Origin of the sequence: Haloferax elongans ATCC BAA-1513 (genome assembly GCF_000336755.1) — an archaeon.
In the GTDB taxonomy this organism is placed as follows: domain Archaea; phylum Halobacteriota; class Halobacteria; order Halobacteriales; family Haloferacaceae; genus Haloferax; species Haloferax elongans.
The window spans coordinates 386,648-441,413 of record NZ_AOLK01000022.1 but is presented as its reverse complement, the minus strand read 5'-3'; the positions used below and the strand labels follow the sequence as shown (position 1 = coordinate 441,413).

The window sequence follows — 54,766 nt, the reverse complement described above, 5'->3', positions numbered from 1 at the left end:
CCAGAGTTCGATTCGTCACTGCTCACCGCAGCCGTCTCGCCAGAGAGCTGCGTGGCTGGCTGCGCTGTGACACTCTCACCAGCACTTCCGACTCCTCTCCCTCTCTCGCCTGCGGCGTCCCGACGCCACCACCAGCCTACGCCGACGCCGCCCGCGACGACACCGAGGCCGACGACCAGAAGCACCACCTGCACCGGGAACCCGGACGACTCGCTCCCGAAGTCGATATCGGTGGTCACGCTCGTCGCTTCGAGCAGCCCGCGGTCGGACTCGAACTGCGTCACGAGCGCCACCGTCCCCGTGTCGGGGAACGCCGAACTCGGGAGTTCAGACTCGAACGTGCCGTTTTCGTCCGTCGTCGCCGTGCCGACGGTTTCGTTGGCGACGACGAACGCCACGGTTCGGTTCGAGATGGGCGTCCCGCCACTCGTCGCAAGCGTCCCGGCCACGACCACCGTGCTCTCGTTTCTGTCTTCGACGGCCACGTCGAGGTCGGTCGCAGTCGGCTCGACAGTCACCGTCGTCGTCGCCGCTGGAATCGCGACCGCGGTATCGTTGCTTCCGGCGACTGCGAGCGTCTGGTCACCAACCGAAGCGTTCGAATCGAGCACCAGCGAAACCGACGCCATTCCCTCCGCTCCCGTGACCATCTCGTAGCTGTCTCCCGTGACCATCTCGTCTCTGTCTCCCATCGTCGAGCGATTGGGGTCGAACCCCGTCGCCCGAAGGTCGATGGGGGCGTCAGAAACCGGGCTGCCGTCGACTGCGACGGTCGTAGTCACAGCCACCGACTTGCCGTAGCTGATGGTCTGTGCGTCAGTCTCGACCGTCGTCGTCGCAGTCACTTGCTCGACAGTCACGGCGTGGCTCTCGGCCGACCCGAGATACACCGAGCTATCCTCGGGAACGAACGCGACCGAGAGATTCGTCGCGTCGGCAGCGACTAGCACCGGTCGATACGCAAGCGAAAACTGGCCTGTCCCGTCGGTTTCGGTCGAGAACAGTTGCCCGCCGACGCGAACCCGAACCGACTGGTTTGCGACCGCAGCGCCGGTTTCGTCGCGGAGCACACCACGCACTCGAACCGGGCGAGTGAACCCGACTCGGGTCCGGTTGAGTGAGACCGAAAGCTGCGTGTCGGTGAGTTCGCGCTCTCGAATCTCCTCGGCTGCCGCGACTTGCGCCGCCGTCTGTTGGTCGAGTTCCTCGACCGCTGGTGTAACATCCGTACTGGTGTTATTTCCGACTGCTCGAACGCTCGTCTGAAGCGCCGCCGAGGTGTCGTTCAACTCACCGGCCAACTCGGCAAGTCGGCGCGCGAGTTCGCGGGCCCGCGTCTCGTTCCCGTTCTCTCGTGCCGTCTCGTAGGCGACACGCAGGTCTTCGAACTGACGCGTCTGGTTCGAGTAGCGCTGTTGTGTCTGTCGGACCTCGTCGTACGCCTGTGCCGTCTGGTCGTCGCGCTCGGAGTCGGTCTGCTCGCTCAGCGTGACGTACTGTGAGACCCACTGCGGGTAGCTCTCGTTGCGCTGTGCACAGAGCGCTTCTTGGGTCGTGTTCAACTCTCCCGTACACTCCAGGACGTACTCGTTCATCCGTCCCTGGAGCCACGATTGCAGCGCCTGGAGGTCGCGGTCGCCCTCGACGCGGTCCGGCTTTTCGTGTTGCGGTGGCGTCGCTGACGTGTTCGCCGTCGAATTGTTCGTCGACTCGGTGGGTTCGACCTGTGCCACCTCGCTCCCGGCGACGAGCGAGTTGGGTTCCGTCGCGACAGCCGACGCACCGTCTGCAGGCGTCGCCGCACCGACTGCGCCGACTGCGTCGACAGCACCCTCCGCTGGCGATTCGCCGACGGCACTCGCCGATGGTGATTCGCCGACAGCACCCACCGCTGGAGAGGCGACGAGTCCACCGACGAGGACCGCAAACAGACACGCACGAACCACCGAGTTCAATCGCACATGGCGGCGTTTCGAGGCCACGGACAAAACCGCTTCTGTCCGAGAAAACGCCCGACTCCACACCACTTAAGTCGCCATACCACCCGTCGTCTGATATGCAGGCGACGCGCCGATACTGGGAGATGGCCGCCCTCGCGGGGTTCCTCGCCACCTTCGGCGTCGCCATCGACTCGTCCGTCTTCCTCCTCGGCGGGGTCGCGGCCGCCGCGTGGCTGCTCGCCGCCCAGTATCGGTTCTACGTCGGCGTCCGCGACGTTCGCTCGTCGCTCGACGTGACGCTATCGCCACTCCGAACACAGGTCGGTGCCGAAGAACCGTTCTCCGTCAGGCTCACCGCATCGGCGTCGCTTTCGACCCCGTGTTCGGTGACGATAACGCCCGACTCACCGGTCGGTATCGACGACCCCGACGGATGGCCCGCAGTGTCGCTCACGCCCGATTCCGATTCGGCCACGCACGTCGGGACGTTCCGCGCTCCCATCGCAGGAGAGTTCTCGTTCGACGCGCCCGACGTTCGCGTCGAAGACGACTTCGGCCTGTTCACGGAGTCGTTCACGCAGGGTGGCGGCTTCGACATCCGGGTCGAACCGCGGGCGTCGGACAAGCTCTTCGTCGGCAAGGGCGGCATGGAAATCTCCGCCGGGTTCGGCGAACACGAGTCCGGCCAGCGCGGCCCGGGCGTCGGTGCGGCCGACCTCCGGGAGTACATGCCGGGCGACGATATCAGCCGTATCGACTGGAAGGCGACCGCCCGGCTCAACAAACCCCACATCCGCGAACACGACGTGGAGACGACCCGCGAGGTCGGTCTCATCGTCGACGAACGCTCGTCGATGTGGGACGGCCCCGCCGGACGCAGGAAGATAGACTTCGTCCGCGAAGTCGCGCTCGCGTTCGCCAACAGCGCGGCAACCATGAGTGACCCGCTCGGCCTCTATACTGTCTCGGAAGACGACGTGCAGTCGGTTCGCGCGAGCCAGGCGGCAGACGTGCAGTACGCAACGATTCGCTCGCTGTTCTCTGCTGTCGGTGGCAGCGCGATGACGACCCGCAGTGGTGGCGACGATTCTCGATTGTCCGTGCCGGAACGGGCCAACGACCTGCGGACGTCACTCGACGGCGACTCGTCTGTCTACGCGCGGACGCTCAGGCCGTACTTCCAGACGATGCATCCGTACGTCGAGAAGGTCGAATCCAGCCCGTTTTTCACCGCGACGCGACGCGTCATCGCCGACCGCTCGGAGAACCTCTGGCTCGTCTTCTTCACCGACGACACCCACCGCGAGGAACTCCTCGAATCCGCGAAGTTCGCCAGTAACCGCGGCGTGCAACTGCTCGTGTTCGTCGCTCCGACTACGTTCTTCGAATCCGAGTCGACGCCCGAACAGAGCTATGACGCGTACCTCGACTTCGAGTCGTTCCGAAAGCGCCTCGACCGCCTCACCAACGTCTCGGCGATGGAACTCAGCCCGAAAGACAAACGTGAGACACTCCTCCGCGGCTCACAGCCCGTTCGGAACCGACAAGGAGGGAACCGATGAGCGACGAGTCGGACACGGCCGGTCGGCCACCATCGCGCTCGTGGGTCGTCGTCGCACTCGCTGGTGTCCTCCTCATTGGCCTTACGACGTGGCCCTCTGTGGGCTTTCTCACCGTTCCGCTCGTCGGTGGTATCCTCGCGGCCATGTGGTACCTTCCACTCCCGTACGCGCTGAGCACTGCTGTCGTCGTCGCCGTGGTAGCCGTGGGCAACGACGCCAGCAGCGTTCAGGCAGTGGGTGTCACGCTCGGCCTCGCAACGCTCGTCGGCGCGGCGTCGCTTCGTGAGGGGACCTTCGACGGACGCACCGTTGCGGGCTATCTCGCGCTCACGGCCGGTGTGTGCGTGGCTGTCGTCGTCGCGCTCGCGGCGGCGTCTTTCGAAGCCGTCGCCTTCGGAACGACACTCGGACTCGCGCTCGCGGCGTACGGACTCCACCGATACGAACTCGTCGCGCTCGACCTCCTCCCAGACTCCTAACCATGCAGGAAGAGACACACGCTACGGACACTGAGGACGCGCAGTTAGACACCGATGCGGAGATTGCGGCCCTCCGTGCCGACAACCGGCGACTCCGCCGCGAGTATCTCCGCGCTCGGCAGAGTCAGTACCGAACGAGCGCCCTCGCACTCGGTGCCATCGGTGCCGTGGCGCTCGTCGCCGCGGCCCTTCTCCCGGCGCTCAGGACCGTCTTCCTCGTGCTCGGGAGTATCGGCATCTTCGGCGGCGTCCTCCTGTATTTCCTCACACCGGACCGACTCGTCCCCGTGAGCGTCGGCGAATCGGCGTATCACGCCCACAGAGAGACGGGAACGCACCTGCGCGAAGAACTCGGCCTCGCCGACGAGTCGGTGTACGTGCCCGTGGGCGACGACACCGGCCCTGAGGCCAAACTGTTCGTCCCCCAACTCCACGACTACGAGGTCCCGTCGCGCGAGTCGCTGTCGGAGTTCTTCGTCGACGCCGGGACGCCACAGTCGCGTGGTGTCGCCCTCACGCCCACCGGACAGCGCCTCGTCGACGAACTCTCGGTGGCTGCGACAGGCGACGACGCCGACCCCGAAGCCCGATTCGAGACGCTCGGCGACGCCCTCGTCGAACAGTTCGAACTCGTCGACGACGTGGACCTCGACATCGACGCCGACGGCGGCCGTGCAACGGCGCGACTCACCGGCCCAGCATACGGTGAGGCTGACCAGTTCGACCACCCTTCGGTGTCCGTGCTCGCGGTCGGCCTCGCCACGACACTCGGGACGCCGGTTCGCGTGGGCGAACTACTCACGAACGACAGCGGGACGCTCGTGACGTTCCGGTTCTGAAAAACGAGTCTGCTTAGGCTTCGACTTCGGGGGCCTCGAGTGTGTCGAGCACCTCGTCAGCGTCCGGGGCAGCCACCGAGTCGAGAACTTCCTCGATGATTTCGCGCGGCGTCACGTTACTCAACTCCGCGTTCGTACTGAGGACGAGTCGGTGCGAGAGTGCGTCTGCGGCGAGTTGCTTGATGTCGTCGGGAACAACGTACTCGCGGCCGTCGATTGACGCGTGTGCTTGTGCGGCGCGGAGTGTCGTGATGCCCGCACGCGGCGAGGCACCGTGTTCGACGTACTCGTTTTCGCGGGTCGCCTCGATAATATCGAGCAGATACGACCGGACTGGCTGCGCGATGTGGACCTCGGTGACGGTGGCTTTGGCCTCCTCGACGTCGCCGCTTTCGATCACCGAGTCGATGCTGGTGCTCGTCAGCGACGGGTCCTTCGTAAAGCGGTCGAGAATGGCCGCTTCCTCGTCGCGGTCCGGGAGGTCGACGGTCAACTTGAACTGGAAGCGGTCGCGCTGCGCCTCCGGAAGCCCGAACGTGCCGTCCATCTCGATGGGGTTCTGCGTCGCAATCACGAGAAACGGCTCGGGAAGCGAGAGGGTCTTCCCCTCGATAGTGACCTGTCGCTCCTGCATCGCTTCGAGCAGCGCCGACTGCGTCTTCGGCGTCGCCCGGTTAATCTCGTCGGCGACGATGACGTTTCCGAATACCGGGCCGCGCTGAAGCTGGAACTCGCCGATGTTCTCCCGATAGACGTTCGTGCCCGTCACGTCGGCTGGGAGGAGGTCCGGCGTCATCTGAATGCGCTGGAAGTCGAGACCGAGCGCTCGTGCGAAGAGGTTCGCGATAGTGGTCTTCGCGACGCCGGGAATGCCTTCGAGGAGAACGTGTCCGTCGGTCAAAAGTGAGATGGTGAGACGCTCGACGATGTCTTCGTTCCCGATGAGAACCGAGCTCGCCTCGTCTCGAATCGCAGCGTAGAGCTCTTGGGGCGCAGCCATCTTCTGCGGGTTATCTGTCCGTGTTGATAACTTCTTTTATCACTTCACGAACGTCATCTGCGTCCCACTCGGGGTTCGACGCCGCGACCGACTGCGCGAGTGCATCGACCGGAATTCGGTCGTCCGGGTCGTCCTCACGAACGCGCGTTCGAACCCACTCGATGCCACCGTGTCGGAGGAGGAGACCGAGTCCACCGATTCCGAGGAGGCCCACGACCCCCGTGAGAAGTGAACTTTCCTCGATAGCGAGGAGCGCCGCGGCCAGCGGCGGCACCGTCTTCTGGTGTGAGGCGTCGACGAGAACCCGCTCCTCGTCGGCGACGAGATTCTGGACGAACTGGCGATTGTCCGGGCGCTCGACCATCGCGTTGATGAAGAGACTCGGGTCGCTCACGACGACGACCGTGCCGTTTCCGACCGACTCACGGGTGACGACTGCTCGGCTCCCCAGTGACTCCGCCGCATCTATCTCGCCGTTGGCGTTGGTGTCCAGATACGAGAAATTCGACGACGACGCGAGCACCGTGGCGTTTCCGGGTTCGATTGCGGTCCCGTAGTTGAGCGTGAGTTGCGACACGTTCGTCGTCACCGACTGGTTGCGGACGGTGGTGGCGACGGTGAGGTTCGGCGAGCGGTAGTAGTGCTGTTCGTCGCGCAACAGACGTCCATCGAGCCGAGACTCGGTCCCGAGCCCGCGAAGCAAGTCGTTCGCCGGGCGCGAGAAGTCACCGGCGACGACCAGTGTCCCGCCCTCGGTCACGTACGACCGAATCGTCCGAATCTCCGATTGCGAGTAGCTTGTCTCGGGAGCGACGACGAACGCCGTCGACGCGTCGGTCGTGTTGTATCGGGCGGAAGTCGTCGCCACGGCGACGTCTGCGCCCGCATCGGTCGCGACATCCTGTAAGCCTGCGCTTCCGTCCCACCCGCTGTTGTAGGTACTGAAACTCGCTGTCGACGTGGATAGCCCGACACCCGCGACGACCACCACGACGAGCGCGAACGCGGCGATAGCGAGTCGGAACCGACGGTCGAGTCGAGCCATTTTCAGAAGACCCCCGGCGGAAGAATCGAGAGAATCCGTCGAATCACGATGTACCCGAATCCGACGAGCCCGGCCGCGATGACCCACAACAGTCGCCGCCGCCACGCTGGCGTCACGCGGAACGGTGCGGTCAGTTCGGTCACGACGAGAAACCCGATGAGCGAGACGACGAAGAACAGTTCGAGTGTGAGCGACTCTACGAGGACTAACAGCAGCGTCACGCCCAGCATCCACCCCATCTGGGCGAACACGAACCGCTGTCGCTTGGTCGCTCCCATACCTCCCTTGTTGCGAAACAGCGCATTAGAATGTACCGGGTTTTCGACTCGGTGCGGTGGAACTGCGCACTCACGACTCGCCGTCGGTTGCGGCTCGAAAAAGAAGACGAGAGGAGAGAGTCGGCTGTGGTTAGTCGCGTCGGAGTGCGACGAGCACCACTGCGATGAGTGCCAAGACGGAGACCGTGGCACCGAAGCCGGGGATACCCGTCCCGGTCGTGGTCGTCGGTTCGTCAGTGGTCGGCTTGTCGGTCGTTGGCTCGTCGGTCATCGTCGTCGGTTCGGCCGTCGTGGTCGTGGTGGGTTCGGCCGTCGTCGTGGTCGTCACCTGCTGTTTCTTCGTGCCGATTGCGAAGACGGAGAAGCCGGGCGTCTCGGCTTCGAACTCACCATCACCGAGGTAGGTCGTTTCGAGTTCCTGCCACTCGCCGTCGTGGTGCCGGTAGAGGACGATGTCCTCGGGTGCAGCCTCGATTTCGTCGAGGCGCTTCTGGCTGACGGAGAAGGTAAAGCGCGCACTGTTGACGTCGTCGTCATCGTCGACACCGCCGACGTCGACCTGCACGTAGCCGACCGTCTTGTCACTCGGGTCTTCCGTGATGTTGTCCGGGCGCTTGTCCAGGCTCTTGACGCTCACGTTGACGTTCTCTGCGCTCTTCGAGAGGTTGAGACCGAGCTTGGTGACCTTCGCACCAGTGTCGTTGGCCTCGGTTTCGTCTCCTTCCTCGTCGTCGGTTCCGAGGTCGATTTCGAACTCCTTGTTGACGCCGGGGTTCTTGATGGAGACCTTGACCGAGCCGTTCTTCTTGTCGACTTCCTTCGTCACGTCAGGCTTGTCGACCGGCGGGGTCGTGTCGCTGTCATCGTCATCGTCGTCGTCGTCACCGCCGTCGTCACCGCCGCCACCACCGCCGCCGCCACCGCCACCGCTTGGCGGACCGGTCGACGAATCAGATTTGAGTTCGAACGTTCCACACACCGTCGCGAGTTCGGTCGAGTCCGACCCACCGGCGATGTAGATATAACGGTAGTCACCGGTCTTCCAGTCGTCTTGGGTGTCGACCGTGACACTGTTCAGGCTCTGGCCCGCGTAGGTGTAGACCGCACCGTCAAGCTCGGTCGGGTTCGAAAGCAGACTGTTCTGCGGTCGTTCGGTTCCAGCCGAGTCAACGAGGTAGTCAATTGCCGTGCTCACCGAGACGGGGCCGCTATCGGAGCCTGCCCCGATGGTCGCACCGCCAATCGTCACCTCTTGGGCGTTTTTGACCGGGCCGTTGAGCTTCGAAATCTTGTGTTCGATTTCGATGTCGTCGGCTTCGAGGTCTCGGGAGATGTTCGGCGAATTGACCACGGCTCGGGCGTTCTCGAACGTCTCTTTGTGGTAGACCACGAGCGTGTGGTTCGGCGTGCTGTCCGAGAGACCGGACGCATCGACGTCGATAGTGACCGAGTCACCCTGGTCGACATCGCTCGCAGAAGCCGTTGCGGACGTCGACTGCACGGCGACTGCGTCCATCCCGATAACCTGCGTCTGGCCGCTTATCGAGAGTTGGCCGCTGTTATCGACTTCGAAGCCGTCGTTCGCGTCACTGTTGCCAGTGTCGTTCTGAACGAGGAAGAACATGTACTGGCCGGAGCCGCGCTCTATTCCCTTGTTCGTTCCCTGCGTGGAGAGGTCGTAGTTAATCGACGTCTCACCGTCGCCATCGAGCTGACCGGCGTCGATCATTTCGAACGTGGCGTTGTTGTTCGCGTTCGGGACCGTCACGAGGTCGATTGCCTCGGAGACGGTCAGCCCCGTGTAGTCGTCGTCGAGAATTGAGTGGTCGGCGTCGAGTTTGGCGACGAGCAGTTGGGCGTCTTCGCCTGCAAAGCTCGAGACGCCAGCACCAGTGGTATCCTCAAATTCGAGCGTGACCGTGTCGTCGCTGTCGTACACCGCCAACTCGTCTTTGTTCGCAGGGACGTCGCCGGTGTTCTGGTCCGCGATGTTCACGAACACGTCCATGTTTTCGACGGTCGATGCAGCGTTCGACGTGTCTGCACGGAACGGCAGCCCTGCACGCTCCCAGACGTCAACGTCGTCGCTTGCTTCGAGCAACTGATCGTCGGAGACTCCGGCAGCCACGTCCCCGGTGAATCCCACGTATCCTGCGACACTACCAGTATATACCGATACTACTAGTAGTAACAGGAGGCCTATCCGGCCGATATCTCTAATTGTGTCGGGCATTAAGTTCGCATTTCATGTCTCAGATAATAGTGTTTTCGTCTAGCGAAACTAAACCCGTGATATGTGCGAAGATAAAACAGAAGCAATAGCTCGACAGTCGATTTTCCGGTCATTTTTTCTGAACGGGCACCGCCTGAACGACAAAGCATTTGTCGGCTTGGTGAACATATACTCGTATGTCTCTTCGGTTACTCGTTTCGAGCGTACTCATCGTCGCCCTCCTCTGCGGCGGCGTCGCGCCGACCGTTCTCGGCGCGACTGACTACTCGATATCGACGGCGAACGATATCGACACGCCCAATCGAACCGTGACGATAGAGGGCGACGAATACGAGGTCTCGTCGGTCGGTCAAGTCGACAAAAACGACACACTCACCGTCAACACCGAATCACCGTCTGGCACCGACTACGATATCTACATCTACAACGGCGACCGCGACATCGTCGATACGTCCCCCGTAGATGATGACGGTTCGGCGACGTTCGACACGACCTACTTCGGGAACCCCGGTTCGTATCTCGCCGCCATCTATGCCGATGGGAACATCGAACGAATCCAGCCAATCGTCGTCTCCGCATACCGTGTCTCTGCTGACCTGCCCGACCAAACCACAGTCGGCGAGGGTGTAACGGTCGACGTGTCGCTGTCAAAAATCACAGAGATACCCGACCCCCACTCGGTCGAAGTCGTCGTCGCACAGAACGACTCCGTCGTGTCCCGCGTGGACGCCAGCGAGACTGACTCGCTCGCGTACGAAGCATCTCTCTCGTCCGACCTCGACGAGGGAACCTACGACGTCTACGCAGTCGTCCGGAACGAGACGACCGTCAAAGGGAAACACGAACTCATCGGCATCAGCGGTACGCAGTCACTCACCGTCGAGAAGTCGTCATCTGAGGAGACGTCTGCCCCGGGCGATGGTGGGTCAGACTCGGAGACGTCTGCTCCGGGAGGTGGCGGGTCGGACTCGGAGACGTCGACACCCGCTGCGACCACCGCGACGCAGACTCCTGCAGAGACGACTCAGTCGCCGAGTAACACGACCACGTCGGCCACGACATCGTCTCCGTCGACGACTGCAGCCACGTCGACACAGACGCCGCAGACGACGACTGACGATGGCGTCCTCACTCCGAACACCGAGTCAGCGACCCCCGAACAGACTTCCACGTCGGTCCCCGGTCCATGGCTTCCGGCCCTCGGTGTGCTTCTGCTGGGGACGACTCTCGCTGTCTGGACTCGTCGCAGCGAGCAGTAACGCAAAAATAGAGCACGACTGTTTTTGGGAGAAACTATTTTTCGCCCATCAAATTGAGATTCAAATGCTATTTGGCTAGATTTCACTCTGATTAGCTATGGCTGTGGAATAAGTGGAACAAAGGAATGTATAAGAAAAATGGTTGTTCGAAAATAGTCTTAAACATATGTTTCAGACCTTCGTAATCGTCATACCACGTTAGGAGTTGTCGTTACATTTTCTTGTCAATGCAATGGGAGAATATTTACAACTGGAGCACTGAGAGTGAACTGTACAGACAGCAATGCCAAATTCAGGCGACACCGTCTCCCGTCGGGGAGGCACCGGACCAAAAATCGAACGCGTCGCCGAGCGCTACGGTCTGTCTGGACTCGGTGACGAACTCGTCGCTGCCTGGTTGGGCGAGGGACGCGAGCAGCGGAGCCTCCGTGAACTCGAAACCGACGTCAACAAGCAACTCATTCGGGCAGCACTCGACGAGGCTGGCGCGCACGTCCTCGACGGTGAAGTCGACAACTTCTATCGACTCCTGACTGACGACGACGTGAGCGCCGGCAGTCGGACCGCGGCGCGAAACTCCCTCCGGGAGAACGGTGTCGACGTCGACCAGTTGGAAGCGGACATCATTTCCTACCAATCCGTCTACAACTATCTCAAGCGACACAGAAACGTCGAACGCGAATCGACCGAGGAAGACGACGAGACCGCGACGAAATCCGGGCTGGATACGATTCGAAAGTTGCGGTCGCGTCTTCGGGTCGTCACGACCGACGTGGTCGACCGACTTGTCGATTCGGGGGCGGTGTTCATCGGCCCGTTCGAGGTCGACGTCGATATCCGAATCACGTGTACAGACTGCGAAACACGCCTGACGCCGACAGAACTACTCACTTCCGGGCACTGTCGCTGTGAGCACACAGCAGAGGAGTAGCGGCGTCGAGGCACAGCACACTCTCTCAGACACACTATGACGAACTCAGAGGCACCCACGGACGCAACTGTCAGACTACAACATATCGGTGGCATCGACACGCGAGACGTGACACTCTCTCCGGGTGTGACGGTGCTTACCGGTCGGAACGCAACGAACCGAACCTCGTTCCTGCGGGGACTCATGGGCGTCTGCGGCAGCGACGCGGTGAGTCTCAAGAGCGACGCAGACGAGGGGTCGGTCGAACTTGAACTGGACGGCCGGACGTACACGCGTCATCTCTCTCGCGAAAACGGCCGCGTCGTATTCGACGGCACCCCCTACTTACAGGACGCGTCGACCGCGGAGTTGTTCGCGTTTCTTCTCGGGTCGAACGAGGCGCGGCAGGCGGTCGTCACGAACCGTGACCTCCACGACGTCATCATGGCTCCGGTCGATACGGAGGCCATCAACGCCGAAATTCGAAGCCTGCAGCGCGAGCGAAAACAGACCGAACAGGAGCTTTCCGAGCTAGAATCGCTCGAATCGGAGCAGCGACGCCTCGAATCGCGGCGGGAGGAATTAGAGACAGAGATTTCGGAACTCGAAGCTGAACGAGACCGCCTCGCAGAACAAATCGACGCCGAAGACCAGACTGTCGAGACCCAGCACGCACAGCGCGACGAACTGGACGAGACGCTGCGCGAACTGCAGGATGCGCGGTCGGAGTTGGAGACGGTTCGGTTCAGACTGCAGAGCCAACGCGAGAGCGTCGAGTCACTCAGAACTGAACGCGCCGAACTCGAATCCGAACTGGAGTCCGTCGAGGCCGCCGACATCGACCGCGACGAAGTCACGGACCGTGTCGAGCAGATTCGGGGGCAAATCGAGTCGCTCAACACCACGATTGCTGACCTCCAGACGGTCATCCAGTACACCGAAGACGTCTTAGACGGGAAGACGGACCTCATCGAAGACACCCTCGTCGAATCGACCAGCGGCGGGTCGGTGACGGACCAACTCGTCTCCTCGGAGACGATTACCTGCTGGACCTGTGGGACGGAGGTCGAAGAGAGTCAAATCGAGGAGACGACGACCCGGCTTCGTGGCGTTCGCGACGAGCGACGCGAGCGACGGACGGAACTCCGACGGGAACTCGACGAACTCGAACGCGACCTCCGGTCGGCCGACGAGACGCAGTCCAAGCGGCAATCGCTCCGACGAAAACTCGACCGGTTGGAAGGCGAACTCGACAATCGCACGGAGCAAATCGACTCGCTGACCGAGGAGCGCGACGAACTCGCCGCCCGCGTCGAGCAGTTGGAACGCGAGGCCGAAGACAAGCAGGGACAGGCGAACGAGACGCTCATCGAACTCCACAAAGACCTCAACGAGGTCGAATTCACGCTCGACCGCACCCGCGACGACCTGGCCGACGTCAACGACGAACTCGACGCCATCGATGAACAGTTCAACCGCCGTGAGACGCTCGAAGCCCAGCGCGAGCAACTGACCGCCGACCTCGAAGCGGCCCGCACGCGAATCCAATCGCTCACTTCGTCGGCCGTCGAGGCGTTCAACGAGGAGATGGAGACGGTTCTCGACCTCCTCGAATACGAGAACATCGAGCGCGTGTGGTTAGAGCGCGTCGAGCGTCGCGTTCGCGATGGACGGCAGAAGGTGATGCAGACGCAGTTCGAACTGCACATCGTCAGAACGGCCGACAGCGGCGCGGTGTACGAAGACACCATCGACCACCTCAGCGAGAGCGAACGGGAGGTTATCGGCCTCGTGTTCGCCCTCGCGGGCTACCTCGTCCACGACGTCCACGAGGACGTTCCGTTCATGCTTCTCGATTCGGTGGAGGCTATCGACTCGGACCGAATCGCCGCCTTGGTCGACCACTTCGAGGCATTTCCGCAGTTCCTCGTGGTCGCGTTGCTCCCCGAAGACGCGCAGGCGCTCGACGACTCGTACGACCGCGTCGAGTGGGGCGGCGAGTAACCGGACGACTTGCGTCGACTAGTGACCGAATTCGATTATTATTGGCTGACTTCGGTTATTGACGTATCCCGCGCGAGGCGGGCCGGTGTGCTGTTCTGACGGGAGTAACTGCGTGCCGTTTGCACTGTTGTCGAGTTTCCGTAGCCTCACTGCCGTCTTGTGATTCACATTCTGCCGGCGTATACTGTCGGTACGCAAGAAATATAACAGGTAGTGTCAGTAGTGTACTCTATACAGTCTGGGGGGATACACTATCAGCACACTCACCACTCACCGACGAGACGAGACAGAGCAGACTCGGGTTTGGTACGACTGCGACCGGTCTGAGACGATTTCCGAGGCGATACTGTTCGCTGCGGCGGAGCACAGAGATTGTGACCCGACGGAACTCCCCCCGCTCAGCGAGTACGTCGATACCGACGCGATCAACGTACTGTTCGGCGAGGATTCGCCGACGTCGCCAGCACTCTCCCGTGGCGCGCTCGAATTTGACTACGGCGACCTCGTCGTCGATATCGACACGGTCGGCACGGTCGAGATTCGCGACGCCGAGTGAGTACGGGCCCGGAGCCTGTTTGGTGCTCGGTGGGCACCCTCACCGGACGAGTATCGGTGGCTTCACTTACCGATTCGATGAACGTGCAGACTATCATGGTCCTCGGTGGATTACTCCCGAGTACGCCCGCCACGAACGTTCTTCTCGTCCTCGTCGCGACGGGGTTCATCTGGCTCGGTAGTGGGTGGCTCGAACACGCGGCAGACCGTCTCGCAGCCTACTACGGACTCCCGGCGGTCGTCCAGGGGTCTGTCATCGTCGCGCTCGGTTCGAGTTTCCCCGAGTTCACGAGTGTCGTCTTCGCCTCCCTTGCTGGCGTCTTCGACATGGGCGTCGGCGCAATCGTTGGCTCGGCTATCTTCAACATCCTCGTTATCCCCGCTCTTTCGGGGTTGTCTACCGAAGGTGACCTCGAAACGAGTCGCGTCATCGTCTACAAGGAAGCGCAGTTCTACATGGTCGCGGTCGCGACTCTCGTGGTCACGTTCGCACTCGCGGTTATCTACATTCCCGTGGCTGACGCCCCACCGTTGACCGGTCTCATCACCCGCCCTCTCGCCGCGATTCCACTCCTCTTGTACGGCTTGTACCTCTTCATTCAATGGCAGGACGTAGACGATTACGACGGCGACACGTCCCCCGACGACGATATCGCGGTCGCTCGCGAGTGGGGCCGTCTGGCGCTCGGTTTGGGTATCATCCTCGTCGCCGTCGAGCAGTTGGTCGGAAACGTCGAATCCCTCGGTGCGACGTTCGGCATTCCGACGTTCCTCGCGGGTGTGACGATTATCGCCGCGGCGACGAGTCTCCCCGACCTGCTGGTCAGTGTTCGGTCGGCACAGAACGGAAACAGTGCGACGAGTCTCGGCAACGTTCTCGGGTCGAACACGTTCGACCTACTGGTCGCGATTCCTATCGGCGTCCTCATCGTCGGCAGCGTCCCTATCGACTTCGCCGTCGCCGTGCCGATGATGGGCGTTCTCACGCTCGCGACCGTCCTTCTGTTTACGCTCCTTCGGACGGAGCTTTCGCTCACCCGCCCGGAAGCGTACGTGCTCCTCGTCGCCTATTTCGTGTTCGTCGTCTGGGCCATCGCCGAAAGCGCCGGGGTGACGCAGTTGGTCAGAGGGTAAGCGGAAAAAAACAGGCCGAGCCGGATGCGGGAAGAGACTACACGCCTTCCGGTTGCACCGGGAGTTCACGTTTGTAGTACCGGTAGATAGTAGCCACAATCAGCAGCCACAGGAGCACCAACAGGTACGCAACCGGGTTGTTGGCTTGGGTGGTGACGGTCTCTTGGAGGTCGCTTCCCGATGGAGCGAATACATCTTCGACATCGGGGACAGTCGGGCCGGATGGCTCCGCTGCGGTAGTCACTGATTGGTCAGCGGACTCGCTGGCGTCGTCAGTCCCACCGCCGGTACCGACGATTCCGCTCCCTGAAAGTGACTCTCGCGAGTCGGGAGCAGTGGGGGCCGACGGGGGTGACCGGGCGGACGCGGAAGCCGAACTCGAACTGCCACCTCCGCTTCTTTTGTTCGACTCGCCTGCGCTGGCTCCTGAGGTCTCATCATTCGACGATGTGCTGTCGTCTGATGACGAGGTCTCATCGCCGGTTCCAGCTGTCGTGTCGTCTTGTGAAGGGGCCGTTGCAGTGCTGTCGTCGGACCCGCTGTCGCCACCGTCAGCGGAGTCGCCGCTGCTCGCGTCGGTGTCGTCACCAGCACTTCCGTCGGTGTTTTCGGCGTCGTCAGTGCCGCTCGTGTCTCCAGTGTTGTCGGAGCCAGTAGTGCTATCACTGCTGTCGGAGCCGGTGGTGCTATCACTGCTATCGGAGCCGTCGGTGTCGGTTCCATCGTTGCCGTCAGTCCCGTCTACACTGTCAGTGTCGCCAGCATCGCCATCGGTGCTATCAGTGTTATCGGAGCCATCTGTGTTATCGGCACCATCAGTGCCATCGGAACCATCGTTGCTATCTGAGCCATCGCTGCCGTCGCTGCCATCGCTACCATCGCTACCATCGCTACCGTCTTCACCGGCTCCGCCGTCGTCGGGGCAGTAGTTCGAGTCAGAGCCCCCCGAGTTGTGGGATTCGTCGAGGAGCTTTGCGACGTAGGCAGAAACCTGCTCGCCGATGGTCGCATCCGAGTCGCCGCCCTCCGGCGGAAGCGTGCACTCGGAGACCTCCTCACAGTCTGCGGGAGTCGTTTTGGCACGGTCGGTGCCGAGGAGACTGCCGACGAACGCCGAGACCTGCTGTCCGACCGTCATCTCGGGTAGCGTGCAGCTGTCGGCTGGCCGCTTGTCGGTTCGAGCGTGGTCGCTCCCGTTTCGAGCGTTGTCGTTTGCGGGTGTCGTATCTCTTTCGGCAGCGTCACTCGCTGGAGTGTCGTCGGCCGCTGGCTCACCAGCGTTCGCCGGGGGTGCATCGTCTTTGGCACTGCTCTCGGCTGGGGCGCTGTCGTTCCCCGGAGTGTCTTCACTCGTAGATGTTTGGTTAGGTGGTTGTTTCGTCGGTGTCTCGCCGGTGTTTGCAGGTTTCTTGTCGGTGTTTGCGGCTGTCTCGGTGGGGGTGTGCCCGCTTGGAGTGTCGCTTTCGTTCTGTGGGCTCTCGGCCGCTGGCGTCGTCTCGCCGGACTCGTTACCGGATGTGCTGTCGTTCTGGTCCGTTCCTGTTTGGCTCTCGTTTACGGGAGACGCATCGTCGTTCGCCGGTTCATGGGTGGGGGTGGTGTCGTTCGCGGTCTCAGTTCCGTTACTGGTATCTTTCTCGTTTTTTGCCTTCTCGTTCGCAGGTGCGGTTCCGTTCTTCGCGTTATCGTCCCCGTTCTTTGCGTTCCCGTCCTTTGCGTTCCCGCCCTTCACGCTCCCGTTCTTCGAGGCCGATTCGTTCTGTGGGGGTGACGGGGCCGATGCTGAGCGATTGGAGGGTGGCGATTCAGGGGTGTTTCTCTGGGAGGGCTGGTTTGCCGTGGTCCCGTCTGTGGAGGTCGCCGCGTCCGTGACGGTGGACGTGTCCCCGAACACGTCATCGACGGACTGCGTGGAGACAGCCGAGACCATCGGCGCCGTCAGTACGACCACCGTGATGGCGAGTACTGCGGCTATTCTGTGCGAGACCATATCCTATCGGTTATATCTATGTTTCATACAGGTATTGTAACGAGTTTATTAACTTCAATTAGACATGGAATATCGGATGGAATGGTCTTAATCGGCGTAATTCCAGTATTTGCAGAATGACGGTGGTTAGCTTCAGCACTCCTCTCCTCCACGACGGCGAATCGCCACGGCGTTTCTGTGGGTGTGCGTCACTGCGACGTACCTTTTTGTCTCACCGCCGCCGAAGTGGTATATGGAACTGGAACTGCGCTTCTTTGCGACCTTCCGTGAGGCAGTTGGACAGAAGACGCTTCACTGGCAGGTCGAAGACGGCGCGACGGTGGGTGACGTACTCCACGCGCTCGAATCCGAGTACGACGGGCTCACCGGCAGCCTCCTCGAGGGGGGCGAGATACGACCGCACGTAAACGTCCTGAAGAACGGGCGCGAGGTGGTCCACCTCGACGGTCTCGAAACCGCACTCGACGAGGGAGACACGGTCAGTGTCTTCCCACCGGTGGCGGGTGGATGAGATGGCTCGCCGAGAGCGTGCGTTTCGCGGAATCTCGCCGCGACTCGTGAGACACTACTTGACGAACCTCGGCGGGGACGTAGAAAGCGACACGCGCGTGGTCGGCCCCGATTGGACGGTCGATATCGAAACCGAGGCGGTCTCTATCACGAGCAGTATCGAACTCACCGAGGTCCAACTCACCTTCGAGGGCTCCGAAGAGACGCTCGACGACCTCGTCGAGCAGTTCGCACAGAAGGCCATGCGCGCCGGAGGATGACGATGGGTGCAGACCACAACGACGACTCGAACCACGAGCCGAACGACGACCCAGACGACGACCACGAACGACTCCGCGACCGCCTCGTCCCGGACGCGACGAGTGACGACCCACGGGGTGGCGCAGTCGACGGAACAGCAATCATGCTCGCCGCGGCGAAGGCGAGCGTTCCGGCAGACCAGGTTCCTCTGCTTCTCGACCGCGCGCAGTTGTACCTCGACACTCACGCCGACGAGTACGACCGCGAATTCGAGTGCGTCTACCAAGACGACGAGACCGCGGTTTACTTCGTCCCGCTTGGCCACTGGGACACGAAAGGCCTCGAAATCGGGTTCTCTCACCGCGAACTCGACGCCGTCCGGCGGGCGCATACCGAGCACCTCCGCCGCGTCGGAACGAAGTCCGACCGCCGCGACGAGTTCGAAACGGCACTCGAAATTCGGGAGGTTGCGGTCGTCAATCGCAACAAGACCCGGCAACCAGCGCGCGGATAGACGCCTATTTCGGGTGCGACGCCCTGCATCTGATAGATGCCTACGCTCCCATCCGACTTCGTCGACGGTGTCCGCGATGCGGCCCCGTTGCACCTCGGCATCGTGCCATTCGGTCTCGTCGCGGGTGTTGCTGCGGTCGAGCAGGGACTGTCGATTTTCCACGCCATCGGCTTTTCCACCGTGGTCTTTGCGGGTGCCTCGCAACTGGCGATGATTGAACTCCTTGGCTCGGACGCGCCACTCGCCATCGTCGTCGGCACGGCCGTCGTCGTCAATCTCCGGATGCTGATGTACTCGGCCTCGATTGCGCCGTACTTCCGTGATTTCGCGGCTCGCTCGAAGACCATCGCCTCGTACCTCTTGACCGACCAGGCGTTCGCGCTCTCGCTTGCTCGATACAACCGCGAGACGGGAACCGACCGCTTTGCGTACTACGTCGGCGTCGCCTTCTCGCTGTGGGCCGTCTGGCAGGTGGCCACCGTCGCTGGTGCGGTACTCGGGACGGGACTCCCGCCGGAGTGGGGCCTCGGATTCGCCGCGCCGCTGGTCTTCCTCGCGCTTCTCGTTCCGGCGCTGAAGGACCGGGCGTCGGCGGCGTCGGGAGTCGTCGGCGGCACCGTCGCCGTCGCCGTCGTCGCGGCGGGAATTCCGTTCCACCTCGACATCATCGTCGCCGCCATCGCGGGCGTCGCCGCTGGTCTCACAGTGGAGTCTTTCGGAGGTGACGCGTAGGTGGCGACGAGTTACGACCCGCTTACTGTCTGGGGCGTCATCGTCGTCGCCGGTGTCCTTACCTTCGGTATCCGGGCGTCGTTCATCTACCTCTTCGGACACATCGACACGGTTCCACCGCGTGTCAAATCGGCACTCGAATACGTTCCGGCGGCCGTCTTCGCGGCGCTCGTCTTTCCCGCCGTCGTCGCACCCGCCGGCGACGTCGCACTCTCGCTTGGGAACGAACGTCTCGTTGCGGGCGTGCTCGCGGCGCTCGCGGCGTGGTACACAGAACGCGTGTTCGTCACTATCGCCGTGGGGATGGGTGCGCTCTGGTTCCTTCGGTTCGTCGTCTGAGCGTCCCCAAGATACTCGTTTCGTCGGTGACCACACGCCAACACATGCCTTCCTCGCCCCCGCATCTCTACTCGCGTCCTCGCGACGACGCGGGTCGTGCCCTCCTCACGACCGGATTCGCTGCGGGCGTCGCCGCGTTCGTTGCCGGCACCGTCGCCGTTGCCGGATGGCTCGCGCTCGCGACCGACGGCCCGTTTTCGACGCTCGACGCCGTAACCACGATGACCGCTGGCGAACCCGTCCCGGCGGTTTTCACCCCCATCTGGACGTTCTGCGGAGCGATGGGGCTCCCAGTCCAACTCGTCGAGACGACCGGACACGGACGCGCAATCGTCTCGCGAAACCTCGTCGACGTGTTCGACGGCGCTGGCGACGCGTGGGTCTGGATGGGTGCGATTCCGCCTGCGTGCCTCTTTCTCGCGGGGGCCGCCACGGCTCGGCTCACGGCGTGGAACCGGCGTCCCGCGGAGGGCTTCGCCACGGGCGCGTCGGTTGCGCTCGGATTCGCCGCTGCGGTGGCTGTCGTCGCGGTCGTCGCTCGCTTCGGACTCGGTGGCCTCCCGCCGAACTCCGAGGGGGTCGTCCGTATCGGGGCGACGGGGTTCCCTCCGTCCGACCTCGACGGCGACTCGGTCGGAATCCCGCTGTGGGGAGTCGTTTCTGGGCTGGTGTTCGGCCTCGTCTTTGGTGGTATCGGTGGGGTCGCAGCGTCGCTTCGTGGGTGAATCACACCCGGCCTTCGCCGATGCACCGCTCACGGGGAGCGTCCGAAAAAAGGACCGTCGGTGGCGTGTCGCGCGGGGCGACTCCACCCTAACTGCTCAGTCGTCCGCCGGTGCCGCGGAGTCGCCGCGGGAGACGCCCGTGCCGGGACCGAGGTCGATGCCGAGTTCGTCGAGACGCTCGTCGGGAACGACGCCGTCGACCCACTTGCGCCGCGCGTAGTACTCTTCTTTCATCTCGTCGAGTTCGCAGAGTTGGCCTTCGGACGCGCCCTGTCCGGGCACTGCCTCGTCGCCTTCGACGAAGCGTCCCGGCAGCGAGTCGTCGGAGCCGTCGAACCCGGCGAGGTTGTTGTAGTACCGCTCCAGCGTGTAGATGCGGTCGCCGGTCTCCAGCAGTTCGTCCTCGGTGACGTCGAGGCCGGTCATGCCGTTGTACTGCAGGACGTACTCCTCGATGCCCTCCGCGAAGGCGTTGAACTTGCAGATGTCGAAGGAGTCCGAGATAGCGTGCATGTCCTGGAAGAGCGCCGCGAGTTCGCCCTTGCCTTCCCACTCGTAGGGGTCGTGCTTCTCCGGGATGCCGAGAATCTCAGCCGACGGCGTGTAGGCCCGCAGGTGGCACGCACCGCGGTTCGAGGTGGCGTAGCCGATACCCATGCCCTTCATGCAGCGCGGGTCGTACGCCGGGATGGTCTGGCCCTTGACGGCCAGCGAGTTCTCGTGGGCGTCCATCGTCTCGGCGACGTGGTTCGCACCGCCCGCGAGGAGGTCACCGAGGTCGCCCTCGCGGTTGGCGATGCGTTCGAGGAGGTCTATCATCTCGTCTGCGTCACCCCACTCGATGTGCTCGCCGAGGTCGTCGAGTTTGCCCTGCTCGGTCATCTCCATCGCCATCGCAATCATGTTGCCTGCTTCGATGGTGTCGATGCCGAGGTCGTTACAGCGGTCGATCATGACCGCAATCTTGTCGCGGTCGTCGTTCATCGAGTTCGGGCCGAGCGCGAACGCGGACTCGTACTCGTAGGACTCGCCGCGGACGTTCATCTCCTTGCCTTTGACCGTCGTCGTCACCTCGACTTCCTTCTTACAGGCGACCGGACAGGAGTGACACGTCGGCTCGTCGACGAGGATGTTCTCGCGGACGTTCTCGCCGGAGACTTTCTCGGCTTCGATGTTGTGGTCGCCCGGCGTCGCCGCCGCCTCGCTCGACGTGGAAGTGTACCGCCCGTTTCGGGTCGGCAGTCCGTCCATCTCCTCTGTCGCGTTCATCAGGACGTTTGTCCCGTACAGCGAGAGGCCGCCTTCGTTCGGGGCGGTGACCTCCGATTCGCGGATGAGTTCCATTGCCTGCTGGTAGCCCTGCTTGAACGTCTCGGGCTCCGCAGGTTTCGGCATCCGAGTCCCGGATTTGACGACGACCGCCTTGAGGTTCTTCGACCCCATGACCGCGCCCGTGCCGCCGCGCCCGGACGCGCGGTCGTCCTCGTTGACGATACAGCCGAAGCGGACTTCGTTCTCCCCACCCGGCCCGATAGCCATCACCGAAAGGTTCTTGCCGAGTTGGCCGTCGACCTCACTTTCGAGTTCGTCGATGGTGTCGTGGATACCCCAGCCCCAGATGTGGCTGGCGTCGCGGAGTTCGATTTCGCCGTCTTCGACGACGGCGTAGACCGGGTGTTCGGATTTGCCAGTAAAGAGCAGGCCGTCCATACCGGACCACTTGAGACGGGCACCGCTCCACCCGCCGTGGTGAGAGTCTGTGACGGTCTCCGTGAGCGGGGACTTCGTCACGACCGCGATACGGCCGCTCATCACCGTCTGTGTCCCCGTTAGCGGACCGGTCATGAACGCGAGCAAATTGTCTGGTCCGAGCGGGTCCACGTCTGGGCCTTGCTCGAAGACGTACTTGACGCCGAGCCCGCGTGCGCCGATGTACTTCTTCGCGTCCTCGTCGTCGATGCCTTCGTACTGCACCTCCCCCGCCGAAAGGTCAACCCGTGCAACTCTGTCGTGATACCCGCCGAGTTCAGTCATTGTAATCGTCGTTAATTATGTACGGGTGGCAAGAGGTTAGTGATTCTCACACAATAGTAATCGAATTTGGTTACTCTCTCATCTCGCGACTCCCTCACGTCCCGGAGTCCGACCACTCGGGGCGAATTATCCTGGTTGCGGTCCTGCGGCCGTTAACGAGAGGCTACCGGTGGCGTCCACGGCGAGCGTCGCAGGTCCTCGCGGCGGACATGACCACCACGTTCCAGACACTGACGTCCCGGTTTCGAGACTCGCATCGACGCGATGCGGCCCGGACTCGACGACCGGGACGAGAGTGCGAACCTCCCCTGCCGCGAGGTCGATGTCGCGGTCGAACACACCGGATGCGGTCTCGATGCGCAGTGACAGTCTGTGTGCAACATCGTCCCGGTTGGCTACCGTCAGTGTGGTGTTCGCCGGACCACACCCCGTCGTTCCGCTCGTCACGTCCACGTACTTCGCTGGCTCGTTGGGAACCTGCCACGTCACGTCGACGGCTCGCTCATCTGTCTCGATACTCACCTGATAGTCACCAGTTCGATACGTGACGGGAATCGACAGCCTCGTTCCCGCCGGAAGCCGGAACCGTCGGTCGAGAAGGGTCGAATCTCGGAGGTCGACGCGGATACTGGCCTCGGTCTCTGCACCGGGGTTTTCGACCACGAGGGCGGCCGGAGCGTACCACCGCGACAACCCGTCTCCGACCAGCGGGAGGTCGGCTTCGTCGCCGCCGGTCGCAAGACTGCACTCACCGTCTCCCGAGCACGTGCTGGCGCGCCAGAACGCTGCGTTCGACCTGTTCAACACGACTTCGAGCCCATCGAGCGATTCTGTGACGCGCCAGGTCATCTCCTCCCGGATGCCGGTGTCGGTCTCGACGACGACAGCGAGGTCGGCACGTGGAACCTCGATGCGACTGCTCGTTCGCTCGCCGGGCAGCAGGTCTACGTTGCGGAAGAACACGTCGCGCCCGCCACGCATCCCAACGACCGTCGCGAACACCGGGTCTGGCGTCGGGTTCCAGACCGTGAGGCGTTGGCCGAGTTGCGCCGCTGCAGATGTGGTCGTCGCTTGGGGAGACCGCTCCTCGGGAGTCGCGGTCGCGGTTCCGACTTCTTCGTCGGGGGTGCTACACCCGGCGAGACCGGCGACGCCGCCCGCGACGAGTGAGAGGAGGGTTCGGCGGTCCATGGCCTGACCTACGGACGCGGCGCATATAGGATGCGTGCGAACCAACGGCACGCGCACGCTAGACGAAGCGGCTTTACGCCACCATCCGATAGGAGACTCCAATGAGTAAGCCGAGCCCCGAGGTCTACGAACGGGGACGCGGGATGGACGCGCACAACAAGGTGATGCGCGACATCCGTTCGCAAAAGCAGAAGACCTACGACCCCCACGAGCCGACGCGGGTGTGGATAGACGAGGACAACACCCCTGACGGCGTCTACGACTCGCTCACGATTATTCTCAACACCGGTGGCTGCCGCTGGGCGCGCGCCGGTGGGTGTACGATGTGTGGCTACGTCGCCGAGTCCGTCGAAGGCGGCACCGTCTCTCACGAGGCGCTGATGGACCAGATTCAGGTCTGTCTCGACCACGAGACCGAACACATGGACGACGGCGAGAAAGCCGGTCTCATCAAAATCTACACCTCCGGGTCGTTCCTCGACGAGCGCGAAGTGCCCGCCGAGACGCGCGACGCCATCGCCGAGACGTTCTCTGACCGCGACCGGATGGTCGTCGAGTCGCTGCCGGACTTCGTCACGCGCGAGAAACTCGAAGACTTCACCGACCGCGGCATCGAGACGGACGTCGCTATCGGCCTCGAAACCGCGACCGACCGCGTTCGCCACGACTGTGTGAACAAGTACTTCGACTTCGCTGACTTCGAAGACGCCTGCGACGAGGCCGCCGACGCGGGCGGTGGCGTGAAGGCGTATCTCCTGATGAAGCCGCCGTTCCTCTCGGAGCCCGAGGCGCTCGAAGACATGAAATCGTCCATCCGCCGGTGTGCTGCTGTCGACAACTGCCACACCGTCTCGATGAACCCGACCAACGTCCAGCGGTACACGATGGTCGACGAACTCCACTTCGCGGGCGGCTACCGCCCGCCGTGGCTCTGGTCGGTCGCCGAAGCGCTCCGTGAAACCGTCGACGTCGATGCTATCGTCGTCTCCGACCCTGTCGGTGGCGGCCAAGAACGTGGTGCGCACAACTGTGGCGAGTGCGACGAACTCGTGTTCAAGGCCATCAAGGACTTCGACCTGCGACAGGACCCGAGCGTCTTCGACCAGGTGTCCTGTGAGTGCGAGGCTACGTGGGAGTACGTCCTCGACGCGGAGACGAGCTACAACATGCCGCTCGTCAAGTAGCGCACACGGTGCATCGGTCACGCTGAACGGGGTGAAACCCGAACTTGACAGTGGACATTTGTCGAGTAGTTCACCGGGATTGCCCCTGTTTCTTCACGCATCTACAGGGTTAATGTGTCATATAGGGTGGTAATTGGCACCTAACCCAATTGATAGGATACTCGTATCAAATAGGGTGGCACACGTTGACACATTTGGTGGTTCGGACGGGTTCACCCGAACTGCCTGCCATCATGACGACACACACGTACAAGACCGTCTACTACGCGGATGGGTGGTTCGAGATTCGTGAAGAGGAGAACACCGAGGCGTGGATCGCCACGGACTCCCCACACGCTCTCGTCTCATAGAACGCGGTATGCGGGTCGGACAACCTCCAACCATCGCTCATGCCACGTCGCCACTCGCATCGACCCTGTACCGCCCGCCATCCCAGCGGACGGTCTTGTTATTTAGTACCCCTCGAAGCCGGCCAGCACACCGCGACCGTCGGTGTTGCCGAGCGTCGGAAGCGCCGCCCGCTCAGGGTGGGGCATCAACACGGCCACTGACGCCGACTCACCGAGGATACCTGCCACGTTTCCACGTGACCCGTTGGGGTTCGCTTCCTCGGTGACGTTGCCGTCTTCGTCGCAGTAGCGAAAGAGGATGCGGTCCGCAGACTCCAGTTTCTCGTAGCCCTCGTCGTCGATTTCGAAGCGCCCCTCGCCGTGGGCGATGGGGAGTTCGATAACGTCGCCTTCCTCGTACGCCTGCGTCCACGGCGTGTCCGCGTTCTCGACGCGGAGGTAGGCGTGTTCGCACTGGAAGCGAGCACTGGCGTTCGTCGTGAACGCTCCGGGAGTGAGCCCGGACTCGCAGCCGACTTGTGCGCCGTTGCAGACGCCGAGCACGGGCGTTCCCGCTTCGATTTCCTCGCGCACGGACTCCATGATGGGTGAGCGCGCGGCCATCGCACCGCCGCGAAGGTAGTCGCCGTAGGAGAATCCGCCGGGGAGCATGATGCCCGTCGTGTCCTCGGGAAGCGAGTCTTCGTGCCAGACGCGTTCGGCCTCGAAGCCGAGGTCTTCGAGCGCGCGGACGGCGTCTCGGTCGCAGTTCGACCCGCCGAACTGCACAACTGCAATCATCTTAGGCCTCGGCGACCTCGACCTCGTAGTCGTGGATGGTCGGGTTCGCCAGCAGGCGTTCGGCCATGTCATCGGCGCGGTCGGCCGCCTCGTCGGCGTCGGCGGCGTCGAGGTCGACTTCGTACCGTTCGGTAAAGCGCAGCGCGTCGAGTTCGAACCCGAGTCGTTCCAGCGCGCGCTTCGTCGTCTCCGCCTCCGGGTCGAGGACGCCCTGCTTGAGGCGTACCGTCACCGTCGCGGTGTAGGTGGTCATCGAGTGGTGATGCGTAGTGATGTGCAAAAACGGTTTTGGGTCGTGTTTGATATGCACGAATATGTATGGTCGGCGAGCGGCCTCCTATTCGGCCGATGGACGCGCTACGTCGAGGACGTTCAGGTCCTCGTCGATGTGGAGTGTGAGGGTGTCGTCGTCGACTTCGAATGTCACCTCGGCCCGAAGCGGGTCGTCGGAGATGGTTTCGATGTCTGGCATCGTGCGCCATGCGGTCCCCCACAGATGAGGCTGTGACAGGTCGATGTCGTGGTCGTAGTAAAAGGAGACGACAGCGGGGTGGTCGAGATAGACCATCCCGACACCTGTGACGAGTTCGTCGTTACACCGGTCACAGCTGTAGGCCGCGTGGACATCGTCGAAAATAACGTCGTTGTGACTGTCGTCGCCACTCCTCACCAGTCGCCCCTCGAACATGCCGCGACAGGTGATACAGAATCCGGCACGGGCTTGCGAGAACAGTGTCCGAGTGTAGCGGTCGGCGACCGCTGGCAGTTCCTCGGTGTCGTACCCCTCGAACACGCCCGGTGGGATGCCGATGTCCACTAACGGCTTGCCGCACTCGGTACACTGGACGGTGATTCGTTCGTCGGTGTACGTTGCCTCGACGGCGCTGTCACACATGGGACACGGCGGGTCGAGCGAAATCGGACCAACGTCGTCGCCGCGGCTGTACGACCCCGCAAGAATGGCTCCGAAGACGAGTTGCCCCGCGAGCCGGAGTTCGTAGCCGTCGTCCGTCTTCTCGACGAACCGCCCAGTGAGTTTGCCGAGATGGTAGTTGAACCGGCCACTGTCGATAGTGCCGACGCGCTCGCGGAGTTCCGAGAACGTAAGCGGTGTGTCCGTCGCGTTTGCGAGCGCGCGGACGATAGCGAGTCGTGTCTCGTCGGCGAGCAGCGAGAACGCCGATTCGGCGTTCGACTCGACCGCTGACGAGGAATCGTTCGACATGGCCTGTGCTACGTAGCTGTCGAGTATAATACATTCGCGAGGAAACAGAACCGGCCGGAATCGGCGCTTCGACACGGTCTTTCGCCACAATTTGTTGCGGAGAACGACAGGGGTTTACCGTTTGACCACTCAGGGCGGTGTATGTTCAGCCTCGAACAGCTGGAGGTGACGGTATGACGCGAGAACTAACCGAAATCACGGTCATCGGAGGAGACAAGACCGGACTCATCGCGAACGTAACCACCCTGCTGTTCGAGCGCGGAATCAACGTCGAGGACCTCGACCAAGCGGTCCGAGAGGGAATCTTCCGAATGACGCTCCACGCGGACACCTCGGAGATGACCTGTACCCGCGACGAACTCCGCGAGGCGCTCTCGGAACTCGGTGACGACCTCGGCGTCGACGTACAGGTTCGATTCCCGTCGGACCGCGAGACCCGCGAGATTGCCGTTCTCGTCACGAAGGAGTCCCACTGTCTCGAAGCGCTGTTCGAGGCGTGGGCCAACGACGAACTCGGCGCTGAAATCTCGGTCGTCATCGGCAACCACGACACACTCGAACCGCTGGCGAGCCACTACGACGTTCCGTTCTACGACATCGGCGACGAGAAAGGGACGCCGGACGAAGACGAACTCCTCGACCTGCTCGAAGAGTACGACGTGGACCTCATCGTCCTCGCGCGCTACATGCGCATCCTCGGCCCCAACGTGGTCTTCCGCTACGAGGACCGCATCATCAACATCCACCCGTCGCTCCTGCCCGCCTTCCCCGGCGCGGCGGCCTACCGACAGGCCAAGGAGGGCGGCGTCCGCATCGCGGGCGTCACCGCCCACTACGTGACGACGGACCTCGACCAGGGACCGATTATCACCCAACGGGCGTTCGACGTCCCGGACGACGCGAGCATCGACGAAATCAAAGCCCGTGGTCAACCCGTCGAGGCCGACGCGCTCCTCGAAGCCGTCAATCTGCACCTCGACGACGCCATCTCCGTCCACCGCGGGCGCACCAGTCTTCGTGAGAACGTCGACGCCGACGACTACCAACTCGGCCTGACGCGCGAAGCGCAGACTGCCAACCCCGACCGCCCGGTCGACGGCATCGTCGACGCGCTTGGCGAGACGGAGTCGGCCGTCCCCCCGCAGTCGGACGACGACTGATATATACTCACTCCGCGTCCACGGGGTGATGACAAATTCTTCTGCTCCTCGTATCCCCGACCGACCCGACAGCCCCGGCGCTGCCCGCGCCCTCGGTGAGTTCGCCCTCCGTGTCGAGGACTTCGAGACGATGCGCGAGTTCTACCGCGACGTGGTCGGACTCGGCGAGCCAATCGGCGACTTCGGCTTTGCGACGTTCTTCAGCCTCGGCGAGAGCCACGCCGGTCACGAAGCTGTCTTCGCGCTCTTCGACCGGATGGACGAAGCGGACTACGAGGGACTCGACCAGACGTTCACGACGCTCGACCACCTTTCCTTTACCATTGCTCCCGCGGACTTCGACGCGGAAGTCGAACGCCTACGCGGGTTCGACCTCGACCTCGACTTCGCGTACCACGAGTGGGTCCAGTGGCGCTCGCTGTACTTCGCCGACCCCGAAGGGAATCGCATCGAGTTGGTCTGCCGCGACCCGGAAGGCGCGGCGAAAAACGAGCAGTACGAAACGACTGGCTAGTACGACCGAGACAACCGCGGTCGGCAGAGCGTTGCTACCGGTGTTGCTGCCGACTACTCAACCGACGTTGCTGCCGACTACTTACAGGTCCTGCGCGCGTGCCACAGCATCCTCGATGTCCGGCGCGTCGAACCAGTCGTGGCCGACGTAGGCGTTCGTCCCGGCGCGGTAGAGGTCCGACAGCGCCTCGACGATTTCTTCGGGAAGGTGCTCAGGTGCAATCTCACACTTCTCGCGCCAGTTGGGTTCGCCCGTCTCGATGGCTTCCTGCTTCGCGTCGGAGACGGCGTCGACCCACTCGGGCTGGACGCGCTTGTAGTACTGCCGGACGACCTCTTTCGAGACCTGCTGGCCGTCGTACGAAAAGCGGTTCTCGTCGAACGTGCCGACCACGTCTGCGACCTTCACGGTCCCGTCGTGGTACAGACACTCGATTTTCCCGTCTTCGTGGGTGAACCCGGCGTCGGCGGCCTGCTGATTGAGAACGTGGTTGACGGCGAGCGCGAGTTCTTCGAGGCGGTCAAGGTCGACCGCGCCCGCGACGTAGTCGGCTTCCTCGCGGTCGAGATAGCGGTCCTGTTCTTCGTACTTCGTGGAGAACTCGACCACCGGCTCAGACAGGTCGAGCGGTTCGTCCGGCCACTCGTCGAGGTCGAGTCCGTAGTCGGCTGGCTCGCCGCGCTTGCGGAGGCTCGACCCTACCGGGACGGTGTTGCGGAAGACGATTTCGAGCGGGATGAGGTAGTTCTCGCCCGCGGCTTCGTGGTAGGCTTCGTAGTCGTACTCGCCGTCTTCGTGGGGGAGGTCGGGCACCTGCGTCAGGTCGATAGCCATCTCCGTCGGCGGTGACTCACACTCGCCGAGTTCTTTGACCTCGCCGTCTTCGACGACCCCGCGGTAGTGGGTCGGGACGTGGTTCACGTCCAGGAGTTCGAAGTTGTACGCGCCCATCAGACAGAGGCTCGCGCCCTTACCCGGGATGTGGTCGGGCATCTCGCCCCAGTCGAACACGGAGTAGCGGTCGGAGAAGACGAAGCGGCCCCGGCCGAGGTCAGTCGCCGTCGCGTCCTCCTCGACACGGAAGTCCTTCACGCTGGTCATGCTCCAACGTCTGCACCCCTCCCACTAAGAACCTTCCACTTGTGTGCGCATATTGGAGAGAATACTGCCACAGATGTACACATACTTGCTTACTCTCGGCGACCACGGCGCTTTTTCGCCCCCACTACGTCTGTTCGGGCATGGACGCGGATTTCGACGCCGACGCCGACTGGGTTGCCAGCCGTCTACGCGATGCGGACGTTGCGGTCGCCTTGACCGGCGCGGGGATGAGCACCGCATCGGGCATCCCGGACTTCCGCGGCGACGACGGTATCTGGAACACCGAGTTCGACCCTGCGTCGTTCCACCGCGACCGATTCGTCAACGACCCCGCGGGCTTCTGGCGTGACCGCCTTCGGCTGCACGAACGGATGTTTCCCGACGAGGTCGGCCCGAACGCAGGTCACGACGCGCTCGCCACCCTCGAATCACGGAACGTTCTCGACGCCGTCATCACCCAGAACACGGACGGACTTCACCGAGCCGCTGGGTCAGAGCGCGTGGTCGAACTCCACGGTAACGCCGCCGACGTGGTCTGTGAGTCCTGCGGAAGCAGATTCGATGCCGAGATGGCGTTCGAGCAGGTCAGAGACGACGCCGTCCCTGCGACCTGCCGAACCTGCGACGGCGTCCTGAAACCTGACGTCGTCCTCTTCGGCGAGCAACTCCCGCGTGCCGCCTACGCCGAGGCGACGACGCTCGCCGACGACGCTGACATCATGCTCGCACTCGGGTCGTCGCTGACGGTCCACCCCGCGGCCGGGCTCGCGGGCCGGGCCGCAGAAGGTGGCTCGCTCGTCGTGGTTAACTTCGACGAGACGGAGTACGATAGAAGGGCAGACGTGGTCGTCCGCGCCGACCTCACGGAGTTTCTTCCGGCGGTCGAAACGCGGCTCTGAGGAGCGGGCGACTACTGGAATTCTTCGCGGAGATACGGCCCGAGGTAGCCACCGAGCGCCCCGAGTCCGACAGTGTACACGAGGGCGACGGCCAGACCGAACAGGACGACGAGACCGAAGCCGAGGATACCAAGCCCGACGCCCAAACGCGGCGCACCGACGAGGGCGAACACGCTGACGAATCCGAATCCGACGAGTGCGAACAGAACGACGACGAGGCTCACGAAGACTCCTGAGAGTGCCCCCGCTTTGACGCCTACGTCGCGGTCGGTACCGGTCAGGTAGCCTGCCAGCGCGCCGCCGAGAACGGTCGAGCCGGGCAGTGGCGAGAGGACGATACTGACGACTGCGCCGACGAGCGCCGAAAAGAGGACGCTCTCACCGTCGTCGTTCAGTCTCGATTTCGCCGACTCCACGACGCCGTCTCCTGACGATGTCGAGACGCTGTCTCCCGAGGATGTCCTGTCGGTCTCGTCCGACACGGAGGCAGTGTCTTCCGACGAGGGGTGTTCCATACTCGACACGAGACTGTCTGCGCGGGTAATCCTTTCTCCGGGTCAAACGCGCTCTGATTCCACTTCCGCTACCGCCCCGTTTTTTACCGCCGTAGCGCGTTCTCCACGACCATGACCGGTGCCGCCCGCGACGACTTCGGGTTCGACCACGTCCCGGAGACTGACCAGTCGTTCGAAGAGGCCTTACAGAAGGCACGAGCGGGCGAGCGCCTCACTGTCGCCGACGGCGTCGAACTGATGACGACCGGCACCGACAGTGCCGGAATCGACGCCCGGCGAAAGGAACTCGTCCTCGAAGCGGCCGACCGCCGCCGCGCCGAGATGGTCGGCGACGAGGTGACGTTCGTCGCCAATCTCAACAACAACGTGACGACGGCCTGTACCACCGGCTGTCTCTTTTGCAACTTCAAGAACACTGCCCACCTGTTCGAGAGCGATTCGGAGGCCGACCACGCGGGATTCACGAAGACGCCCGCCGAATCCCGCGACATCGTCGCCGACGCCGTTGAGACGGGAATCTACGAAGTCACCTCTGTCTCCGGCCTCCACCCGGCGCTCGTCCTCGACGAGGAACATCGCGAGATTCTCCAGTCGTACGACAACCCCGCCGCCGAGGTGAACTACAAGCCACCCGAGGCCTACGACACCGACCCCGGCACGTACGCCGAGCAACTCACGGCGATGTCGGTCGACGGCGTCCACGTCCACTCGATGACGCCCGAAGAGGCCCACCACGCCAAGCGCGGGACCGACTGGACCTACGAGGAAGTCTACCGCCGCCTCGACGCGGCCGGTCTCGACAGCGCGCCCGGCACCGCAGCGGAGATTCTCGTCCCGGAAGTCCGCGACGTCATCTGCCCGGGGAAAATCGGCACCGACGAGTGGGTCGCCGGGATGGAAGGCGCGATGCAAGCCGGACTCGACGTGACGGCGACCATCATGTACGGCCACGTCGAGAACGAGATGCACCGCGTGATGCACCTCGACGTCGTCCGCGACTTACAGGACCGCTACGGCGGCATCACCGAGTTCGTTCCGCTGTCGTTCGTCCACCAGAACACGCCGCTGTACGACCGCGGACTCGTCACCGGCGGCGCGACAGACGACGAAGACGAACTGATGGTCGCCGTCGCGCGACTCTATCTCGACAACGTCGACCACATCCAGTCGTCGTGGGTGAAGTTCGGCAACGCGAAGGCGCTCAAACTGCTCAACTGCGGGGCCGACGACCTGATGGGGACGATTCTCTCCGAAGAGATTACGAAGCGCGCCGGTGGTGAGTTCGGCGAGTTCCGCTCGTTCGACGAGTACGTCGACATGATTACCGCAATCGGCCGCCAGCCAGTCGAACGCTCGACGGACTACCGGACCCGTCGCCCGCTGGACATCGACGCCGACTCGCACGGTCCGATGCTCGGGCCACATGCGGACGGGACACCGCTGTTGGAGCGCAGTCGCGACCCCGCGCTCGCAGACGATTGAGATGATGGCGACTACCCACGCGGCGGTGGGACTGGCACTCGCCGCGCCGCTCGTGTGGATTGCACCCGAACTCGCACCAGTCGCTGCCGTCGGCGCGCTCGTCGGTGGCGTCTTCCCCGACGTAGACCTCTTCGTCGGCACCCACCGCAAGAGCCTGCACTTCCCCGTCTACTACACGCTTGCGGCCGCGTTGGTTGGTCTCGTCGCGGTCGTCGTACCCAGTTCGGTGGTCGTCGCTATCGCGTTTTTCCTGCTCTCGGCGGGCGTTCACTCCATCTCGGACTGGTTCGGTGCGGGCGACGAACTCCGGCCGTGGCATCGAACCTCCGACCGCGCCGTGTACGTGCACCCGGCCAAGCGCTGGGTTCGCCCTCGTTACGTCGTCCGTTACGACGGCGCGCCGGAAGACCTCGTGTTGACGCTCCTGTTTTCGATTCCGGGCTTCCTCGCGTTCGATGGCGGACTTCGACTTGTCGTCCTCGTCGGTGTCGCTGTCGCCGTCTTCTACACCGGCTTTCGAAAGCGGATGCCGGAGTGGTTCAATATCTGAGTCGGCACAACTCTCTGGCTCTCACGCCACCCCTACCATAGCTAGACGCCCGTCTCAAGACTTGTCGCCGCATCTACGTACCAGATGAACCACGGCACTGAAGCGTCTCCACGACGGAGAGTAGCGAAGGATGTCAATTTCGCCGACTCAACGGGAGGTGACGACCCGATGATGGCACCCACGCATGCCGCCATGAGCATCGCATTTGCGGTCGTCGTCGCGGCCGTCGTCCCCGCAGCGATGCCGCTCGTCGTCGCTGCTGCGCTGGTCGGCGGACTCGCGCCCGACCTCGACATGGTCGTCGGCGTCCACCGCAAGACGCTCCACCAACTCGAAGCGTTCGTCGGCGGGGCAGTCGTCGCCGGTGTCGTCGCGGTCGCGACAGGTGACGTGACGCCGGTGCTCGCGGCGACCGGATTTGCCGCTGCGGCGCTGCACTGCCTCGCCGACCTCGCGGGCGGGAGCAGCGAACCGAATCCGTGGGAGGCGGCCACTGACCGCGGTGTCTACGTTCGGTCTGCGGGTGGCTGGGTCGCACCACGCCGCTGGGCCGCCTACGACGGGTCGCCCGGCGACCTCGCACTCGCTGCAGTGCTGTCCATTCCGGGCTTTCTCGCCTTCGGCGGCGACGTGCACCTCGTCCTCGTCGGCAGTCTCCTCGTCGCAGTTGGATACGCAACCGTTCGAAAACGCGTCCCGCAACTCTCCGGGCGGACCCCCGCGATGTATGCGGCGCTGGTTACGTTCGTCTCGCTGCTCGGCCGTCGCCGATAGCATGCGCGGAGGCCCGTCGCTCAGTTCTCAGGCACTGTGAGTGGGCTGTCGCCACGAGCAACGTCACGAAATCGTTGCCCGTGGATGTCGCCCGCGCGGATTCGGTCGGCGATACGGTCCCGAACCCAGTCACCGTCGGCCCGGCGGTCGTCTGCAACACGTCCAGAGTCCGCGTCGTACCGGAGGTCAGACGGCAAGAACCGCTCGTAGACCGGCAGTCGCTCGTGGAGCGAGACGCCCGCTTCGTCGGCGATATCGACGAGTTCCTGCAGCGCCGGCCACGCGTAGTCGGGGTTGACGTAGTCGTCCGTGACAGGCGAGACGCCGCCGAGGTCGTCGACGCCGCAGTCCACGAGCGACGCGGCTTCCGAGAGATTCGGTGGTACCTGTACCGACACCTCCTCTGGAAGCGCCGCGCGCGCCATCGCCACGACGCGGCGCATCGTCTCGATAGACGGGCGCTCGAAGTCGGACCGCTCGTTAGGGACGACGTTCTGGACGATGACCTCTTGGACGTGGCCGTAACGCTCGTGGAGGTCGCGGATGGCGAGAAGACTCTCCGCGCGGTCGCGCCACGATTCGCCGATGCCGACGAGAATGCCCGTGGTGAAGGGCATACCAACTTCGCCCGCGGCGCGGATGGTGTTGAGTCGCTGCCCCGGCGTCTTTCGTCGGTTCCCGGCGTGTGCGTCCACGTCGGCGGTGGTCTCTAACATCACGCCCATACTCGCGTTCAGTGGCGCGAGGTCGGCCATCTGCTCGCGCGTGAGGTCGCCGGGGTTCGAGTGCGGGAGGAGGCCTTCGTCGAGCGCGACCTCGCACGCGGCGGCGAGGTAATCGAGGATGTCGTCGTATCCCCACTCATCGAGTTGGCGGTGAATCTCGGTGTACCGGTCGTCGGGTTCGTCGCCGAAGGTAAACAGCGCCTCCGTGCAGCCGGCGTCAGCACCCATGCGAACGACGTCCCGCACCTCGTCGAGCGACATGAGCGTCGCCTGTCCGGGGACGTCGTAGTACGTGCAGTAGGTACAGGTGTACCGGCACGCGGTCGTCAACGGCAGGAACACGTTCCGCGAGAACGACACTGACGTCGGTTTCTCGACGTCGTCGGGGCCGACCGAGAGGAGTCGGTCGACTTCGTCGGCGTCTACGTCGACTTCGACTCCGTACTCGTCGGCTCCGGGGAACATACCACTCGGTCTGTGGTGGAGGACAAAAAACGTGTCAGTCACGGGGCTCACTGGTCGGAACCGATTGGCGAGAACGAAGTCGGAGTGTTGGTGCCAGACACTACTCCGACTCCTCCGTAAACCCACCACACACCAGAGAGACTGACTACAAGAGTCGACCTGGTCGTATTGTGGCGGTCGGAGTTTCGCTGCCTCCCTCACCGCCGACAGACGGTTCGGAAGGGCGCGGCGCACGTGGCCTCAGTTCCCGCCGGCGCACAGACACACCGCGCCACGCTACTGTTTACCGTGGAACATTATGGTCCTATCGGCGCGCGCGACCCACACCGACCCGTCCGTCGCCACGTTGGAGGTGGATTCCAGCGTCGACCACCCACTCGCGGGCGCGTCCCGCTCCGTGAAGGAGCACGTCGACGAAATCGGCGGGTTCGTCCACGTCGACGGCGAGGCGCAGTGAATCAACTTCGACGAACGTCGCGCCCACCTCGTCGGCGAGACGCCGGTGGTCGGCGATGGACGCGCCGTGGTAATCGACCGAAAAGTCCGGATGGCGGACAACGAGCGCGTTCGTGCCGCCACCGAGTCCGGGTGCAGCGACTACATCCCCTGCTGTTTCGAAGAGTCGGGAGAGGGCTTCGGGTGTCGCGAGCGCTAAATCCGCCATGACGACGGTGACAGGCGTTCCCGCTGCGAGTTGGTTGTTCACTGCATCCGTAAGGGGGCGGTCGTCGACCGCGACGGGCGCGTCGATGGGTTCGCCGAGGGGTGCATCTGCGAGAACGAGTGGTGTCCCGCCGGCGTCTCGCACCGCGTCGAGGACGTCTCGAAGCATCGCGACTGCGAAGTCGCGTCGCTCGTCGTCGACGAGTAGTGGAGCGAGCCGCGTCTTCGGGGACTGCACCCCGAAGGGAACGACCACTCGCACGGAGAATCAGCCCAGTTTGTCGTAGGTCTGCTGCTGGGACTTCCAGTAGAGGAAGCCACCGGCGAGCAGTGCGACGACGACGAGCCCACCTGCTGCGTAGATGAGCAGTTGGGTCGTCTGACTCGACTGCTTCGCTTTGTTCGCGCGCGTCTCTGCTTCTTCGGCCAGCGTCGTCGCGAGGTCGAAGTTGCCGCTGTTGTAGGCGTCAACTGCGTTGTCGAACGACTGCTGTGCCTCCTTCGTGTTCGCGCCACTCACCGAAGCGATGGTCGCCTGCGCGCTGTCGAGTTTGGCGCGCGCGGCGGCACTGTCTTCGGTGTAGTGGTTCACGTCCCACGTCTGGATGTGGTTGCTAGAGCCACCTTCGCGGGTCTGGTTGAGCGAGACGGCGGTGAACGTCTGTGCAGGGTCGTAGGAGTACTCCTTGACCGCTGGCACCGTTCCGGTCACCTTGACTTCGACTTCGCTCGTCCCGTCGTCAGCGGCGACCTGTGCGCCACTGAAGTTCTGTCCGTCGAAGGACTGCTGGTCGACTTTTGCGCCCGTCTGGTCGTAGTACGTGACGGTCCACGTCACTTCTTCGAGCTCAGTGCTTCCGGCGAGCGACCACGATTCGAGTTGTGGGTTCTTGTACAGTTCGTCGAGCGTGACCGAGGCGGTCACCTTCGAGTCGACCTGTGCTTCGCTCGGGACGTCTTCGGACGCGACGCTCACGGCTCCTGCCGGGGCCACGAGGGCCGACAGCAGCACGACGAGCGCGAGCGCCAGCTTAGAAGAGCGATTCCAGCTCGTCTTCGTCATCGTTTACGAGGTTCTCCAAGTTCGAATCGCTCTCCTCTCGAATCTCTTCGATGTTGTCTTGCGCCTCGATGGCGACCTGCTGGAGCTCCTTGATGCGTGGCACGTTGGTCACGCCCGAAAGGAGGATGACACTGGCGACCTTGCCGGCACCCGGAATCGGGTAGTCGCCGCCGCGAACTTCCATGGAACCGGTCTGCTCCTCGATCCACTTCCGCCCGCGCTCTATGCCTTTCCGGTTCAGATGCTCCGGCGGGCCAGCGAGTACGAGCAGCGCGCGCTCGGCACCTTCGATTTCACACGGGAGTGTGAGGCGGCCGAGTGCAGCCTTGCGTACGAGGCTGGTGATGCGGTTCGTCGTGTGGGCGGTGTCGAGGTTGTCGTCGGGTTCGTCACCGCCAGTGAGTCGCGACAGGAGGCCGCCACTCTTGTTCTGTCGGGGTTCGACACCCTCGGAGGCGTAGCCGACGGTCGAGACGCCGCCGCCAGCCAGTGTGTTGATAATCTCCGAGGAGTCGACGACAGATTCTGCGACTTCCTGTCCGTCCTTGACCTCACCGGCGCCGAAGAGGACGCCGAAGCGGTTGACGATTTCCTGGTTAATCTCGTCGTAACCGCCCTGCACCGATTCGCCGGTCTTCCGCCACGCGTCGTTGTCGAACACGAGGAGGTTGTCGACCTCGCGGACGAACGTCTGGAACGAGCGTGCGGCGTTGAGAGTGTAGATACCACCCTCGTCGGACCCCGGCAGGATGCCGAGGCCGTAGACAGGCTCAGTGTAGATTCGTTTGAGGTGTTTCGCGAGGACCGGCGCGCCGCCGGACCCGGTGCCGCCACCGAGTCCAGAGACCACGAGGAAGGCATCGACTTCGTGAACTGGGATGCTATCGATTGCACCCTGCACTTCGTCAATGTCTTCTTCGGCGATTTCCGCGCCTAGTTCGTTGTCCGCACCGACGCCATGCCCCTTCACGCGGGACTGGCCGATGAGGACGCGCTGGTCCTTCGGGATGTTTTCGAGTCCGAGCAAGTCGGCTTTCGCCGAGTTGACTGCAACTGCTGCACGGACGATGTCCGAGTTGCGTTGCCGGTCGTACTCGACGAATTTGTCGACGATCTTTCCCCCGGCTTGCCCGAATCCGATCATTGCGAGCTTCATAGGTTCGGTCCCCTCGCCATTGCGTGAAAGCCAGTACGAACGCAGACATAAGCGTTGTGATGGCCAGGTGTCAACCCAAGAACAGATTAGCTGGAAAAAACGGCGGACGGAGGCGGAATTTTAAGCAATCATTATTCTGGCTGACGGGCGTGTGACATTATCAATATTCGTGATTTATATATGATTAACAGGGTTTTCTCGACATCACGACCCGAGAAACGAACCGATTGTTCAGTTCGGTCGGCTCGGCTCGCCCGGCCAGTGTGTCCTCAGTTCCGTTCCGAGAGGAACGCTTCGAACGTCTTCAGCGACGACTTGTCGACGCCGAAGGCACCAATGTCGTTGTTGGCGACCGCGTTGTCGATTTTGAGCGACCGGTACTGGTCAGAACCCATCGGGAAACCGGGAACGAACCCGAGCGTCGTGAGACCGACGCGAGCCAGCGGCATCGGGAGCGGTACGATGGTGATGGACTTCCCTTCTGACTCGTATATCATCTCTGTCACGTCTCGAAGCGTGAGTATCTCTGGACCGCCGATTTCGTAGGTCTCACCCACATGCGCGTCGTCTTCGAGGGCTTCACCGAACATGGGCGTGAGGTCGTCAATCCAGATTGGCTGGAACCGCGTCCGACCGTTACCGGGCAACGGGTACAATGGGACGCCGGGCGCGAACATCCCCTTGAGCTTCTTTGTGAAGTCGATTATCTCCGCGCCCTCGCCGAAGATAATCGACGGCCGGAAGATGGTCCAGTCGAGACCGGACGACTTCACCGCGTTCTCGGCGTTTCCTTTCGACCGGATGTACGCAGTGTCCGCGTCCGGGTCCGCACCGAGCGCACTCATCTGCACCAGCCGAGGCACGTCGTGTGCCTCGGCGGCTTTCACCACGTTCTCGGTGCCTTGCCAGTTGACGATGTCGTGCATTCGGTAGCCGCCGTCCGGCTTGAACAGTGGGGAGAGGGCGACGAGGTTCACGACGGCGTCTTTCCCCTCGAACGCGTCGGTGATGGAGTCGTAATCCGTGACGTCGCCGACGGCCGTCTCGACGCCCTCTGGGAGGTCCTCGCTAGTGGGGTTGCGAGACATCGCAGTCACGCTGTGCCCGCGCGACTTCAGCTCTCGGCAGAGGTTACTACCGACGAATCCGCTTCCGCCGACAACAAGGACTTTCATAGCGAATTATTCGGCGGAGCGAGCGTAAAGCTAACGGGAGTTTGAGGTGGATTTCGCCGGAATAGTTTCCGACGACAAGAGTGTTCGATAGACCGAGAATTCGAGTCAGTTCGGCGGTGTGCCTGTCACGCCAATATCGGTGGCATAAGCGGACCACCCGTCCGCTTAATCATCTTCCCGCCTTCGTCGTAGACGACAACTTCCTCGTGTTCGTACTGCCATTCGTCGGGGGCCTCACACGGTGTTGCAACCTCTCGAAGCTTGGTTGCGAAGCCCTCGTCTCCCGGTGGCACCGTCTCGTCGTACCAGACGACACTGTACGGTAACGACACTGGGAGAAGCGCGTCCCATCGGTTACTCACGGAACAACACATGCGGTAGTCGTAGTGGTCTGACATTATCGTTACGGCAGTTTGGGGGCGAGTATCGCTTCGGCAGTTTTGGGTGAGCATCGCTGAGGCAGTTCGGGGCGCTTTTTTCGCAGGGGCGACTCGGAGGACGTATGCTCGTCACCCTCGAGGGACTCGACGGAAGTGGGAAGACCACCGTCTGGGAGGCGCTCCGCGACACGTATTCGGACGCGGTCTTCACACGAGAACCAACCGACGATTCGTGGTACGGTGAGGCGGTCAACCGCGCTATCGGCGACGACGACGCCGACCCGCTCGCGACGCTGTTTCTGTTCACTGCTGACCACGCCGACCACCTCTCGCGCGTCGTTCGACCCGCCCTCGACGCGGGTGAACTCGTCATCTCCGACCGATACTCCGACTCCCGGTACGCCTATCAGGGTGCCTCGCTCCGCGACAGCGACCTGAAGCGCCCGATGGAGTACATCATGGGCATCCACGCGGCGTTCACTCGCCCGCCGGACAAGACCATCTACCTCGATGTCGACCCCGAGACGGCCGCTGCTCGGAGTGGTTCGACGAACAAGTTCGAACAGGCGGCGTACCTCGCCGAGGTGCGCGCGAACTACGAGCGACTCATCGAGGCGGAACCAGAGCGCTTTATCAGAATCGACGCGACGCAGTCGCCCGAAGAAGTTCTCGACGCAGTCGAAGCGGCCCTCGACGACATTCTCGCAGACGCGTAGGGCCTTCAGCCGTACCTCTCACGTCCGCAGGTCGTTTCCGCTACCGCGACTCAGGAAGGTTCTCGAACTCTTCTGGGGGAGGGACGTACAGCGTGTCGATGGTGAACCCGAGAACCAGCGGCATTCCAATCATCACGCCGAACGCCGCCGCGGGACTGCCGAGGTTCACGCCGATACCGAACACGCCCGAGAACACGAGTGTGGACACGAACAGTACCAGCGGGATGAGGAACAGGGCGTAGAGGATATACCCCCACTGCGTCTTCAATCGGAGGCGGAAGAAGCGCGTCATGACCGCCGCGATGAGGGTGTGAAGCAGGAGCACGACGCCCATCAGCGCGAGGTTGACCACCGAGACCATACCGGGGGTTAGTATCGGGGCGTCTTTTCCCTGTCGCTCCCGGCGGGGCTATTCGGCGCGGAAGGGGTTGGTTCCCGCGTCGAGTTCTTCGGTGTTCGAGACGCCGTCATCGTCGAAGTCGTCGTCCATGACGCGATTCTCGGGGTCGGTCGGGTCGAGACCCGCTTCGAGTTCGACGCGGTCACTCAGCCCGTCGCCGTCGGTGTCGTGGTCGCGCGCGTTCAGGCCGATAGCCTGCTCGTAGTCGTTGGCGAGTCCGTCGCCGTCCCAGTCGTCGATTTGCGCGTCGTCGCTGGCGTCAGTCGGGTCCGTTCCGGCCTCGATTTCGACGCCGTCGTACGCCCCGCCACCGTCGGTGTCAGGGTTCTTCGGGTCGGTCGTGTAGCGTTCGTACACCTCGTCGCCGTCGGGGTAGCCATCACCGTCGAAATCGGGGTCGGCGGGGTTGAGCCCGGTTTGCTGTTCGCTGTCGTCTTCGAGACCATCGCCGTCAGTGTCGGACTGTTGGATGCTCACGTCGCCATCGACCGGGTCGCCGCCGAGGCTGTTCCACTCGGCGAGGTCGCTACTCCCGTCGCCGTCGGTGTCGGGATTGTACGGGTCCGTCGGCGCAGTCCGTTCGAGGGCGTCGCCGACCTTGTCACGGTCGCTGTCGCGGTCGTTGTAGTTCGGCAGTCCGTCGCCGTCGGTGTCGGCCGTCCCTTCCCGACCGTCCGGGATGCCGTCGCCATCGGTGTCGGTGTCGTACCACGCGGGCGCGCCGTCGTTGTCCACGTCTGACGGCCAGGTGTCGAAGTGCTCGCGGGCCGTCGAGATGCCGTCGCCGTCGTCGTCCCAGTCTTCCACGTTGGGGACGCCGTCGCCGTCGAGGTCTCCCGCGCGCTCGTCGCTGTCAGGGATGCCGTCGCTGTCTGTGTCTTTCGGCCCGTCCGACTCGACTGTATCAGAGTCCTCCACGGGCGTGGCATCTGCTGTCTCGTCGGTGGCTGTGGAGTCGTCAGTCGTCGTTTTGTCTCCCTGCTCCGAGTCGTCAGTCTCGTCGCTGTCGTCACCGTCCGAAGCAACTGCGTCGTCTGAATCGTCCGAGTCGTCCGAGCCACCTGAGTCGCCCGTGTCATCCGAGTCGTCGGACGCACCTGCGTCGTCTTCACTCGTCGTTCCGTCTGTACTCCCTGTCGATTCGACGGTCGTATTCTCACTGCTGTCCGTCGATTCGTCCGTCGAGTTCGCTTCTGTCTCGGTCGAGGTGCTCGTCTCGTTCGTCCCGTCCGTCTCGTTGGTCGCTGTCCCGTCCGTCTCGTTGGTCGTCGTCTCGTTTGTCTCAGTAGTCGTCGACCCGTCGTCTGTCTCGTTCGTCTCTGTTGTGTTGGTCTCTGTCTCCCCGTCCGTTTCGTTTGTCACCGTCTCGTTGTCTCCGATGACACCGACGCTCTCCGACTCGCCGAGTGACCCAGTCGAGCCCGCGTCCGAACCGGTGTCGGTCGCGGGCATGAGGGGACCACCGAAGCCAGCACCGCCGAGGGCGGCGAGCATGACGACCGCTCCGAGCGCCGTCGCGGCGATAGCCTTCGCGCTCTCCTGCAGACGTGGATACATAGCCCAGTCGAGACAGGGGAGGTGAATTGCTATCCAGTCGCTACGTCGCATTAATAGACTATTTTCGAAGCACGTCACGCGCGAGTCGCCGGGCCGCGCGGCGACGTGAATTGACCGACCCAACCGAAGTCAGTCGAGTGACACCAGGGTTCAAACCGGGGACGTTTATCACGAAGGACCGTGACCCTCCGCGCATGCATCGACTCATCGCCGAGCACGGGTTGGACGACACGGACTTCACCGAAGACGACGCCCGTGCCGCCCTCCGCGACATGATTCGAGCGCGCCGGTTCGACGAACGTGCACTCGCCCTCCAGCGACGCGGGTGGATGAGTGGCTACCCACCGTTCAAGGGACAGGAAGCGTCACAAATCGGTGCCGCGCACGCGATGCGCGAAGACGACGTGCTCCTCCCGACGTATCGGTCGAACGCACTTCAGATAGCTCGCGGCGTGCCGCCGAGCGACCTCTTTCTCTTCCGCCGCGGCTACGCCGAGTACGAGTCCGACCACGACGTTCCGGTGTTCCCGCAGGCCGTCCCGATTGCCAGCCAGATTCCCCACGCGGCCGGGGTTGGCATGGCCAGCACCTACCGCGGCGACGACTACGCCGCGCTCGTCTGCTTCGGTGACGGTGCGACCTCTGAGGGCGACTTCCACGAGGGACTCAATTTCGCGGGCGTCTTCGACGCACCGGTCGTCTTCTTCTGTGAGAACAACGGCTGGGCCATCTCGCTCCCTCGCGACCGCCAGACTGCGAGTGACTCTATCGCCGTGAAGGCCGAGGCCTACGGCATCGAAGGCGTGCAAGTCGATGGGAACGACCCGCTCGCGGTTCGGGAAGTCGTCAGCGACGCGCTCGAAAAGGCTCGACAGGGCAAGCCGGTGCTCGTCGAGAGCCTGACGTACCGACAGGGCGCGCACACCACCGCAGACGACCCGACGCGCTACCGAGACGACGACCCCGACCTCCCAGAGTGGCGGACTGCCGACCCCCTCGAACGGTTCGAGGAGTTCTGTCTCGACGCTGGCATCGTCGACGAGGACGAACTCGACGCGATGTACGAGGACGCGAACGAGGAACTCCGCGAAGCCAAGGAGACCGCAGAAGAGACGCCGGAGCCCGGTCCAGACGAGTTGTTCGACTACGTGTACGAGGACCTCACGCCGGAACTCGCCGAACAGCGGGCCGAGCACATGGCGCACGTCGACGAACACGGACCGTTCCACATCGAACGCTGACGCCGCAGCCGGTCTGTCGGTGACGGCGTCGGCGACTCAGTCGTCGAGTGAAATGTACGTCTTCGTCTCGGAGACGCCCTGTAACCCCTGAATTCTCGTCGATGCCGTTTTCAGGACTTCGTACACCGCTTCGGTGTCGACCTCCGCGATGATGTCGTACGCCCCGGCGACGATGTGGGCCTCTGCAACCGTCTCGAAGTCGCGAATCGGACCGAGCAACTGTTCTGATTCCCCGGCACCAGTCTTCACCATGATGAAGGCGTGAACCATGTGTGGGATATTCTATCACACAATGCAAAAGCCTTGCTCCGTTCGATGTCCGGTGATTCGACCGAAACCGGGGTAAGGTTATTTGCCTTCGCCGACATACCGTACTCCCATGCGGTTCGTTATCATTGGTTCTGGACGGGTGGGGCTACGGACAGCCCGAGTCCTTCGAGAGGAGGGTCACGACATCGTCCTCATCGAGTTAGACCGCGACCGGGTGAAACAAGCTCGTGAGATGGACTTCGATGTGGTGGAAGGCGATGGCTCCCGTGAGGAGGTGTTGTTGGAGGCCGGTATCGACGAGGCGGACGCTCTCGGCGCGCTGACTGCCGATCTCAACGTCAACTTCGCGGCGTGCATGATTGCCAAACACTTCGGCTGTCGGACGGTGCTCCGCGTCGACGAGGACTACCGCGAAGAAGTGTACCAGAAGTACGCCAGGGAAGTCGACGAAATCGTCTACCCCGAACGACTGGGTGCGATTGGTGCGAAGAACGCCCTCCTCGGCGGGTCGATTCGCGCTATCGCGGACATCGCCCAGAACTTACAGGTCATCCTCGTGACGGTCACGGAGAGTTCGCCCATGAACGGGTACAGTATCGAAGAGGTTGCGCTGCCAGCCCACGCGCGCATCCTCGCGTTCGGGAAGAAAGACAGTCCGATGAGTCTCCCGCTGTCGGATGACTCGCTCGAAACCGGCGACCGCGTCGCCGTTCTCGCCGACTTCGACGTGCTCGACGACGTGCGTCAACTCCTCGTCGGCGACGAAGTCGTCACTGCTGCAGGAGGTGCTTGAGATGGTTCATGCATACATCATGGTGAAAGCCGCAACCGTCGCGAATGGTATCGACCAACTGAAAGAAGAACTCGTCGACGTCGACCACGGCATCGAGAGTGTCCACATCGTCGCGGGCGATGTCGACTTCATCGTGAAAGTCGACGTTGACTCCCCGGCCGAGGTCAAGGAAGTCGCAAACGGCATCCAACAGGTCGAGGGAATCGAAGGCACACAGACGTATATCGCGATGGACTGAGCGGCCACCAGACTTGCTTCGGCCGCCGACAGCGAACTCCAGTCTCAGAATCCGGTTCCGGCGTTCTCCTGTGCTCGACTCAGGATGCTCGTCACCGGTTCGGTGTAGTCGTACCCGGGGATGATTCCCTGGACGAACGTCCCTTCGACGTAGTCGATAACTGCGCCAGCGTCGTCGACGCCGCGACGCTCGTTGATGTCCGCAAACGACGTTTCGACGAGTGCCTCGTCGTCCTGACGCGTCACCGTCGGTTCGAGCTGGTGGTCGCCTGCGGTAACGCCGCCAGCATCGTCCATTCGAAGTTCGAACGTCTCGAACCAGCCGTCTTCGACGATGTCGGCGACCTCGTCTGCGGTGACGGTCGACAGCATCGGGACGCGAACCGACACTTCGAACTCGATTTTCCCGTCGTCCCGCTGTGCGACGGTGACGCGGCCATCGAAGTGCGTCGTCATCGAGACGAACGTTCGGTCGCTCTCGTGCTCGAACGAACCGTGGTCGCCGAACGCCCGGCGGACCCGACCGGGGAGGTCCTGCTGTTCACTCATGGCGAGAGGAAGGAACTGATGGGAGAAAAGGTCGTTGCGTCTCGGCCGGTTCGTGTTCGGTCCCTGAATCGCCCGATTCCGCCAGAATCGGCAGAATGGCGGCATGTTTAAGTATCTCGCCGCACTCCGTTTAGGTGACGCTTCGCTTTGGAGGGCCGAAGCGTCAGCGGGGACCAATCTAGGGCGGCATTCGCCGCGCGGGCCGCTCCCGTGCGGCTGCCTATCCCTTTCTGAAGAACTCAACCGTCGAGCCGCCAGTCTATCGATTTCACCGGCTGTATCCGTATCGAGTGACGACGCTGTTCTCGGCTCGTGTACTGACAGCGTTTGCAACGGTTCGTTGGAGAAGAACGTTCGCGTGAGAATCGCACTCGGCCGTTCTGCGCGGCTGAGTACTACTCGTCGTCGCCCGTGCCGTCGGCCGCGAGCTCCGAGAGCGTCGGCGACGAGAGCACGTCGTCGTCGACGTCAGGCTCTGGGACGACGTCGATGTCGTCTGGCGCTTCCGGTTCGAGAGTGTCGTCGGGGTGCTCTCCGTCAGCACCATCGCTGCTATGCTCTCCGTCAGCACCATCGCTGCCGTGGCCTTCGTCAGGCTCGCCACCGGGTTCGGCTGCGGCGTCCGACTCGACACCTTCCGGTAAGGGCGTCGGCTCGTCGGTCGCCTCGGATTCGACGGCGCTGTTCTCGCTGTCGAGAGTCTCGCCCTCGTCGGTTCGCACCTCGAACCGGTCGGCGAGCGCCCGGAGTTCTTCGGTCGTGCCAGAGAGTTCCTGTATCTGTCCAGCAACGCCCATCATCGCGTCGTTCTGTTCGCGGGCCGCGGCAGCGACGTCTGCGGCCTCGGTTTGCGTCTCGCTGGCGATTTCGACTGCTTCGTCGGCGCGGAGCGCGACCGACTGCGCCGCCTCGGCCTGCGAAGCGGTCGCGGCGTCGATAGCGGCCACGCCGTCGTCGACCTCGTCGAGTCGGTCGACCGCTTCGTCGATTGCCTGCACGCTGTCGGCGACCGTCTCCGCCCCGTTGGACACGCGCTCTCTGGCGGCGTGAACCTCTGAGACGGTCTCTTCGGCCGCCGTTTCGACCTCGTCTATCGAGGAGGCGATTTCGGTCGTCGCTTCGGCCGTCTCGGTAGCGAGTTGTTTGACGCTGTTGGCGACGACGGCGAAGCCTTCACCCGCCTCACCGGCGCGGGCGGCCTCGATGGAGGCGTTGAGCGCGAGCAAGTTCGTCTGGTCGGCGATGTCCTCGATGAGGTCGACGACTTCGCCAATCTCCGCCACTTCGTCGCGGAGCGCTTCGACGCCGTCTGCTGCCGCGGCGACTCGGTCGTCGATAGCTGCCATCTCTTCGTGGACGGCGGCGCTCGCATCGCGGCCCTCTTGTCCGCGTTCGCTGGCTTCGGTAGCGAGGCTGGCGAGTTCGTCGGCGGAGGCGGCGACCTCTTGGACGGTCGCCGAGAGGTCCTGCATCTCGGTCGAGACTTCGTCGAGGAGCGTCGCTTGCGTGGACGCCCCATCGGAGATGTCGGCAGTGGCTCGCTCGACGCGCTCGGAGGCCGAAGTGACCTCTTCGGTTCCTGCAGTGACGCGCTCGCCAGCAGTATCGACGGTCGCCGCGAACGTCGCGACCTGCCCGATGGTGTCTTCGAGTTCGTCGACCATCGAGTCGATGCCGTCGCCGACAGCGGCCATCGCGTCGTCGTCCGGTTCGACTGAGGTCCGAACCGTTAGGTCGCCCGTCGCCACGCGGTCCATCGTCGCTTGGTAGTCGGCCGCGGCTGCAGCCAAGTCCTCTTGGGCCTCCTCGGCCGCTTCGATTCGGCCCTTGAGATTGTCGCGCATCTCGGCGAATGAGTTGGTCAGCGCACCGAACTCGTCGACACGCGAGGTCGAGAGGTCGACGTCGAGGTCGCCACTCGCAAGGGTTTCGGCGCGACCACGGAGTCGCCGGAGCGAGACGACCGTGCCGCGACCGATGACGAGGCCGACGAGCCCGAGACCGCCCAGCGCGACGCCGATGAGGATAGTGATATCTCGCTCGACGAGCGCTGCGAGAGCGTAGGTGTTCTCGGGTGGCGCTTGGATGAGCACGGCCCAGTCCGTGCCCTCGACGGGAGCGTGGCCGACGACTTTCCCGTCGCGTTCGATGACGCCGGTCTCTCCCGCGACCGCGGCGTCGAGCGCGGGCGTCGAGGAATCGCCACGGTACTGTTCGAGGACGTTGCTGTGGTACCTGTCGAAAGCGACGACGCCATCGGCGGTGACGACCTGCGTGTGCGACCCTTCGATTGGTTCGCTGATGGTCTGGGCGTGACGCGACGCGTCGACGACAATCATGACCGCAGCGTCTCGGCCCGCGACGGGGCTGAGGAACGCGAGGCGCTGGCCGCCGCCGTAGCGGTACACCTCGGAAATGGCGACGCCGTCGTTCATCGTCAGCGAACCGGTCGTCCACGACACCTCGAGGTCGGCGATGGTCTTCGTCTCCAACACGGCGTCGGTACTGTGGACGATATCACCGTTCGACGGCTTGACGTAGTGGACTGCGAGCACCTCTGGTGGGAGTTGGTCTTTCTCTCTTTCGAGGGCTGTGTCGATTGCGTTGGGGTTCCCAGAGCGGATTGCATCGTACTCCGAGAACATCCGGGCCGTCCGCGTGTATCCCTCCAACCAACTTGACAACTCTTCGGCTTCGAGCGACGCGACCATCTCCAGTTCGGAGTGCGCGTCAGCCCGGACCTCCTCGGTGACCATCCCCGAGATGTAGAAGCCCAACCCGCCCATCACCCCGGCGACGACCACGAGGACGAGCAAGAACTTCCGGAGGTAACTCCGTCTGAGGACCTCTGGAACGAACCGTGCGATTCTCATGCTACTCGTTCGCAAGCTAATCGAACGTAAAGTGTTGACCCACCAGATATCAGTGGTGATAACGCGTGTCGTGGCTGAGCGAATTCGTCAGAGTCCGTCGGCGGTTGCACCCAATGCAAGCGCCGCTGCGCCCGTTGCACCGCCACTCGTCGCGAGGTGGGTCGGAATCCCAGAAACGAGACCGACGACGCCACCGAGGGCTAAACAGACCGCCATTCCGGCGAGAGCGACGTCAAATCGGGAGGGGGCGTTGGCGGGCAGCACGATCTAATTACATGTTATTACAGCATCTGCAAAGTGTGTTGGGGTGGCGGGACTACTCGCCGGGCTCTCGGAGCGTGCCGTCGTCGCATTCGCGTTCCGTGGCTTGCTTTCGGGTGCTGCACAGGCCTCGATTTCGCCGATAGTCACTCCTGTCCGATTTTGTTCGCCGTACACAGATGCGGCGAGTCGTCCGTTCGTCCAGTAATTGGTGTGTCACTTGGCCACATTGTTTATCTATTGGTAGTGTGGATGGCCACGTGACTGGGGGGCCCTCCACCAAACGGGTGGATGCAACGAGCCGAACAGTTCGGTCGGTCCTGTCCGGGCACTTCAGGACCCAATTCGCGCATCCAGCTCCCTTCTCGCGGACACTCCTAGTCACGCAACCCAACCATGAAACTAGGAATAATCGGCGTCGGCAATGCCGGTAGCAAGATTGTCGACAAGATGGTCGAGTTCGAATCGCTTACGGACCGAAAACTCTGCCGCCACGTGATGGTGATAAACACCGCACGGACTGACCTTTCTAAACCAGATCACATCCCCGACAGCCAGCGGATTTTAATTGGCGACACGCACCAGAAGGCCAAAGGCCACGGCGTCGGCGGCGACGTCGAAGTCGGTGCCGAAGTCGCCCAAACCGATATCGACGAGATTCGGCGCGCGTTCGACGACGTAGACATCCACGAGGTCGACGCCATCTTGGTCTGTGCGTCGCTTGGCGGCGGCACCGGGAGTGGTGCAGGCCCGGTCGTCATCAACGAGTTGCAGAAGATGTACGACGAGCCAGTGTACGGACTGGGCGTCCTTCCCGGAAAGTACGAAGGTGGTCGCCCGGCGCTGAACGCCGCTCGGTCGCTCCAGTCGTTCGTCAACAACACGGACAACTTCATCGCCTTCGACAACGACGCGTGGCGCTCGAAAGACCAGACGGTCGGCGAGGGCTACGAGGGAATGAACCGCGAACTGGCGACGCGCCTCGTCACGCTCCTCGGTGCCGGTGAGTACGACGAACCGACCGTCGCCGAAAACGCGATGGACTCGAGTGACATCATCCGAACGCTCGATACGAGCGGTATCTCCTCGATTGGATACGCGTCGACCTCGGTAGACAAGGCAAACGGCGAGGGGCTGCTCAAGCGCTTCCGCGAAGACCACGAGATAGAAGACGGCTCGAACGCCGCAGCGAAGATAAACGGTCTCGTCCGCCGCGCGGTCAACTCTCGGCTCACGCTCCCGTGTGAGGTTTCGAGCGCCGACCGAGCGCTCATCGTCCTGTCGGGGCCACCGTCCGAACTCTCGCGGAAGGGCCTGGAGAGCGCCCGCGAGTGGATCGAAAACGAGGTCGACACGGTCGAAGTGTTGGCTGGCGACGACCCCCGAGAGAACGCCACGGCGCTTTCGGCGGTGGTGCTTCTGTCGAACGTCACGGAGACGCCTCGAATCGAGTCGATTCAGGACCAAGCGGTCGAAGCACAGGAGAAAATCGCCGAACAGGAGGCCGTCCGCGAGGAGGAGATTGCCGACCTGATAACCGACTCGGACGGGAAAATCGACCCGGTCATCTGACCATGGCTCCCGTCACGTGGAGCACGACGACCACGGCTTCAGCCACGCGGAACGCGTCCACGAGGACCACCGCAACGCGGAGCACATCACCTCCGCAATCCGCCACGCGGAGTCCGGTGTCCACCTCCCGAGAGGTGAGGCCGTGAAACTGGCAGTCGTCGGCGTCGGGAACGCGGGGTGTCGCCTCGTGAACCAAATCCTCGAAGCCGAGCAGACGACGGGCCGGAACCTCTGTAACGGGAACACGTTGCTCATCAACTCGACGGAGCCGACGTTCGACGCGACAGCACACGTCCCCGAAGCGCGGCGACTGACGATTGGGGACGTCTACTGGGAAGCCGACGGCACGGACATCGACGGCGACCCCGACCTCGCGGCCGAAATCGCACGCGAGGAGAAAAACGACATCATCCGTGCGTTCGACCACATCGAGTTCCACGAGGTCGATGGAATCCTGGTGATTGCCGGACTCGGCCGGGGAACCGGCGGCGGTGCCGGTGCGGTCGTCATCGACCACCTGAAGGCAATCTGTGACGAGCCAGTCTACGCGGTCGGCGTGCTTCCCGCGGATTCGGAAGGCGAGCAAGAAGCACTGACCGCTGCGCGGTCGCTCCAGTCGTTCGTCTCGAAGGCTGACAACGTCATCGCCTTCGACAACGACGCGTGGCTCGATGGTGAGCGTCCAACTGGTGGTGCGCTGGACAACCGTCCCGAAGACGACACAGCAGACGACGAAGCGCCTCCCTCGCGACCAGAGTCAGACGGCAGTGGCTATGCAGCCGTCAACGCCGCGCTGGCAGAGCGACTCGTCGCCCTGTTCGCCGCTGGCGAGTTCCGTGAGCCGTCGGCAGAAGAGTACCGAATGGACCCGAGCGACATCATCCGTGCGCTCGATACGGGTGGTGTCTCGACAATCGGATACGCCTCGTTCGACCTTCCACAACCGGGCAGGCTTCGCTCGTGGGTCCGCGCGCTGAGCGACCGCTTCGCGTGGATTCCCGAGCCCAGTTGGGCGTCTGCCACGCCTCGCGGCGACGAGGATACCCCCACCGACGCGGCGAAAATCAACAGACTCGTCCGCGAGGCCGCCCGGTCGAAGCTCACGCTCCCGTGTGAGGTGTCGAGTGCTGAACGGGCGCTTGTCGTCCTCTCGGGGCCCTCGAAGACAGTCTCCAGACAGGGGTTCGAAGGCGGCCGCTACTGGCTCGAAAAAGAGGCGGACATCGTCGACGTGATGGCTGGTGACGAACTGAACGAACGAGCGACAGCACTCACGGCCGTGGTTCTGCTGTCGAACGTGACCGACGTCGACCGAATCACGGAGATTCAGGAGACGGCGGTCGAGCACCAACAATCCCTGCGTACCGAAGGGAAACAGTACGGTACGGCACGCTCCGAATGACGAACCCTGTCGACGACGACTGGCAACAGACGCCCGCGTGGGTCCCGTCCCGCGTCGCCACCATCGTCCGAGCAATGCGTGTCGACCTGCACTGGTTGCACGCGAACTGGATGGAGATGGCGTTCGCTCGGGAACGGACCGGTAACCACTCGGTGGTCGAAAACTGGAACGCACAGTCCAGCCCCAAGCGCTGGGGATACCGGCTGTGGGCAGTGAGTGGCGCACTGCTCCTCGCGTTGGTGTACCCACTCTTCGTCGTGGGTCTCGCGACCAGATTTTACGCCCACCGTATCGACCGACTGACCGCAGGGCTCGGCTTCGTGGGCGTCGCACTCCTCTCGGCGCTCGTCTGGGGTGTGCTCACCGCTGCGACCTACGTCTCGTCTATCGCCTTCGAGGGGTTCGTCGCAGTCGGTGCCGCGGGCGTCGTCGCGACTGTCGCGGCCGTCCTCGCACTGCTTTTCACCCGGCGAGGTGGGCGAAAGACGACGGTCGCGCTCGCCTACCCGTTGGGTGTGACAGCGCTGTTTCTCCCACCGGTCGTCGCATCGCTCTACTCACCGACACTCGCGTCAGTCGTGTTCCCGAGTTCGACGTCGCTGGCGATTTGGCTGTTGGACAACGTGCTCGACGTCGCCGGTCTCGCCGCGTTCATCCGAAACTCGTTCGAACTGAAGGGGTTCGCGTACGTCGGTATGTGGTTCGTTCTCGCCATTCCGACGGGATGGGCACTCGGGATACTCACCACGCTCGTCGACCGTGTCCGAACGCCTGGTGGCCCGGATGTCGACGAGCGAGGGTCGAAGCTCTACAGGTAACCGAGACGAGGAGTCTCGGTTCTGCACGACGTTCCCCGACCGTCGTCTCTGGTATGTTTCATGTTAGCAAATTACTATGTTCTGTCTCGTCGTAACTCAACACAGCGTCTGTTCGCCAGTGACGTGCGACGGTGGCTATGGACGCTGGAGGGTGCTATGGCAACAGAAACGACGGAAGAGAACAAACAGCGGGTCCTTCGGGAGTTCGAGGAGGCGTGGAACGGCAGCGACCTCTCGGCGCTCGACGACCTGTACGCGGCAGATGTTCGCATCGCGACGGTTCGAACCGGGTCCGACGACACGCTCGTCTCCCGGGACGACCTCAAGGAACTGTACAGCGAGTGGGACGACGCGTTCCCCGACGCGACGACCGAACTGCACGCGGTGGTCGCCGAAGACGACGCCGTGATGGTCTGGTGGTCCATCCACGGCACGCACGAGGGGACGTTCCGCGGCATCGAACCGACCGGCAACCACATCGACGTGGAGGGATTCAGCTACCGCCGCTTCGACGACGACCGAATCGTCGAGTCCAAGGACGCGGCGAGCATGGCGGCGCTGTTCGAACAACTCGGGGTCGAACTGCCGGTCTAAGGCCGGTCTAAGGGCGTCGGTGGTGCTCTAGTCGAGTATTTTTTGGGTGGGTTGGTGGGAGTGGTTGCTCGCTTCGCTCGCGTCGCTCCCTGATTCAACTCTCTCTGGCCGCACGTGACACTCCTCAGTGTCGTTCGTCGGTACAAGTGCGGGGGACGAGATTTGAACTCGCGAACCCCTACGGGAGCGGATCTTAAGTCCGCCGCTTTTGGCCTAGCTCAGCCACCCCCGCTCAGGCTATCGTTCTCGGAGGGACAGAAAAGTGCTTTCGTTTACCAGTCGACCGACAGCGTCCCGTCGCCGTTGGGGTCCGGGGAAATCTCCTCGTCCGTCCGGCGGTCGACGACGTGGATGACTCCACGGCCCTTCTTCGCCGGACAGACCTCCGCTGCGCGGATGTTCTCGTCGAGTTCGTCCTCGCCGACGAAGTACGACTTCGCACGGGCGAGCCCGGTTTCGAGGTCCATCTCCCAGTTGTCGGCGACTTCCGCACACCGCCCTGCTCCGAAGCACTTGTTCGCCTCGAAGATGATTTTATACGGCTTCTCGTCGACTGGTGGGGCGTTTTCGTCGGTTCCGAAGTCGCTCGGCTTGGGTTGCTGGGACTCCTCGCTCATCGGCGGTGATTACGACCCAGTGAACTTTGCGCTGTCGGTCGCCCGGTGACCACACACTTCGGTCGGTGGTCGAACACTCTTCATGCGAATACCACTCACCAATATGGAACGTTTTGGTGACTGAACGAAACACCGGATTTCGAACTGACTCGAGCGACCGGGCGTATTGTATTCGAGTCCATCAGAGCGCATCTACAAGCGACTGAATCGGCAGATTGATTTCTAATGAATAAACTCCCCGTAACAAACCTAAGCTTCAATTCTGATATTCAGAGAGGTGAACTTATCATATTCCGATAATCTCGTCCACCAATGACCGACGACAGGTATCTCCACAGACGGGTGTCGTCGATTCGTGCGTCCGTGCAGGCTGCGCTGGGCGCACACGCGACTGACGACGAACAGACTGAAGAATCCGCCTCGGCCGAGAGCGCCCGCGAGCCACGCCACGACGGAGGGACGAATGTGTCTGCCGACGCGAGACAACGTCCCGACCGCGACGCCTCGTTGTCGCACCTCGACGATTTCTCAGACGCCATCGAGCAGTGCATCGAGGGCGACCTCACCGTCCGTGTCGACGTGCCGGACGACCCGGAACTCGCACGGCACGCGAACCTCCTCAACCAACTGTTCGAGGAGTGGCAAACGTCGATGCGGAACGTCGACGCCTTCGCGGACCAAGTCGCCTCGTCGACAGTGATTGTCTCGAACGCCGTCGGCGACAGCCGCGGAGAGAGTCGCGCCGTCGCGGAGTCGGTTGACGATATCGCTGACGGTGCGACGCGGCAAAGCGAGAGCGTCGAAGAGGTCGCCGACGAGATGCGGAACCTCTCGGCGACAATCGAAGAGGTCGCGGCGTCAGCAGACGAAATCAGACAGTCGACCGACGAAGCCGTCGCACGCGGCAGCGAGGGGAAACAGGCGGCCGAGGAGGCACTCCACGAACTCGACGTTATCAGCGACCAGACCAGCGCGACGGTCTCTCGCGTCCGGGAACTCGACGAGCGAATCGACCAGATAACCGGTATCGCGGCGAAGATATCGGACATCGCAGAACAGACGAACATCCTCGCGCTCAACGCCTCCATCGAGGCCGCCCGTGCCGGTGAGGCAGGCGAGGGCTTTGCCGTCGTCGCCGAGGAAGTCAAGTCGCTCGCGGAGGAGACGCAGGCCGCGACCGAGGATATCGAGA

Annotated in this window: 57 protein-coding genes and 1 tRNA gene (1 of these 58 only partly in view); 31 read left to right on the top strand and 27 right to left on the bottom strand. The window is 63.0% G+C overall.

From position 1 onward, the window contains the following. Nucleotides 1–1,961: hypothetical protein (locus C453_RS16710; protein WP_008326305.1), on the bottom strand; the 1,961-nt coding region annotated here is incomplete at its 3' end. A gap of 95 nt (nt 1,962–2,056) precedes the next feature. Here C453_RS16710 and C453_RS16705 point away from each other — a divergent pair. Genes C453_RS16705 through C453_RS16695 form a run of 3 tightly spaced genes read left to right on the top strand, consistent with a single transcriptional unit; the run spans nt 2,057 to nt 4,820 of the window. Next, nucleotides 2,057–3,502: a DUF58 domain-containing protein gene (locus C453_RS16705; RefSeq protein ID WP_008326304.1), complete on the top strand. Its 1,446-nt coding sequence runs from the start codon at nt 2,057–2,059 to the stop codon at nt 3,500–3,502. Next, nucleotides 3,499–3,981, top strand: coding sequence for a hypothetical protein (locus tag C453_RS16700; protein ID WP_008326303.1), 483 nt, complete (start codon nt 3,499–3,501; stop codon nt 3,979–3,981). The genes C453_RS16705 and C453_RS16700 overlap by 4 nt, the downstream gene beginning before the upstream one ends. Nucleotides 3,982–3,983: 2 nt before the next feature. Further along, on the top strand, nt 3,984–4,820 hold the full coding sequence (locus C453_RS16695) for a hypothetical protein (RefSeq protein ID WP_008326301.1): 837 nt from the start codon (nt 3,984–3,986) through the stop codon (nt 4,818–4,820). A gap of 13 nt (nt 4,821–4,833) precedes the next feature. Here C453_RS16695 and C453_RS16690 read toward each other — a convergent pair whose 3' ends face one another. The 4 genes from C453_RS16690 to C453_RS16675 form a co-directional block, all read right to left on the bottom strand. Next, nucleotides 4,834–5,820 carry an AAA family ATPase gene (locus C453_RS16690; RefSeq protein WP_008326299.1) on the bottom strand — a complete coding sequence of 329 codons (987 nt, stop codon included), beginning with the start codon at nt 5,818–5,820 and terminating at the stop codon, nt 4,834–4,836. Between the two features lie 10 nt (nt 5,821–5,830). Further along, on the bottom strand, nt 5,831–6,865 hold the full coding sequence (locus C453_RS16685) for a DUF4350 domain-containing protein (RefSeq protein ID WP_008326296.1): 1,035 nt from the start codon (nt 6,863–6,865) through the stop codon (nt 5,831–5,833). A 2-nt stretch (nt 6,866–6,867) separates the two neighbouring features. Then, the gene (locus tag C453_RS16680; RefSeq protein ID WP_008326295.1) at nt 6,868–7,143 is read right to left on the bottom strand and encodes a hypothetical protein; all 276 of its coding nucleotides are present in this window, start codon (nt 7,141–7,143) and stop codon (nt 6,868–6,870) included. 130 nt (nt 7,144–7,273) lie between these two features. Further along, nucleotides 7,274–9,289 (bottom strand): PGF-pre-PGF domain-containing protein, encoded by a 2,016-nt coding sequence (locus C453_RS16675; RefSeq protein ID WP_152418077.1) that lies wholly within the window; start codon nt 9,287–9,289, stop codon nt 7,274–7,276. Nucleotides 9,290–9,552: 263 nt separating this feature from the next. Here C453_RS16675 and C453_RS16670 point away from each other — a divergent pair, with 263 nt between their 5' ends. From C453_RS16670 to C453_RS16655, 5 genes are all read left to right on the top strand, one after another. Continuing rightward, nucleotides 9,553–10,635 carry a hypothetical protein gene (locus C453_RS16670; protein WP_008326293.1) on the top strand — a complete coding sequence of 361 codons (1,083 nt, stop codon included), beginning with the start codon at nt 9,553–9,555 and terminating at the stop codon, nt 10,633–10,635. A 283-nt stretch (nt 10,636–10,918) separates the two neighbouring features. Next, the gene (gene rdfA / locus C453_RS16665) at nt 10,919–11,566 is read left to right on the top strand and encodes a rod-determining factor RdfA (protein WP_008326292.1); all 648 of its coding nucleotides are present in this window, start codon (nt 10,919–10,921) and stop codon (nt 11,564–11,566) included. A gap of 36 nt (nt 11,567–11,602) precedes the next feature. Further along, complete coding sequence (locus C453_RS16660; RefSeq protein WP_008326291.1) at nt 11,603–13,549, top strand: archaea-specific SMC-related protein; 1,947 nt, start codon at nt 11,603–11,605, stop codon at nt 13,547–13,549. A 238-nt stretch (nt 13,550–13,787) separates the two neighbouring features. Continuing rightward, on the top strand, nt 13,788–14,105 hold the full coding sequence (locus C453_RS19640; RefSeq protein WP_338035951.1) for a HalOD1 output domain-containing protein: 318 nt from the start codon (nt 13,788–13,790) through the stop codon (nt 14,103–14,105). Between the two features lie 95 nt (nt 14,106–14,200). Further along, entirely contained in the window at nt 14,201–15,238 is a 1,038-nt protein-coding gene (locus tag C453_RS16655) for a sodium:calcium antiporter (protein ID WP_049907817.1), read from the top strand. Nucleotides 15,239–15,275: 37 nt separating this feature from the next. Here C453_RS16655 and C453_RS16650 read toward each other — a convergent pair whose 3' ends face one another. Continuing rightward, on the bottom strand, nt 15,276–17,228 hold the full coding sequence (locus C453_RS16650) for a hypothetical protein (protein ID WP_008326289.1): 1,953 nt from the start codon (nt 17,226–17,228) through the stop codon (nt 15,276–15,278). Nucleotides 17,229–17,460: 232 nt separating this feature from the next. Here C453_RS16650 and C453_RS16645 point away from each other — a divergent pair, with 232 nt between their 5' ends. From C453_RS16645 to C453_RS16620, 6 genes are read left to right on the top strand one after another with little or no spacing between them, the layout of a single operon-like run. Further along, nucleotides 17,461–17,739, top strand: coding sequence for a ubiquitin-like small modifier protein 1 (locus tag C453_RS16645; protein WP_008326287.1), 279 nt, complete (start codon nt 17,461–17,463; stop codon nt 17,737–17,739). Nucleotide 17,740: 1 nt separating this feature from the next. Continuing rightward, entirely contained in the window at nt 17,741–17,998 is a 258-nt protein-coding gene (locus tag C453_RS16640) for a hypothetical protein (protein WP_007542457.1), read from the top strand. Then, nucleotides 17,995–18,492, top strand: coding sequence for a hypothetical protein (locus C453_RS16635; protein WP_008326280.1), 498 nt, complete (start codon nt 17,995–17,997; stop codon nt 18,490–18,492). The genes C453_RS16640 and C453_RS16635 overlap by 4 nt, the downstream gene beginning before the upstream one ends. A 36-nt stretch (nt 18,493–18,528) precedes the next feature. Continuing rightward, complete coding sequence (locus tag C453_RS16630; protein WP_008326279.1) at nt 18,529–19,224, top strand: AzlC family ABC transporter permease; 696 nt, start codon at nt 18,529–18,531, stop codon at nt 19,222–19,224. After that, nucleotides 19,225–19,563 carry an AzlD domain-containing protein gene (locus C453_RS16625; protein ID WP_008326277.1) on the top strand — a complete coding sequence of 113 codons (339 nt, stop codon included), beginning with the start codon at nt 19,225–19,227 and terminating at the stop codon, nt 19,561–19,563. Nucleotides 19,564–19,607: 44 nt separating this feature from the next. After that, complete coding sequence (locus C453_RS16620) at nt 19,608–20,288, top strand: hypothetical protein (protein WP_008326276.1); 681 nt, start codon at nt 19,608–19,610, stop codon at nt 20,286–20,288. A gap of 96 nt (nt 20,289–20,384) precedes the next feature. Here the strand turns inward: C453_RS16620 and C453_RS16615 are convergent, their stop codons facing one another. Next, nucleotides 20,385–22,322, bottom strand: a complete 1,938-nt coding sequence (locus C453_RS16615) for an aldehyde ferredoxin oxidoreductase family protein (RefSeq protein WP_008326273.1) — start codon at nt 22,320–22,322, stop codon at nt 20,385–20,387. A gap of 126 nt (nt 22,323–22,448) precedes the next feature. Then, on the bottom strand, nt 22,449–23,513 hold the full coding sequence (locus tag C453_RS16610; protein WP_008326271.1) for a hypothetical protein: 1,065 nt from the start codon (nt 23,511–23,513) through the stop codon (nt 22,449–22,451). A 101-nt stretch (nt 23,514–23,614) separates the two neighbouring features. On the opposite strand from C453_RS16610, the gene C453_RS16605 reads away from it, so the two are divergent. Next, on the top strand, nt 23,615–24,697 hold the full coding sequence (locus C453_RS16605; RefSeq protein WP_008326270.1) for an archaeosine biosynthesis radical SAM protein RaSEA: 1,083 nt from the start codon (nt 23,615–23,617) through the stop codon (nt 24,695–24,697). Between the two features lie 452 nt (nt 24,698–25,149). Here C453_RS16605 and purQ read toward each other — a convergent pair whose 3' ends face one another. From purQ to C453_RS16590, 3 genes are all read right to left on the bottom strand, one after another. After that, nucleotides 25,150–25,827, bottom strand: coding sequence for a phosphoribosylformylglycinamidine synthase I (gene purQ, locus C453_RS16600; RefSeq protein ID WP_008326261.1), 678 nt, complete (start codon nt 25,825–25,827; stop codon nt 25,150–25,152). Nucleotide 25,828: 1 nt separating this feature from the next. Continuing rightward, nucleotides 25,829–26,080 (bottom strand): phosphoribosylformylglycinamidine synthase subunit PurS, encoded by a 252-nt coding sequence (purS, locus tag C453_RS16595; protein ID WP_007542467.1) that lies wholly within the window; start codon nt 26,078–26,080, stop codon nt 25,829–25,831. Nucleotides 26,081–26,164: 84 nt separating this feature from the next. Then, the gene (locus C453_RS16590) at nt 26,165–27,052 is read right to left on the bottom strand and encodes a winged helix-turn-helix domain-containing protein (protein WP_008326260.1); all 888 of its coding nucleotides are present in this window, start codon (nt 27,050–27,052) and stop codon (nt 26,165–26,167) included. Between the two features lie 173 nt (nt 27,053–27,225). On the opposite strand from C453_RS16590, the gene C453_RS16585 reads away from it, so the two are divergent. Together C453_RS16585 and C453_RS16580 are read left to right on the top strand one after the other, a co-directional pair. Beyond that, nucleotides 27,226–28,212, top strand: a complete 987-nt coding sequence (locus tag C453_RS16585; protein ID WP_008326259.1) for a formyltetrahydrofolate deformylase — start codon at nt 27,226–27,228, stop codon at nt 28,210–28,212. Between the two features lie 28 nt (nt 28,213–28,240). After that, on the top strand, nt 28,241–28,726 hold the full coding sequence (locus tag C453_RS16580; protein WP_008326258.1) for a VOC family protein: 486 nt from the start codon (nt 28,241–28,243) through the stop codon (nt 28,724–28,726). A gap of 81 nt (nt 28,727–28,807) precedes the next feature. Here C453_RS16580 and C453_RS16575 read toward each other — a convergent pair whose 3' ends face one another. Beyond that, nucleotides 28,808–29,827 (bottom strand): phosphoribosylaminoimidazolesuccinocarboxamide synthase, encoded by a 1,020-nt coding sequence (locus C453_RS16575; RefSeq protein WP_008326257.1) that lies wholly within the window; start codon nt 29,825–29,827, stop codon nt 28,808–28,810. 140 nt (nt 29,828–29,967) lie between these two features. On the opposite strand from C453_RS16575, the gene C453_RS16570 reads away from it, so the two are divergent. Continuing rightward, nucleotides 29,968–30,726: an SIR2 family NAD-dependent protein deacylase gene (locus C453_RS16570; protein ID WP_008326256.1), complete on the top strand. Its 759-nt coding sequence runs from the start codon at nt 29,968–29,970 to the stop codon at nt 30,724–30,726. Between the two features lie 11 nt (nt 30,727–30,737). Here C453_RS16570 and C453_RS16565 read toward each other — a convergent pair whose 3' ends face one another. Then, nucleotides 30,738–31,241, bottom strand: coding sequence for a DUF5518 domain-containing protein (locus C453_RS16565; protein WP_008326255.1), 504 nt, complete (start codon nt 31,239–31,241; stop codon nt 30,738–30,740). A gap of 111 nt (nt 31,242–31,352) precedes the next feature. Here C453_RS16565 and cofH point away from each other — a divergent pair, with 111 nt between their 5' ends. The 3 genes from cofH (at nt 31,353) to C453_RS16550 (ending at nt 34,047) form a co-directional block, all read left to right on the top strand. Next, on the top strand, nt 31,353–32,723 hold the full coding sequence (gene cofH, locus C453_RS16560; RefSeq protein ID WP_008326246.1) for a 7,8-didemethyl-8-hydroxy-5-deazariboflavin synthase subunit CofH: 1,371 nt from the start codon (nt 31,353–31,355) through the stop codon (nt 32,721–32,723). Nucleotide 32,724: 1 nt separating this feature from the next. Continuing rightward, entirely contained in the window at nt 32,725–33,273 is a 549-nt protein-coding gene (locus tag C453_RS16555; protein WP_049907778.1) for a hypothetical protein, read from the top strand. A gap of 171 nt (nt 33,274–33,444) precedes the next feature. Next, complete coding sequence (locus C453_RS16550) at nt 33,445–34,047, top strand: hypothetical protein (RefSeq protein WP_193788083.1); 603 nt, start codon at nt 33,445–33,447, stop codon at nt 34,045–34,047. Nucleotides 34,048–34,067: 20 nt separating this feature from the next. Here C453_RS16550 and cofG read toward each other — a convergent pair whose 3' ends face one another. From cofG to C453_RS16520, 6 genes are all read right to left on the bottom strand, one after another. Further along, nucleotides 34,068–35,237: a 7,8-didemethyl-8-hydroxy-5-deazariboflavin synthase subunit CofG gene (cofG, locus tag C453_RS16545; RefSeq protein WP_008326241.1), complete on the bottom strand. Its 1,170-nt coding sequence runs from the start codon at nt 35,235–35,237 to the stop codon at nt 34,068–34,070. Between the two features lie 304 nt (nt 35,238–35,541). After that, nucleotides 35,542–36,162 (bottom strand): 2-phospho-L-lactate guanylyltransferase, encoded by a 621-nt coding sequence (gene cofC, locus C453_RS16540; RefSeq protein ID WP_008326240.1) that lies wholly within the window; start codon nt 36,160–36,162, stop codon nt 35,542–35,544. Between the two features lie 6 nt (nt 36,163–36,168). After that, entirely contained in the window at nt 36,169–36,963 is a 795-nt protein-coding gene (locus C453_RS16535) for a hypothetical protein (protein ID WP_008326238.1), read from the bottom strand. Continuing rightward, on the bottom strand, nt 36,932–38,119 hold the full coding sequence (locus C453_RS16530; RefSeq protein ID WP_008326237.1) for a tubulin/FtsZ family protein: 1,188 nt from the start codon (nt 38,117–38,119) through the stop codon (nt 36,932–36,934). The genes C453_RS16535 and C453_RS16530 overlap by 32 nt, the downstream gene beginning before the upstream one ends. Nucleotides 38,120–38,388: 269 nt before the next feature. Then, the gene (locus C453_RS16525) at nt 38,389–39,294 is read right to left on the bottom strand and encodes a complex I NDUFA9 subunit family protein (protein WP_008326228.1); all 906 of its coding nucleotides are present in this window, start codon (nt 39,292–39,294) and stop codon (nt 38,389–38,391) included. 125 nt (nt 39,295–39,419) lie between these two features. Continuing rightward, on the bottom strand, nt 39,420–39,692 hold the full coding sequence (locus tag C453_RS16520) for a hypothetical protein (RefSeq protein ID WP_008326227.1): 273 nt from the start codon (nt 39,690–39,692) through the stop codon (nt 39,420–39,422). Nucleotides 39,693–39,796: 104 nt separating this feature from the next. Here C453_RS16520 and tmk point away from each other — a divergent pair, with 104 nt between their 5' ends. After that, a complete protein-coding gene (gene tmk / locus C453_RS16515) occupies nt 39,797–40,390 on the top strand; it encodes a dTMP kinase (protein ID WP_008326226.1) in 594 nt (197 codons plus the stop codon). 40 nt (nt 40,391–40,430) lie between these two features. On the opposite strand, the gene C453_RS16510 is transcribed toward tmk, so the two are convergent. Then, nucleotides 40,431–40,751 carry a hypothetical protein gene (locus tag C453_RS16510; protein WP_008326225.1) on the bottom strand — a complete coding sequence of 107 codons (321 nt, stop codon included), beginning with the start codon at nt 40,749–40,751 and terminating at the stop codon, nt 40,431–40,433. 48 nt (nt 40,752–40,799) lie between these two features. Then, nucleotides 40,800–42,347 (bottom strand): hypothetical protein, encoded by a 1,548-nt coding sequence (locus tag C453_RS16505; RefSeq protein WP_008326224.1) that lies wholly within the window; start codon nt 42,345–42,347, stop codon nt 40,800–40,802. A gap of 194 nt (nt 42,348–42,541) precedes the next feature. Between C453_RS16505 and C453_RS16500 the strand changes: the two genes are divergently transcribed. Further along, nucleotides 42,542–43,588 (top strand): thiamine pyrophosphate-dependent dehydrogenase E1 component subunit alpha, encoded by a 1,047-nt coding sequence (locus C453_RS16500; protein ID WP_007542498.1) that lies wholly within the window; start codon nt 42,542–42,544, stop codon nt 43,586–43,588. A gap of 36 nt (nt 43,589–43,624) precedes the next feature. Here C453_RS16500 and C453_RS16495 read toward each other — a convergent pair whose 3' ends face one another. Then, nucleotides 43,625–43,858 carry an Lrp/AsnC ligand binding domain-containing protein gene (locus C453_RS16495; RefSeq protein WP_007542500.1) on the bottom strand — a complete coding sequence of 78 codons (234 nt, stop codon included), beginning with the start codon at nt 43,856–43,858 and terminating at the stop codon, nt 43,625–43,627. Between the two features lie 109 nt (nt 43,859–43,967). Here C453_RS16495 and C453_RS16490 point away from each other — a divergent pair, with 109 nt between their 5' ends. Both C453_RS16490 and C453_RS16485 read left to right on the top strand, forming a co-directional pair. After that, entirely contained in the window at nt 43,968–44,651 is a 684-nt protein-coding gene (locus tag C453_RS16490) for a potassium channel family protein (protein ID WP_008326222.1), read from the top strand. Nucleotide 44,652: 1 nt separating this feature from the next. Further along, nucleotides 44,653–44,889, top strand: coding sequence for an Lrp/AsnC ligand binding domain-containing protein (locus C453_RS16485; protein ID WP_008326221.1), 237 nt, complete (start codon nt 44,653–44,655; stop codon nt 44,887–44,889). A gap of 44 nt (nt 44,890–44,933) precedes the next feature. Here C453_RS16485 and C453_RS16480 read toward each other — a convergent pair whose 3' ends face one another. The 3 genes from C453_RS16480 to C453_RS20870 form a co-directional block, all read right to left on the bottom strand. Beyond that, complete coding sequence (locus C453_RS16480) at nt 44,934–45,437, bottom strand: DUF5813 family protein (RefSeq protein WP_008326220.1); 504 nt, start codon at nt 45,435–45,437, stop codon at nt 44,934–44,936. Nucleotides 45,438–45,832: 395 nt separating this feature from the next. After that, complete coding sequence (locus tag C453_RS16475) at nt 45,833–48,310, bottom strand: methyl-accepting chemotaxis protein (RefSeq protein ID WP_008326219.1); 2,478 nt, start codon at nt 48,308–48,310, stop codon at nt 45,833–45,835. A gap of 87 nt (nt 48,311–48,397) precedes the next feature. Beyond that, entirely contained in the window at nt 48,398–48,526 is a 129-nt protein-coding gene (locus C453_RS20870) for a hypothetical protein (protein WP_275039780.1), read from the bottom strand. A gap of 91 nt (nt 48,527–48,617) precedes the next feature. Here C453_RS20870 and C453_RS20260 point away from each other — a divergent pair, with 91 nt between their 5' ends. The 5 genes from C453_RS20260 (at nt 48,618) to C453_RS16455 (ending at nt 52,957) form a co-directional block, all read left to right on the top strand. After that, nucleotides 48,618–48,779 carry a hypothetical protein gene (locus C453_RS20260; RefSeq protein WP_160163411.1) on the top strand — a complete coding sequence of 54 codons (162 nt, stop codon included), beginning with the start codon at nt 48,618–48,620 and terminating at the stop codon, nt 48,777–48,779. A gap of 188 nt (nt 48,780–48,967) precedes the next feature. Continuing rightward, nucleotides 48,968–50,143 carry a tubulin/FtsZ family protein gene (locus C453_RS16470; RefSeq protein ID WP_008326218.1) on the top strand — a complete coding sequence of 392 codons (1,176 nt, stop codon included), beginning with the start codon at nt 48,968–48,970 and terminating at the stop codon, nt 50,141–50,143. A 16-nt stretch (nt 50,144–50,159) separates the two neighbouring features. Next, nucleotides 50,160–51,545: a tubulin/FtsZ family protein gene (locus C453_RS16465; protein ID WP_008326206.1), complete on the top strand. Its 1,386-nt coding sequence runs from the start codon at nt 50,160–50,162 to the stop codon at nt 51,543–51,545. Further along, complete coding sequence (locus tag C453_RS16460; RefSeq protein ID WP_008326204.1) at nt 51,542–52,363, top strand: hypothetical protein; 822 nt, start codon at nt 51,542–51,544, stop codon at nt 52,361–52,363. Before C453_RS16465 ends, C453_RS16460 begins: the two co-directional genes overlap by 4 nt. A 156-nt stretch (nt 52,364–52,519) precedes the next feature. Next, a complete protein-coding gene (locus tag C453_RS16455; RefSeq protein ID WP_008326202.1) occupies nt 52,520–52,957 on the top strand; it encodes an ester cyclase in 438 nt (145 codons plus the stop codon). 147 nt (nt 52,958–53,104) lie between these two features. On the opposite strand, the gene C453_RS16450 is transcribed toward C453_RS16455, so the two are convergent. Beyond that, nucleotides 53,105–53,189, bottom strand: a tRNA-Leu gene (locus C453_RS16450). Between the two features lie 40 nt (nt 53,190–53,229). Then, nucleotides 53,230–53,574, bottom strand: a complete 345-nt coding sequence (locus C453_RS16445; protein WP_008326200.1) for a ferredoxin — start codon at nt 53,572–53,574, stop codon at nt 53,230–53,232. 312 nt (nt 53,575–53,886) lie between these two features. Here C453_RS16445 and C453_RS16435 point away from each other — a divergent pair, with 312 nt between their 5' ends. Then, on the top strand, nt 53,887–54,766 hold the start of the coding sequence (locus tag C453_RS16435; protein ID WP_049907768.1) for a methyl-accepting chemotaxis protein. The gene runs 1,631 nt beyond the window's last position; 880 of the gene's 2,511 nt are visible here — the first part of the coding sequence; it begins with the start codon at nt 53,887–53,889; the stop codon falls past the right edge of the window.

Excerpts from the sequence above, each read along its gene's own strand:
- C453_RS16705 (WP_008326304.1), top strand. The coding sequence starts at position 2,057 with ATGCAGGCGACGCGCCGATACTGGGAGATGGCCGCCCTCGCGGGGTTC.
- C453_RS16700 (WP_008326303.1), top strand. The coding sequence starts at position 3,499 with ATGAGCGACGAGTCGGACACGGCCGGTCGGCCACCATCGCGCTCGTGG.
- C453_RS16695 (WP_008326301.1), top strand. The coding sequence starts at position 3,984 with ATGCAGGAAGAGACACACGCTACGGACACTGAGGACGCGCAGTTAGAC.
- C453_RS16690 (WP_008326299.1), bottom strand. The coding sequence starts at position 5,820 with ATGGCTGCGCCCCAAGAGCTCTACGCTGCGATTCGAGACGAGGCGAGC.
- C453_RS16685 (WP_008326296.1), bottom strand. The coding sequence starts at position 6,865 with ATGGCTCGACTCGACCGTCGGTTCCGACTCGCTATCGCCGCGTTCGCG.
- C453_RS16680 (WP_008326295.1), bottom strand. The coding sequence starts at position 7,143 with ATGGGAGCGACCAAGCGACAGCGGTTCGTGTTCGCCCAGATGGGGTGG.
- C453_RS16670 (WP_008326293.1), top strand. The coding sequence starts at position 9,553 with ATGTCTCTTCGGTTACTCGTTTCGAGCGTACTCATCGTCGCCCTCCTC.
- rdfA (WP_008326292.1), top strand. The coding sequence starts at position 10,919 with ATGCCAAATTCAGGCGACACCGTCTCCCGTCGGGGAGGCACCGGACCA.
- C453_RS16660 (WP_008326291.1), top strand. The coding sequence starts at position 11,603 with ATGACGAACTCAGAGGCACCCACGGACGCAACTGTCAGACTACAACAT.
- C453_RS16655 (WP_049907817.1), top strand. The coding sequence starts at position 14,201 with ATGGTCCTCGGTGGATTACTCCCGAGTACGCCCGCCACGAACGTTCTT.
- C453_RS16650 (WP_008326289.1), bottom strand. The coding sequence starts at position 17,228 with ATGGTCTCGCACAGAATAGCCGCAGTACTCGCCATCACGGTGGTCGTA.
- C453_RS16645 (WP_008326287.1), top strand. The coding sequence starts at position 17,461 with ATGGAACTGGAACTGCGCTTCTTTGCGACCTTCCGTGAGGCAGTTGGA.
- C453_RS16640 (WP_007542457.1), top strand. The coding sequence starts at position 17,741 with ATGGCTCGCCGAGAGCGTGCGTTTCGCGGAATCTCGCCGCGACTCGTG.
- C453_RS16635 (WP_008326280.1), top strand. The coding sequence starts at position 17,995 with ATGACGATGGGTGCAGACCACAACGACGACTCGAACCACGAGCCGAAC.
- C453_RS16630 (WP_008326279.1), top strand. The coding sequence starts at position 18,529 with ATGCCTACGCTCCCATCCGACTTCGTCGACGGTGTCCGCGATGCGGCC.
- C453_RS16620 (WP_008326276.1), top strand. The coding sequence starts at position 19,608 with ATGCCTTCCTCGCCCCCGCATCTCTACTCGCGTCCTCGCGACGACGCG.
- C453_RS16615 (WP_008326273.1), bottom strand. The coding sequence starts at position 22,322 with ATGACTGAACTCGGCGGGTATCACGACAGAGTTGCACGGGTTGACCTT.
- C453_RS16610 (WP_008326271.1), bottom strand. The coding sequence starts at position 23,513 with ATGGACCGCCGAACCCTCCTCTCACTCGTCGCGGGCGGCGTCGCCGGT.
- C453_RS16605 (WP_008326270.1), top strand. The coding sequence starts at position 23,615 with ATGAGTAAGCCGAGCCCCGAGGTCTACGAACGGGGACGCGGGATGGAC.
- purQ (WP_008326261.1), bottom strand. The coding sequence starts at position 25,827 with ATGATTGCAGTTGTGCAGTTCGGCGGGTCGAACTGCGACCGAGACGCC.
- purS (WP_007542467.1), bottom strand. The coding sequence starts at position 26,080 with ATGACCACCTACACCGCGACGGTGACGGTACGCCTCAAGCAGGGCGTC.
- C453_RS16590 (WP_008326260.1), bottom strand. The coding sequence starts at position 27,052 with ATGTCGAACGATTCCTCGTCAGCGGTCGAGTCGAACGCCGAATCGGCG.
- C453_RS16585 (WP_008326259.1), top strand. The coding sequence starts at position 27,226 with ATGACGCGAGAACTAACCGAAATCACGGTCATCGGAGGAGACAAGACC.
- C453_RS16580 (WP_008326258.1), top strand. The coding sequence starts at position 28,241 with ATGACAAATTCTTCTGCTCCTCGTATCCCCGACCGACCCGACAGCCCC.
- C453_RS16575 (WP_008326257.1), bottom strand. The coding sequence starts at position 29,827 with ATGACCAGCGTGAAGGACTTCCGTGTCGAGGAGGACGCGACGGCGACT.
- C453_RS16570 (WP_008326256.1), top strand. The coding sequence starts at position 29,968 with ATGGACGCGGATTTCGACGCCGACGCCGACTGGGTTGCCAGCCGTCTA.
- C453_RS16565 (WP_008326255.1), bottom strand. The coding sequence starts at position 31,241 with ATGGAACACCCCTCGTCGGAAGACACTGCCTCCGTGTCGGACGAGACC.
- cofH (WP_008326246.1), top strand. The coding sequence starts at position 31,353 with ATGACCGGTGCCGCCCGCGACGACTTCGGGTTCGACCACGTCCCGGAG.
- C453_RS16555 (WP_049907778.1), top strand. The coding sequence starts at position 32,725 with ATGATGGCGACTACCCACGCGGCGGTGGGACTGGCACTCGCCGCGCCG.
- C453_RS16550 (WP_193788083.1), top strand. The coding sequence starts at position 33,445 with ATGGCACCCACGCATGCCGCCATGAGCATCGCATTTGCGGTCGTCGTC.
- cofG (WP_008326241.1), bottom strand. The coding sequence starts at position 35,237 with ATGTTCCCCGGAGCCGACGAGTACGGAGTCGAAGTCGACGTAGACGCC.
- C453_RS16535 (WP_008326238.1), bottom strand. The coding sequence starts at position 36,963 with ATGACGAAGACGAGCTGGAATCGCTCTTCTAAGCTGGCGCTCGCGCTC.
- C453_RS16530 (WP_008326237.1), bottom strand. The coding sequence starts at position 38,119 with ATGAAGCTCGCAATGATCGGATTCGGGCAAGCCGGGGGAAAGATCGTC.
- C453_RS16525 (WP_008326228.1), bottom strand. The coding sequence starts at position 39,294 with ATGAAAGTCCTTGTTGTCGGCGGAAGCGGATTCGTCGGTAGTAACCTC.
- C453_RS16520 (WP_008326227.1), bottom strand. The coding sequence starts at position 39,692 with ATGTCAGACCACTACGACTACCGCATGTGTTGTTCCGTGAGTAACCGA.
- tmk (WP_008326226.1), top strand. The coding sequence starts at position 39,797 with ATGCTCGTCACCCTCGAGGGACTCGACGGAAGTGGGAAGACCACCGTC.
- C453_RS16510 (WP_008326225.1), bottom strand. The coding sequence starts at position 40,751 with ATGGTCTCGGTGGTCAACCTCGCGCTGATGGGCGTCGTGCTCCTGCTT.
- C453_RS16505 (WP_008326224.1), bottom strand. The coding sequence starts at position 42,347 with ATGTATCCACGTCTGCAGGAGAGCGCGAAGGCTATCGCCGCGACGGCG.
- C453_RS16500 (WP_007542498.1), top strand. The coding sequence starts at position 42,542 with ATGCATCGACTCATCGCCGAGCACGGGTTGGACGACACGGACTTCACC.
- C453_RS16495 (WP_007542500.1), bottom strand. The coding sequence starts at position 43,858 with ATGGTTCACGCCTTCATCATGGTGAAGACTGGTGCCGGGGAATCAGAA.
- C453_RS16490 (WP_008326222.1), top strand. The coding sequence starts at position 43,968 with ATGCGGTTCGTTATCATTGGTTCTGGACGGGTGGGGCTACGGACAGCC.
- C453_RS16485 (WP_008326221.1), top strand. The coding sequence starts at position 44,653 with ATGGTTCATGCATACATCATGGTGAAAGCCGCAACCGTCGCGAATGGT.
- C453_RS16480 (WP_008326220.1), bottom strand. The coding sequence starts at position 45,437 with ATGAGTGAACAGCAGGACCTCCCCGGTCGGGTCCGCCGGGCGTTCGGC.
- C453_RS16475 (WP_008326219.1), bottom strand. The coding sequence starts at position 48,310 with ATGAGAATCGCACGGTTCGTTCCAGAGGTCCTCAGACGGAGTTACCTC.
- C453_RS20870 (WP_275039780.1), bottom strand. The coding sequence starts at position 48,526 with ATGGCGGTCTGTTTAGCCCTCGGTGGCGTCGTCGGTCTCGTTTCTGGG.
- C453_RS16470 (WP_008326218.1), top strand. The coding sequence starts at position 48,968 with ATGAAACTAGGAATAATCGGCGTCGGCAATGCCGGTAGCAAGATTGTC.
- C453_RS16460 (WP_008326204.1), top strand. The coding sequence starts at position 51,542 with ATGACGAACCCTGTCGACGACGACTGGCAACAGACGCCCGCGTGGGTC.
- C453_RS16455 (WP_008326202.1), top strand. The coding sequence starts at position 52,520 with ATGGCAACAGAAACGACGGAAGAGAACAAACAGCGGGTCCTTCGGGAG.
- C453_RS16445 (WP_008326200.1), bottom strand. The coding sequence starts at position 53,574 with ATGAGCGAGGAGTCCCAGCAACCCAAGCCGAGCGACTTCGGAACCGAC.